The organism is Dolichospermum sp. UHCC 0406 (assembly GCF_009712025.1).
GTDB lineage: Bacteria > Cyanobacteriota > Cyanobacteriia > Cyanobacteriales > Nostocaceae > Dolichospermum > Dolichospermum lemmermannii.
In genome coordinates this window covers 409422-467092 of the sequence record NZ_VILA01000014.1, presented here as the reverse complement: position 1 = coordinate 467092, position 57671 = coordinate 409422, and the positions used below count along the sequence as shown (strand labels likewise).

Annotated in this window: 50 protein-coding genes, 1 tRNA gene, 2 other RNA genes and 2 pseudogenes (1 of these 55 only partly in view); 32 read left to right on the top strand and 23 right to left on the bottom strand. The window is 38.7% G+C overall.

Annotated features, from left to right (window positions below):
- Together FJR09_RS13305 and FJR09_RS13300 are read left to right on the top strand one after the other, a co-directional pair.
- Positions 1-437, top strand: the 3' portion of a protein-coding gene (locus FJR09_RS13305) for a HupE/UreJ family protein (RefSeq protein ID WP_015083426.1). Its footprint begins 235 nt before the window's first position; only the last 437 of its 672 coding nucleotides appear in the window; its start codon lies beyond the left edge, outside the window; its stop codon occupies positions 435-437.
- Positions 438-609: 172 nt separating this feature from the next.
- Complete coding sequence (locus FJR09_RS13300) at positions 610-903, top strand: hypothetical protein (protein ID WP_015083427.1); 294 nt, start codon at positions 610-612, stop codon at positions 901-903.
- Between the two features lie 139 nt (positions 904-1042).
- On the opposite strand, the gene surE is transcribed toward FJR09_RS13300, so the two are convergent.
- The gene (surE, locus tag FJR09_RS13295; RefSeq protein WP_168633357.1) at positions 1043-1723 is read right to left on the bottom strand and encodes a 5'/3'-nucleotidase SurE; all 681 of its coding nucleotides are present in this window, start codon (positions 1721-1723) and stop codon (positions 1043-1045) included.
- Between the two features lie 69 nt (positions 1724-1792).
- Here surE and recJ point away from each other — a divergent pair, with 69 nt between their 5' ends.
- Positions 1793-3838, top strand: a complete 2046-nt coding sequence (gene recJ, locus FJR09_RS13290) for a single-stranded-DNA-specific exonuclease RecJ (protein ID WP_168653575.1) — start codon at positions 1793-1795, stop codon at positions 3836-3838.
- A gap of 112 nt (positions 3839-3950) precedes the next feature.
- On the opposite strand, the gene psb30 is transcribed toward recJ, so the two are convergent.
- Entirely contained in the window at positions 3951-4070 is a 120-nt protein-coding gene (gene psb30 / locus FJR09_RS13285) for a photosystem II reaction center protein Ycf12/Psb30 (protein ID WP_028084264.1), read from the bottom strand.
- A gap of 166 nt (positions 4071-4236) precedes the next feature.
- On the opposite strand from psb30, the gene FJR09_RS13280 reads away from it, so the two are divergent.
- Positions 4237-4587, top strand: coding sequence for a YkgJ family cysteine cluster protein (locus FJR09_RS13280; protein WP_148761106.1), 351 nt, complete (start codon positions 4237-4239; stop codon positions 4585-4587).
- A gap of 89 nt (positions 4588-4676) precedes the next feature.
- Here the strand turns inward: FJR09_RS13280 and FJR09_RS13275 are convergent, their stop codons facing one another.
- On the bottom strand, positions 4677-5408 hold the full coding sequence (locus FJR09_RS13275) for a hypothetical protein (RefSeq protein ID WP_168653576.1): 732 nt from the start codon (positions 5406-5408) through the stop codon (positions 4677-4679).
- Positions 5405-6547 (bottom strand): AAA family ATPase, encoded by a 1143-nt coding sequence (locus tag FJR09_RS13270; RefSeq protein WP_168653577.1) that lies wholly within the window; start codon positions 6545-6547, stop codon positions 5405-5407. Before FJR09_RS13270 ends, FJR09_RS13275 begins: the two co-directional genes overlap by 4 nt.
- 540 nt (positions 6548-7087) lie before the next feature.
- Between FJR09_RS13270 and FJR09_RS13265 the strand changes: the two genes are divergently transcribed.
- On the top strand, positions 7088-7465 hold the full coding sequence (locus FJR09_RS13265; protein ID WP_168653578.1) for a TMEM165/GDT1 family protein: 378 nt from the start codon (positions 7088-7090) through the stop codon (positions 7463-7465).
- A gap of 30 nt (positions 7466-7495) precedes the next feature.
- Positions 7496-7777 (top strand): TMEM165/GDT1 family protein, encoded by a 282-nt coding sequence (locus FJR09_RS13260; protein WP_015083436.1) that lies wholly within the window; start codon positions 7496-7498, stop codon positions 7775-7777.
- A gap of 478 nt (positions 7778-8255) precedes the next feature.
- Here FJR09_RS13260 and FJR09_RS13255 read toward each other — a convergent pair whose 3' ends face one another.
- Together FJR09_RS13255 and FJR09_RS13250 are read right to left on the bottom strand one after the other, a co-directional pair.
- Positions 8256-9266 carry a fatty acid desaturase gene (locus FJR09_RS13255; protein WP_254433105.1) on the bottom strand — a complete coding sequence of 337 codons (1011 nt, stop codon included), beginning with the start codon at positions 9264-9266 and terminating at the stop codon, positions 8256-8258.
- Positions 9267-9605: 339 nt separating this feature from the next.
- A complete protein-coding gene (locus FJR09_RS13250) occupies positions 9606-10091 on the bottom strand; it encodes a hypothetical protein (protein WP_015083438.1) in 486 nt (161 codons plus the stop codon).
- Positions 10092-10886: 795 nt separating this feature from the next.
- Here FJR09_RS13250 and mutS point away from each other — a divergent pair.
- Complete coding sequence (mutS, locus tag FJR09_RS13245) at positions 10887-13487, top strand: DNA mismatch repair protein MutS (RefSeq protein ID WP_168652899.1); 2601 nt, start codon at positions 10887-10889, stop codon at positions 13485-13487.
- A 250-nt stretch (positions 13488-13737) separates the two neighbouring features.
- On the opposite strand, the gene FJR09_RS13240 is transcribed toward mutS, so the two are convergent.
- The 3 genes from FJR09_RS13240 to FJR09_RS13230 all read right to left on the bottom strand — a co-directional run bounded on the left by FJR09_RS13240 (position 13738) and on the right by FJR09_RS13230 (position 16691).
- Positions 13738-15348 carry a diguanylate cyclase domain-containing protein gene (locus FJR09_RS13240; RefSeq protein WP_168652007.1) on the bottom strand — a complete coding sequence of 537 codons (1611 nt, stop codon included), beginning with the start codon at positions 15346-15348 and terminating at the stop codon, positions 13738-13740.
- Positions 15349-15370: 22 nt separating this feature from the next.
- A complete protein-coding gene (locus tag FJR09_RS13235) occupies positions 15371-16204 on the bottom strand; it encodes a FecR domain-containing protein (RefSeq protein WP_148279141.1) in 834 nt (277 codons plus the stop codon).
- A 163-nt stretch (positions 16205-16367) separates the two neighbouring features.
- Positions 16368-16691, bottom strand: a complete 324-nt coding sequence (locus FJR09_RS13230) for a hypothetical protein (RefSeq protein WP_015083442.1) — start codon at positions 16689-16691, stop codon at positions 16368-16370.
- Between the two features lie 472 nt (positions 16692-17163).
- Here FJR09_RS13230 and FJR09_RS13225 point away from each other — a divergent pair, with 472 nt between their 5' ends.
- The 11 genes from FJR09_RS13225 to FJR09_RS13175 all read left to right on the top strand — a co-directional run bounded on the left by FJR09_RS13225 (position 17164) and on the right by FJR09_RS13175 (position 30359).
- Entirely contained in the window at positions 17164-17652 is a 489-nt protein-coding gene (locus tag FJR09_RS13225; RefSeq protein ID WP_015083443.1) for a pentapeptide repeat-containing protein, read from the top strand.
- Positions 17643-18779, top strand: coding sequence for a 5-(carboxyamino)imidazole ribonucleotide synthase (locus tag FJR09_RS13220; RefSeq protein WP_041458589.1), 1137 nt, complete (start codon positions 17643-17645; stop codon positions 18777-18779). Before FJR09_RS13225 ends, FJR09_RS13220 begins: the two co-directional genes overlap by 10 nt.
- Positions 18780-18841: 62 nt before the next feature.
- Positions 18842-19026: non-coding RNA, 6S RNA (ssrS, locus tag FJR09_RS13215), on the top strand.
- 274 nt (positions 19027-19300) lie between these two features.
- On the top strand, positions 19301-20461 hold the full coding sequence (locus tag FJR09_RS13210; RefSeq protein ID WP_015083445.1) for an RNA-guided endonuclease TnpB family protein: 1161 nt from the start codon (positions 19301-19303) through the stop codon (positions 20459-20461).
- A 382-nt stretch (positions 20462-20843) separates the two neighbouring features.
- A complete protein-coding gene (gene rimP / locus FJR09_RS13205) occupies positions 20844-21305 on the top strand; it encodes a ribosome maturation factor RimP (protein WP_015083446.1) in 462 nt (153 codons plus the stop codon).
- Positions 21306-21823: 518 nt separating this feature from the next.
- Positions 21824-23101, top strand: coding sequence for a transcription termination factor NusA (nusA, locus tag FJR09_RS13200; RefSeq protein WP_015083447.1), 1278 nt, complete (start codon positions 21824-21826; stop codon positions 23099-23101).
- A gap of 198 nt (positions 23102-23299) precedes the next feature.
- Entirely contained in the window at positions 23300-23569 is a 270-nt protein-coding gene (locus FJR09_RS13195) for a YlxR family protein (RefSeq protein WP_015083448.1), read from the top strand.
- Positions 23570-24009: 440 nt separating this feature from the next.
- Positions 24010-27105: a translation initiation factor IF-2 gene (gene infB / locus FJR09_RS13185; RefSeq protein WP_015083450.1), complete on the top strand. Its 3096-nt coding sequence runs from the start codon at positions 24010-24012 to the stop codon at positions 27103-27105.
- Positions 27106-27136: 31 nt separating this feature from the next.
- On the top strand, positions 27137-27259 hold the full coding sequence (locus tag FJR09_RS25870) for a hypothetical protein (protein WP_256370253.1): 123 nt from the start codon (positions 27137-27139) through the stop codon (positions 27257-27259).
- A gap of 371 nt (positions 27260-27630) precedes the next feature.
- Entirely contained in the window at positions 27631-27876 is a 246-nt protein-coding gene (locus FJR09_RS13180; RefSeq protein ID WP_168653865.1) for a hypothetical protein, read from the top strand.
- A gap of 836 nt (positions 27877-28712) precedes the next feature.
- A complete protein-coding gene (locus FJR09_RS13175) occupies positions 28713-30359 on the top strand; it encodes a DUF1565 domain-containing protein (RefSeq protein ID WP_168653868.1) in 1647 nt (548 codons plus the stop codon).
- Between the two features lie 45 nt (positions 30360-30404).
- Here FJR09_RS13175 and FJR09_RS13170 read toward each other — a convergent pair whose 3' ends face one another.
- Positions 30405-30668, bottom strand: coding sequence for a DUF3493 domain-containing protein (locus tag FJR09_RS13170; RefSeq protein WP_015083454.1), 264 nt, complete (start codon positions 30666-30668; stop codon positions 30405-30407).
- A 33-nt stretch (positions 30669-30701) separates the two neighbouring features.
- Between FJR09_RS13170 and FJR09_RS13165 the strand changes: the two genes are divergently transcribed.
- The 4 genes and pseudogenes from FJR09_RS13165 (at position 30702) to FJR09_RS13150 (ending at position 33090) form a co-directional block, all read left to right on the top strand.
- A tRNA-Thr gene (locus FJR09_RS13165) sits at positions 30702-30773 on the top strand.
- A gap of 19 nt (positions 30774-30792) precedes the next feature.
- A pseudogene (locus tag FJR09_RS26180) lies at positions 30793-31048 on the top strand (type I restriction-modification enzyme R subunit C-terminal domain-containing protein); the annotation flags it as partial.
- A 41-nt stretch (positions 31049-31089) separates the two neighbouring features.
- Positions 31090-32121 carry a hypothetical protein gene (locus FJR09_RS13160; RefSeq protein ID WP_041458592.1) on the top strand — a complete coding sequence of 344 codons (1032 nt, stop codon included), beginning with the start codon at positions 31090-31092 and terminating at the stop codon, positions 32119-32121.
- A gap of 330 nt (positions 32122-32451) precedes the next feature.
- On the top strand, positions 32452-33090 hold the full coding sequence (locus tag FJR09_RS13150; protein WP_015083455.1) for a Uma2 family endonuclease: 639 nt from the start codon (positions 32452-32454) through the stop codon (positions 33088-33090).
- A 118-nt stretch (positions 33091-33208) separates the two neighbouring features.
- Here the strand turns inward: FJR09_RS13150 and FJR09_RS13145 are convergent, their stop codons facing one another.
- Positions 33209-33976: a pantothenate kinase gene (locus FJR09_RS13145; protein WP_217357052.1), complete on the bottom strand. Its 768-nt coding sequence runs from the start codon at positions 33974-33976 to the stop codon at positions 33209-33211.
- 272 nt (positions 33977-34248) lie between these two features.
- On the opposite strand from FJR09_RS13145, the gene lepA reads away from it, so the two are divergent.
- A complete protein-coding gene (lepA, locus tag FJR09_RS13140) occupies positions 34249-36060 on the top strand; it encodes a translation elongation factor 4 (RefSeq protein ID WP_148761138.1) in 1812 nt (603 codons plus the stop codon).
- 424 nt (positions 36061-36484) lie between these two features.
- On the opposite strand, the gene FJR09_RS13135 is transcribed toward lepA, so the two are convergent.
- Positions 36485-36889, bottom strand: coding sequence for a hypothetical protein (locus tag FJR09_RS13135; RefSeq protein ID WP_015083458.1), 405 nt, complete (start codon positions 36887-36889; stop codon positions 36485-36487).
- Between the two features lie 116 nt (positions 36890-37005).
- On the bottom strand, positions 37006-37641 hold the full coding sequence (locus FJR09_RS13130; RefSeq protein ID WP_015083459.1) for a DUF4347 domain-containing protein: 636 nt from the start codon (positions 37639-37641) through the stop codon (positions 37006-37008).
- Positions 37642-38294: 653 nt separating this feature from the next.
- Here FJR09_RS13130 and FJR09_RS13125 point away from each other — a divergent pair.
- Positions 38295-39482 (top strand): glycosyltransferase family 4 protein, encoded by a 1188-nt coding sequence (locus FJR09_RS13125; RefSeq protein ID WP_015083460.1) that lies wholly within the window; start codon positions 38295-38297, stop codon positions 39480-39482.
- Positions 39483-39607: 125 nt separating this feature from the next.
- A complete protein-coding gene (locus FJR09_RS13120; protein ID WP_174782931.1) occupies positions 39608-40654 on the top strand; it encodes a cyanophycinase in 1047 nt (348 codons plus the stop codon).
- Between the two features lie 201 nt (positions 40655-40855).
- On the opposite strand, the pseudogene FJR09_RS13115 reads toward FJR09_RS13120, so the two are convergent.
- A pseudogene (locus FJR09_RS13115) lies at positions 40856-40990 on the bottom strand (DUF433 domain-containing protein); the annotation flags it as partial.
- Positions 40991-41558: 568 nt separating this feature from the next.
- Between FJR09_RS13115 and FJR09_RS13110 the strand changes: the two are divergent.
- From FJR09_RS13110 to FJR09_RS13095, 4 genes are all read left to right on the top strand, one after another.
- On the top strand, positions 41559-42020 hold the full coding sequence (locus FJR09_RS13110) for a hypothetical protein (protein WP_168654096.1): 462 nt from the start codon (positions 41559-41561) through the stop codon (positions 42018-42020).
- Between the two features lie 435 nt (positions 42021-42455).
- Positions 42456-43340 (top strand): P pilus assembly protein, chaperone PapD, encoded by an 885-nt coding sequence (locus FJR09_RS13105; RefSeq protein ID WP_168633378.1) that lies wholly within the window; start codon positions 42456-42458, stop codon positions 43338-43340.
- 152 nt (positions 43341-43492) lie between these two features.
- Positions 43493-46432: a carboxypeptidase-like regulatory domain-containing protein gene (locus FJR09_RS13100; protein ID WP_015083464.1), complete on the top strand. Its 2940-nt coding sequence runs from the start codon at positions 43493-43495 to the stop codon at positions 46430-46432.
- A 2-nt stretch (positions 46433-46434) separates the two neighbouring features.
- Positions 46435-46695, top strand: coding sequence for a tyrosine-type recombinase/integrase (locus tag FJR09_RS13095; RefSeq protein ID WP_041458594.1), 261 nt, complete (start codon positions 46435-46437; stop codon positions 46693-46695).
- A 25-nt stretch (positions 46696-46720) separates the two neighbouring features.
- On the opposite strand, the gene FJR09_RS13090 is transcribed toward FJR09_RS13095, so the two are convergent.
- From FJR09_RS13090 to FJR09_RS13080, 3 genes are all read right to left on the bottom strand, one after another.
- Positions 46721-47350 carry a type I restriction enzyme HsdR N-terminal domain-containing protein gene (locus FJR09_RS13090; RefSeq protein WP_015083466.1) on the bottom strand — a complete coding sequence of 210 codons (630 nt, stop codon included), beginning with the start codon at positions 47348-47350 and terminating at the stop codon, positions 46721-46723.
- A gap of 417 nt (positions 47351-47767) precedes the next feature.
- Positions 47768-48043: a lipopolysaccharide assembly protein LapA domain-containing protein gene (locus FJR09_RS13085; RefSeq protein WP_015083467.1), complete on the bottom strand. Its 276-nt coding sequence runs from the start codon at positions 48041-48043 to the stop codon at positions 47768-47770.
- A 62-nt stretch (positions 48044-48105) separates the two neighbouring features.
- A complete protein-coding gene (locus FJR09_RS13080) occupies positions 48106-49533 on the bottom strand; it encodes a phosphoglucomutase/phosphomannomutase family protein (RefSeq protein ID WP_015083468.1) in 1428 nt (475 codons plus the stop codon).
- Positions 49534-49655: 122 nt separating this feature from the next.
- Here FJR09_RS13080 and FJR09_RS13075 point away from each other — a divergent pair, with 122 nt between their 5' ends.
- From FJR09_RS13075 to FJR09_RS13065, 3 genes are all read left to right on the top strand, one after another.
- Positions 49656-50525, top strand: a complete 870-nt coding sequence (locus FJR09_RS13075; RefSeq protein WP_015083469.1) for a PD-(D/E)XK nuclease family protein — start codon at positions 49656-49658, stop codon at positions 50523-50525.
- A 191-nt stretch (positions 50526-50716) separates the two neighbouring features.
- A complete protein-coding gene (locus FJR09_RS13070; protein ID WP_015083470.1) occupies positions 50717-51016 on the top strand; it encodes an RNA-binding protein in 300 nt (99 codons plus the stop codon).
- Positions 51017-51156: 140 nt separating this feature from the next.
- On the top strand, positions 51157-51435 hold the full coding sequence (locus FJR09_RS13065; RefSeq protein WP_015083471.1) for an RNA-binding protein: 279 nt from the start codon (positions 51157-51159) through the stop codon (positions 51433-51435).
- A 280-nt stretch (positions 51436-51715) separates the two neighbouring features.
- Here FJR09_RS13065 and FJR09_RS13060 read toward each other — a convergent pair whose 3' ends face one another.
- The 6 genes from FJR09_RS13060 to FJR09_RS13035 all read right to left on the bottom strand — a co-directional run bounded on the left by FJR09_RS13060 (position 51716) and on the right by FJR09_RS13035 (position 57543).
- Positions 51716-53014, bottom strand: coding sequence for a hypothetical protein (locus FJR09_RS13060; protein WP_015083472.1), 1299 nt, complete (start codon positions 53012-53014; stop codon positions 51716-51718).
- Positions 53015-53053: 39 nt separating this feature from the next.
- The gene (gene rnc / locus FJR09_RS13055) at positions 53054-53776 is read right to left on the bottom strand and encodes a ribonuclease III (protein ID WP_015083473.1); all 723 of its coding nucleotides are present in this window, start codon (positions 53774-53776) and stop codon (positions 53054-53056) included.
- A gap of 194 nt (positions 53777-53970) precedes the next feature.
- Positions 53971-54909: a DUF4435 domain-containing protein gene (locus FJR09_RS13050; RefSeq protein ID WP_015083474.1), complete on the bottom strand. Its 939-nt coding sequence runs from the start codon at positions 54907-54909 to the stop codon at positions 53971-53973.
- Complete coding sequence (locus FJR09_RS13045) at positions 54909-56267, bottom strand: AAA family ATPase (RefSeq protein WP_148279143.1); 1359 nt, start codon at positions 56265-56267, stop codon at positions 54909-54911. Before FJR09_RS13045 ends, FJR09_RS13050 begins: the two co-directional genes overlap by 1 nt.
- A 160-nt stretch (positions 56268-56427) precedes the next feature.
- Positions 56428-56793: RNase P RNA component class A (rnpB, locus tag FJR09_RS13040), an RNA gene on the bottom strand.
- A gap of 51 nt (positions 56794-56844) precedes the next feature.
- The gene (locus FJR09_RS13035; RefSeq protein ID WP_015083476.1) at positions 56845-57543 is read right to left on the bottom strand and encodes a hypothetical protein; all 699 of its coding nucleotides are present in this window, start codon (positions 57541-57543) and stop codon (positions 56845-56847) included.
- Between the last annotated feature and the right edge of the window lie 128 nt (positions 57544-57671).

Here is a 57671-nt window from a genome sequence, read left to right as displayed (position 1 = left end):
CCGCTAGATTTACCCGTGGTAATTGCCTAAATATCACCTTTGTCATTGCTGCTATCTGTGGACAATTGATTAATTTATCTCCAGTGATCTTACCTGCACCAGCAATAGCGATCGCTATTTGTACCATTGCATTAGGAATCATGTTAGTTACACCAATTCCTATTCATTGGTTAGCAATAGCTTTATTAAGTGCTACTGCTGGTATATTTCAAGGTTACTCTGATGCTACATCCATCCTCGGTGCGGAAACATTAACTATGATTATCTTTGTCATTAGTGTTGCCTTCACCCAAACAGTAATTATCATGAGTGCCAGAAAAATAGGTGTAAATTTTGGCATCAATGAAATTAACCAAATCTTCCCAAAAATCATCCGTTTTGCTGGTTTAGTATTCTGTGCAATTGGTATCGTATTTTTGGGTTACTCAGTAATTTAACTTAGGGATTGGGGAATAGGAATTGGGACTAATACCGCAAGCTCGAAGTTAAAAGTAAGAGGAATGATGACAAATTACTTTATTTATTAATAATGCTGATTATGAAACTATTGAATGAATATTTAGGAATATTACTGTGATGATTTTTCCTCAAGATTGGAGCAGGCCAGAAATGATTGCAACTGGAATAGAAACAAGAATCAGTCGTCTAGAATCTATTGTTGAACAGATTGGAGACGCTGTACTCTCGACAACTGAGACAATTGAACGTCTTGCTCACAGAGTAGATGCTCTGAGTCTACAAATAGAGGCTCAAGGAAAACAAGTACAGCAGCAAGGATATCAGATTTTTGCTTTATGTGACGCTGTGCAAAGTTTGGCTGATTCTCAGAAGGATTCTATGGAACAAATCACTCAATTGTCACAAACCTTAGATGGACTTGTATCCTTGTTGCAAGATGAATAATTATAGGAGGAGTTCAGGAGTCACCGAGTCAGGAGTCAGGAGTCAGGAGTCAGGAGTATGGCTAACGCCACGCTACGCTATCAGGAAGAAGAAAGAAGGAAGAAGAATTTAGAACCTGAATTAGTAAGCTCTAATTACCTTAAACCCTTAACTTAGTGACTGCGATTTTTCCAGAAAAACATATATCAACATCACCATTAGGAGTCCGCTCTCGTTTACTATATTCTCCTGTGTAGTAAAAATCATCACCTTCTATTCGGTAATTAACAGGTAAAGGTTTGGAACAAGGTTGACAAAATACTACTTCTGGATCTGCTTGTTGCGGTAACAGGTGTGGTAAATTAACATTCCAAAAACATCCAGGTTCGAGGGGAAGTTCCATCAAATATTCTAACAATGCAGATGTCCATCTCATAGCCGCATCCCAATCATAATCGCGTTTACCGTGACGATATTGAGAAACAGCAATTCCGGGAATTCCGTGCATTGCAGCCTCTCTAACAGCAGCCACAGTCCCAGAAATATAAGCATCAACTCCCAAGTTTCCACCAGCATTAATACCTGAGATTACATATTTGATATCTTCAGCAATATGTGAAATGGCAACTCTGATACAATCAGCAGGAGTGCCACCAATAGCATATTCACAATCTGAACGCCGTTGAAGATTAATCGGTTGATGGGTAGTAACTTGATGTCCGCAGCCAGATTGATGTGATTGCGGTGCAGCAATAATTACCGACTTACCATTTACTGCTTTAAATAAAGCTGCAATACCCGGTGCATCAATACCGTCGTCATTGGTTAAAATTATAGTCATATAGAACCGATTTGATATCTGACAATACGTAACTTAGAATAGTCTATTAAATAGACTTTTAACTCTTCTATGACCAATGACAAATCTTCCAAACGCTTACCCAATCAACGTTGGCAAATTGCAGCAAAAAATCCAGAAGCTAGTTTAATATTAGCGAATTTAACAAATATCTCCCCAATTATCAGCCAATTATTAATTAATCGGGGCATGGAAACCCCAGAAGATGCCAAGATATTTTTAGATCCCGAATCTCTGATTTTACCTTCTCCTCTCGAAGAATTCCCTGATTTAGCTGCGAGTGTGGAATTATTGGAATTAGCGATCGCCAATAAAGAGAAGATAGCTATCTGTGGAGACTATGATGCTGATGGTATGACCAGTACTGCAGTACTGCTGAGAAGTCTTAGGGCTTTGGGCGCTGATGTTGATTATGCTATTCCTAGTCGAATGCACGATGGTTATGGGATTAATAACCGGATTGTCGAAGAGTTTCATGATGAAGGGGTGAAACTAATTCTGACGGTGGATAATGGAATTTCTGCGGTTGAACCAATTACTAGAGCCAGAGAACTGGGTTTAAAAGTTATTATCACAGATCATCATGATGTTCCCCAAATATTACCTCCAGCTAACGCGATTCTCAACCCGAAACTAATAGCTGAATCTTCTCCCTATCGGGGTGTAGCTGGTGTGGGTGTGGCTTACATTTTAGCCGTTTGTTTAGCCCAACAATTAGGAGAAATCAAAGGTTTAGTGCAGCCACTGTTAGCTTTATTTACCTTGGGAACTATTGCCGATTTAGCCCCTTTAACCGGTGTGAATCGTCGCTGGATAAAACGGGGTTTAAAGTTATTACCAAAATCTAATTTACCAGGGATACAAGCATTAATTCAAATTGCCGGAGTTCAAGCCAGCGAAGGAGAAAAAAATCAAACTTCTAAATCTTTAAAACCCGAAGATATTGGTTTTCGATTGGGACCACGAATTAATGCTATCGGCAGAATTGGTGATCCCCAAATTGTCATTGATTTACTCACAACTGATGATTTTGGTATTGCACTAGCTAAAGCTATCCAATGTGAACAAACTAATACTCAACGTCAACAAATGTGCGAGGAAATTGAAAAAGAAGCCATTGCCATTGTTGAAGATTTATATATAAACTCTTTACAAAAAGACCGCGTATTAGTTGTTATCAAAGATAATTGGCATCATGGTGTTATTGGGATTGTTGCTTCTCGCTTACTAGAACGTTATGGTGTTCCTGTATTTATTGGAACTTACGAAAATGAAACCATAATTCGGGGTTCAGCGCGAGGAATTCCTGAATTTCATGTATTTGCAGCTTTAGATGCTTGTCGAGATTTATTAGGTAAATTTGGGGGACACAAAGCTGCGGGAGGATTTTCTTTACCAGCGGAGAATTTACCAGAATTGCGGTTGCGTTTATCTGCATTTGCAAATCAGTGTTTGGAACTTCAACACCTGAAACCGCTGTTGAAAATAGATACTCAAGTTAATATTCACGAAATTAACCAGGATATTTTTCAGCAGTTAAATATTCTTCACCCCTGCGGTATTGATAACTCAGATCCAATTTTTTGGACTGCTAATGTCCAAGTGATTGAACAGAAAATAGTTGGGAAAGGTCACATTAAATTAACTGTATCCCAAACTATAGACAATCAGCGTCAAGAAATTAAAGGCATAGCATGGCGTTGGGGTGATTATTTTCCCTTACCATCAAGATTGGATATTGCTTACAAACTGCGTGAAAATAACTTTAATGGCAAAACTACCATTGAAATGGAGTTAGTAGGTGCAAAACTCCCAAATCACGTTGTTGAACTTTTCACTAATTCACCAAATTTATCACGGGCTAGTTTTGAATATAAACAGCGTCAATATACCTGCGGAATCTATGAAAATGGTATAAGTAGAGAATTAAGAGTTAAAAATTCTGAAGGTAAAGTTTTAGTCATGCGACCAGAAGATAAATTTGGTTTGTTGGGTTTCAACCGCGAAAATGCTGAACAGGTAAATTTATCTCAACCCATATATGAGGGAATTGTGCAAACTGCAATTCAGGCTTTATCAACCCATGTGCAGAATTAAAGATTAAAAACTCTCTTAAATGGGTAATTTAAGATTCTATTATCGCCAACGGGTAATTGGTGATTAGACAAAGCATTACCAATTACCAATTACCAATTACCAATTACCCAATTTACAGGTTGCCGTTGCGAAATGCTAGAACGAAGATGACTATGGGTCCTGAAATCACAATTAGTCCCACGCAAGTTAACTGCAAGACAACTTCCCAATTGATGTTAGCTAAAATGTCCATTTTTTCCTCCCAATGATTTTAATGGTTTAAAAAGATTTAATAATTCCATGACAAAACCCGCAACTTATCATATCTGTTTAGGGGATCTAAAATTTAATTTACTTCACAAAATTATAAGAAAAGTCATAAAAAAGTAGAATAGCAGGAATACTAGAAGGTTAAAAATATGGCTACTTGGCAATGTATAGCTCAGTGTGGGGCTTGTTGTAACCTGACACCAGCGGATCGTCCAGATATAGAAGAGTATCTTTCACCACCTGATTTAGAACTTTATCTCAGTATGGTCGGTGAGGGAGGATGGTGCGTAAATTATGATCATGGTACGCGAGAATGTAAAATCTATTCTACCCGTCCTTGGTTCTGTCGTGTGGAAGCAGAGACTTTTGAGGAGATGTATGGGATTGAAGCGGAAGATGTGAACGATTTTGCGATTGATTGCTGTCATCAGCAAATTGAGGGGGTTTATGGCGATCGCAGTTTGGAACAAATCCGTTTTGATCAAGCCGTCGGTTTTTGATTTAATTCATATAATTATTCTCTCATTGTGTTTTTGAGCGCAGTAATCAATGGGAGATTCACCTTCATGTACCTAAGTTTTGCTACTGCTTACAAAGTTTCTATGCTATCCCATATATCTAACAATAATTTCAAGCTAGATAAATGATTCATTGATTCACATCGCTTTTTTAACGCATCTAGATACTTTTTATCCTCTACAACCTTTGGATCTTTTTTACTGTAGGACAAACCAAATTCTGTGAGATATTCTTTGAGATAACGTTCATGAAATTTCGCTTTTGTTCTAAAAATATGCCCAGGTGGAAAGGAGGACATTTCTTCAGGATCATTGACTAAAACATCATAATATGCTTGGAAATCTGATAAAATTTTGGAACTTCTAAGTAAAGGATATTCGTTAGGAATTTCTGCATTACCTAATGCCCAGGTTTCAAAACAGCAATGCTGAATTATTATGTGAATCTCTGTTTTTGAACTATCTATATTGTAGCCAGATTTGAGTGCATCAAGTTTAGATTTAAGTTCATGAAAACGAGCAGTATAAGAATGTTCTTCAGAGTCAATACATATAAAAAAATGGTTGACATTACCGAATTTTTCTATATCAATTAGACAAGCTTCCAGTCGAGAAACTTCTGAATTGTTATTCTGTCTATCAACCATACTCGGATAGCCATTACCTGCAATAATTCGACAAGTATTCATTGTCATATCTTCAGGTCTAACAACAAAAGTTAAGCTAGGAAATAAATGTTGTAACCATGCTTTATATACTTTTGGTTCAGTCTTTCCCCCCTCTACTAAAAATAAAAGATTCACTCGGAAAATTCCTCCCAGTCAAGTAAATTAATTAATTGAGTAAATTTATCTAAGCTAGAAGCTGTATCAAGTGCTGGAATGTCAGAAGCTTTTCTAACTCTAACTTCATTTCCGTATTTACTAACTATTTGCCAAGTTTTCCAAGGAATATTATTGATAATATATGGATGATGGCTAGTAAGTATAAACTGTACATTTGGGGATTTATCAAGGATAAAGTCTGTTAGTTCAGCCATACAGTTAATTCCTAAACTATTCTCAAATTCATCAATTAAAATCACGGATTCTTCAGGAGCAGCAGTTACTTCAACCAAAAAAATTAAAGTACGAAACATCCCCGATGAAATTTGCTGTTGAGGAATCCAGTCTTCTAAACCATTCTCTTGAATTTCAAAGGATAGCATAAAATCACCATCTGAGGTTCTCTCGCTACTAACTCTCACATCGTTAACTTCTGAAAAAATATCAATATAATACTCTTTAATTTCATTGAAAACATCTGGAAAAAATTTCTGCAAATAAAAAGCCTTTACGACTGGTGGAAAATTAGCAAAATATTCTTTAAAATTTTGAATTTCATCATTTTCAATATAAACTGGTATTTTAGAAGGATCAGAACCAAGTCCAATTCTCAATTGTTGACGAGTTTCAAAGTTAAATATTAATCTCTCAAATGCTTTACGAACTGGAATAATCAAATCTTCTTCTGAAAGAAGAGTAATTGCACTTTCAGTTCTTTTCAATTTAGGCAATTTTTCATTATTAAATTTTGAATCTAAGCCACTGCGGAGAAGTATCTCCAGTTCAGAATCATCATCATATCGAACTAATTTTTCATAAACAATTTCAGTCTGTTTTGAATCATTTACATTTAGAGATATTTCTTCTTTTTTGATTGAGGAACTTTTTAACTCCCACCTATAATTTTGCACTAAATGAGAGAAATTGATACTCCATTCTAAATCATCTAAATTACGATTCCTGCCTATTGCAACATCACAAATCAATTCAAGTGCCTTTAAAATTCTTGTCTTTCCAACTCCAGAACCACCGACAAGTAAATTTAGACTCTCAAATTTAACTTCCTCAATGTGCCAATTTTGCTTATTGTTACTGAATTTAAAACTCTGTATTTTCATATTTCTTACTTTTCTTAACAAGCAATTATATAGAGAATCTAAAAGAACTTCTGAGATGAATATCTTCAATTCGCTCTATATCGGGTATTTTAGCACTCAAAGTTGTGATCAGAGATTTTGTTTTAGATTACTTTTTAATATCATTAATTAAGAGAATGTTTGAAAAGTGGTATTCCGTAATTTTCATCACATTGCTACCCCCCTTAGTCCCCCCTTTACAAGGGGGGAAACAATAAAAATCCAGTTCCCTCCCCTTTACAAGGGGAGGGTTAGGGTGGGGTAAAAAATATTTGATACATCAACCATAACTTTTCAAACACCCTCTAAGCGTGTATTCTCATCAATAATCTTTATATAAAAAATAAATACTGCTATTTGCTTGATATTACATCTTGACGAGTATAAGCAGAGCGATCGCAGTTTGGAACAAATCCGTTTTGATCAAGCTGTCGGTTTTTAACAAATCCAGTTGCCATTTATGACAACAATATGAGAAAATAAAGAGAATATGAAAACAACTTAGAGACAAGATTAGCGCCTGTGAAACTTGATACTCCACCTGTCAGCATTTCCCACGTATCAGAAACTGAAAGCCAATTACATCAATCCATAGTTAAGGATCATCCCCAACCGAAAGAATCTGTATTTATGGTCTTTGGGACAACCTTCATCACCATTTTTCTCGCGGAAATTGGTGATAAAACCCAACTTTCTACCCTGTTAATGAGTGCAGAATCTCATGCCCCTTGGGTAGTTTTTCTGGGTTCGGCAGTAGCATTAATTACTACTAGCTTGCTGGGAGTATTGTTAGGTGGTTGGATATCCACAAAACTCAGCCCTCAAACCGTCGAGAAATCAGCCGGGGTGATGTTACTACTGATTTCCGTCATGTTGGTATGGGATGTAATTCAGGGTTAATACTTGTAAATATTATGAACTGGGGAAATTATGAACTGGCATCTTTTAGGACTGAGTTTTGTCACGGTGTTTTTATCAGAATTGGGTGATAAAAGTCAGTTAGCAGCGATCGCTCTTTCTGGACAAGGACAATCTCGAAAAGCTATATTTTTTGGTACAGCAGGTGCTTTAGTATTAACAAGTCTCCTGGGCGCATTAGCTGGTGGTGCGGTGTCCCAATTTTTACCTACACGGATTTTAAAAGCGATCGCTGCTGTGGGATTTGCCATTCTTGCTATCCGTCTCTTATTACCCAACAGTGAAGAGGATTGACACTCTCAGGGAGCCAAGCCACTGAGATTCTACTGACAGAATTAGATTAAGGGTTTAGCCCAATCCAATCTCGCTGCGACCGCCAAACGCCGCCTAGACGCTCAAAACAACTGCCAATCAAGGTGTCGAAATTGCGCTTACTTTTATTGTTTTCAGTGTTTTCAGAATCCATCACTAAGCCAAGACTCGGTACGCTCCACACCCTGCCATTACTCGCTCTTTCTTGTCAATACTGCCGTTAGGACTTGAACCTAACCGTTGTTTCTTATGAGCCGGGATTTATCCGTACTAGGATGCTTCAACACATAGATGTTTTTTGTTCTTACTCACAATTTAATTCTAACATACCACAGGGATTAAAATCCCTCGTGCGATGCACTGAGCCTGTCGAAGTGTCGCTTATATTTCAGCGGCTTTAGCCGCTGAGTTTTACGCTTACCGGATGCTCTTATAAATGATCGGAAATTAAGCAGATCCGCTACTGTAACATAAAGTTACTACCGTAAGCGGTTGATTGATGAAATGAAGCGATAGATACAAGACGATCCTCCGATGCGTCCCACAAAATAAATTGGAAGCAATCAGGAATATCCGCTATTTTTAGCTTTTTTACATGGGTCAGTAAATGAATATTTTGATTATGGCAAGCTTCCAGATTGTAATTAGGTATTCTTTCAGAAAGATGGTGAATATTGTGGTAGCCTATGTCTGCCCCAAACCATTTAAGAACTCTGGGTAATTCTAAGTAACTACTACCTTCTAATGCTCCTAGAGTATAATCCCAACCTTCAGTTTTATGGGCGTAAGAGCCATCAAAATTGTGCTGTACAAAGAAGATGCAGATAAAAATTGCTGCTGAAAAGGTGAGAGTGATTGAGTAAACCCCAAAGAAGAATCCAAATCCTAGTAAATAACCCAAATAAATCCAACTACTAACTACGCAAATATTGTTGAAAAGGATATCAAAAAACTCTCCTGTTGTGTACCAATTTCTGGATTTATAAGAGTAAATGATTTCCTTGATATCCATAGTCGGTTCTTTCTGTATGCAAGTCAGCAAATGACCTATAAAACCATACAAACCAGCGATTAGTGCCAGTCTGGGCTTAATTGCTAGATAGAAAAAACCGCCGGGCAAAAGCATTAATGGATGCCTAAGTAATTCATACCGCTTTTGGGCAAAAGGACTAAGTTTACTAAACTGCTCTGTGGAGATTAATGCAGCCGGTCCTTTATATTTTTCCCAGTCGCCATTTGTTTTATGATGAAAAGCATGACCCCTTGACCAAGGATATTGAGGGATGCCATTCATCACTCCCAAAATAAATCCTACCACTCTATTGACCCGTTTTGATCTAAAGAGTGAATAATGTCCACAATCGTGCATTAAAGAAAAACAACGCAGTGAAAATAGTATGATCAAAATCATGATCGGTGGCAGCAACCAAAAGGAAAATTCTGCTGCTTTTGCTGCTAAAATCCATAACAAAATATAGGGAACAACTGTATTAAGGACTTGATAAGTTGCGCGTAAGTCGTTGCTCTTCATGTAGGGAGCTAAGACAAAATCTGATTTCTTAATCATTATGATTAGTTTGACCACTATCTTTACTAACAGTCCGGTGATGTTGGCTGGGAATTACTTTGTCATAAGCTCACCAAAAATTGAGGTTTTTGGCGATTCATTAACCCAGATTCTGCACGCTATTTTATACTATATCTAGTATGACAAATATTGGGTTAATGTTTAGCTAGATAGCAATCTTCAAAATCCCGGACAATGCCAGTGTTTATGCTTGATAGTGTGATATTTTTTACTTTTTAAACATTAAGCTTCGCGCCAGTACAAATTTAACAGAATACCACCTGCTACTAGCTTTAATGCTTCTAATAGAAAATAACCGCTGTGTAATAAGTTCATTTGTGGTGGAACTAGATTACTAGTAAGTAAGCTGAAATTAGCACCTAGAGCGCACATTTGGGGAGTTAAGAAATAAGTATCTAGTAATGCTACTGTTAACAGAATTCCAGATAAAGCAATACTACCTAAAGGCCAATTAGATTTAGTCTTGCTAATAGCCAGTACAGCAGTTAAAACCACAGTAGCAGACAATAATTCTAGGCGATTAAAATTCCAAAAAACCAGATAACCTGCTGTAGAAAAATTAGCCTCATTCATCATACCAGCAAAGTAAAGACTAGGCATAATTACCCAATCTAAAACCAGACTAGCACTGAGCCAGAAGCCCAGAGTTAACATAATCGCTGTTTGCCAAGTTGACCGTTTAAATTCCAGACTAGAAAGAGTGTTCATAAAAATAATTGCTTTGTTGTCTTCTTAGAGTCTAACTAAAACAGTGATTTTGGCAACAAATATCAATTAATTGTTACAAACAAGAAACTCTAACCCAGATTTGCACCAAAAGGAAAAAATCATTTCAATACCAAGGGTAGTTTAATAAAAATAAATAAACCTGAAGCGATCGCTCCCAATCCCCCACATCACGTTATGATCAGAAGGAATCACAATAATCTGTGCCAATAAATTCTCAGCATCTACCGTCAGTAACCCAGCCCTAAAGGGACTGGGCTTGCAAGAGTAATCAAGCAAGCCGTGCTGACCAGACCACCCTGAGTGACCTGCCCTGAGCGGTGTCGAAGGGAGTCGAAGGGTAGCCGTTATTTGAGCCACGACACCCCGGAATGCGTAGCCCCTTCGGGGTTCAGCAGTCGCTCATGGGGGAAACCCCCAAGACCGCGCTGCTTCACTAGTTCCCTGCTCTGTCATTTGCAATTAAACAGTTTTAAGGTCACTGAAACAGTGTTGCAAGTCTAAAAAGCTTTTATAACTGGTCGTTCGCGCAGCGTGCCGGAGGCATCTAGCTAACATTACCCCAGAAATGGGAGGCTCTTTGGAGCAAAACATTATGCGTACAGAGTTGGAAAATTTGAATCGGTAATTGTCCCGTTGAAAGTACATCACAAAAGTACCCCGAATTTTTCAACTCCAAGGCGGTAATGAAAAAATATTCAAAGCGGTTAAAACCGCCCGTGTCGCTTCCCTCTCAGGTCTAAAAACTCGCTCGTTTCCCACTTACCGCAAGGTCTTATGACGACTTCCACACCAGAACCCAATCAACCCAACAAATCACTTACTGATACAAATCTGGTAGAAGACCGCAGCAAGCTGAGTAAGATGTATCAGCATTATGTAGAAGTCAAGGATAAGTATCCTCATGCGTTGCTGCTGTACAGAGTAGGCGATTTTTTTGAAACTTTTTTCCAAGACGCTGTAACCGTCTCCAGAGAATTAGAATTAGTCTTAACTAGTAAACACGGTGGGGAAGTCGGTCGCGTTGCCATGACAGGTGTACCTCATCACGCTTGGGAACGCTACACAACCCAACTGGTAGAAAAAGGTTATGCTGTGGTAATTTGCGACCAAGTAGAAGATTCGGCGGATGCCATTGGTTTGGTAAAGCGAGAAGTAACACGCATTCTTACACCAGGGACTTTGCTAGAAGAGGGAATGCTCAAAGCCAGTCGGAATAATTACATAGCGGCTGTGGTAATTGCTGTCAATCATTGGGGGTTAGCCTACGCAGATATCTCAACAGGGGAATTTCTCACATCTCAAGGTAGTGATTTAGAACACTTAACTCAGGAGTTAATGCGTTTACAACCTTCCGAAGTCCTGTTTCCCACTAACGCCCCCGATTTAGGTAGTTTACTGCGCCCAGGGGAAACTTCACCCTCTTTGCCCCAATGTCTACCACCTACATTTTGTTATAGTTTGCGATCGCAAGTCCCCTTTTCCCAAGCAGAAGCTAGAAGTAAATTATTGCAGAAATTCAAAGTGCGATCGCTCGAAGGTTTGGGTTGCGAACATCTCCCCCTGGCAGTTCGCGCCGCTGGTGGTCTTTTAGAATACATCGAAGACACACAAAAAGCCAATCCCGTCTCCCTGCAATTATTACGCACATATACATTAAATGATTATTTAATAGTAGATCATCAAACCCGCCGTAACCTAGAAATTACCCAAACCGTCCGCGACGGCACATTTCACGGTTCTCTATTATGGGCTTTAGATCGAACTAGCACCGCCATGGGCAGCCGGGCTTTAAGAAGATGGTTGTTACAACCGCTACTGGAGATTAAAGGGATTAAATCCCGCCAAGATACCATTCAAGAATTAGTAGAAAATACACCTTTACGCCAAGATCTACGCCATTTACTCAAGCAAATTTATGATTTAGAACGTTTAACAGTCAGAGCCGCTTCTGGTAGAGCAAATGCACGGGATTTAGTCGCCTTAGCTGATTCTTTCTCCCGTTTACCAGAATTATCTCGCTTAGTAGAAGATGCGAGATCACCTTTCTTAAAAGCTTTGCAAAAAGTCCCGCCCAGCCTCGAAGAACTAGCAGAAAAATTACACGCTCACATCGTAGAATCACCACCGACTCATCTAAAAGAAGGCGGTTTAATTCGGGCGGGAATCAATCCGCTTTTAGATGAAAGAAAGGCTACAGTCGAAAGTGATCAACAATGGATTGCCAACTTAGAAGTTGACGAAAGAACAAGAACGGGAATCCCCACTTTGAAGGTAGGATTTAATAAAACTTTTGGTTATTATATCAGTATTTCCCGCAATAAATCTGACCAAGTTCCCGATAATTACATTCGTAAGCAAACTCTGACAAATGAGGAACGTTACATTACTCCTGATTTGAAAGAACGAGAAGCCCGAATTCTCACAGCGCGAGATGATTTAAATCAGTTGGAATATCAGATTTTTGACGCATTACGGGATGAAGTGGGTTCTCATGCCGAAATCATCCGTAGTATTGCCCGTGCCGTAGCTGCGTCAGATGTATTATGTGGTTTGGCGGAATTAGCCGTACATCAAGGTTATTGTCGTCCAGAAATGCTTACAGGACGCGAGATTAACGTGATTGATGGTCGTCACCCGGTGGTGGAACAGTCTTTACCTGCTGGATTTTTTGTCCCTAATTCGACTTGCTTAGGGGGGAAGGAAATGAACCACGAAGGAGCGAAGGAAGCGAAGGAAGAGGAAAAGAAGAATTTATCTTCCCCTGATTTAGTGATTTTAACCGGTCCAAATGCGAGTGGTAAGAGTTGTTATTTGCGTCAAGTTGGTTTAATTCAGTTAATGGCGCAGGTGGGTAGTTTTGTGCCGGCGCGGTCTGCTAAATTGGGAGTGTGCGATCGCATTTTTACCCGTGTTGGGGCTGTAGATGATTTAGCCACAGGTCAATCTACGTTTATGGTGGAAATGAATGAAACTGCCAATATTCTCAATCATGCAACTTTGAGATCTTTGGTTTTGTTAGATGAAATTGGTCGCGGGACAGCAACTTTTGATGGTCTTTCAATTGCTTGGGCTGTAGCAGAATATTTAGCAGTTGAGATTAAATCTCGCACGATTTTTGCTACTCATTATCATGAGTTAAATGAATTGGCTACTATTATTTCAAATGTGGCAAATTATCAAGTTACAGTTAAAGAATTACCAGACCAAATTATCTTTTTACATCAAGTTCAACCCGGTGGTGCTGATAAATCCTATGGAATAGAAGCAGGAAGGTTAGCAGGTTTACCCACAGTGGTAATTCAACGGGCAAAACAGGTGATGGGACAAATCGAAAAACACAGTAAAATAGCCATGGGATTGCGTGAGAATTTATAAAAATTGGCTGCTGTGATTATGTCCGCATTAAAGGCAGCATAAACCATTAGACTTGTCCAAATAAAGAATTATCAACTTATCCCAGCAACATTAATAAACAACTAGGAAATGGTTAAAAATTGGTTAATCTTATGTCGTATTTCTATTAATAAAATCAAAATTTGTTATTACTTAAGACTCAAATATTTCTGTATTATCCAGATGAGCCATCTGATTACTTGATAATTCACCAGTAATATCAAAATTACTATTAATTTATACCTAAATCTTTAGAAGTAATGATCCGAAAGCGATCGCGTCCTTCTTTTTTGGCACGATAAAGTGCTTCGTCTGCTGTTTTAATGAAGAATGCAGCCGGAATATCAGCAGTAGGAATTAAAGTAGTAACTCCTAAACTGACCGTAACATATTGACTTACCTCAGAAGCTGAATGCAAAATTGCCAATATTTTCACTTGATCACGGATTTCTTCGGCGACAATTATTGCACCTTCTGCATTTGTATTTGGTAAAATTACTACAAATTCTTCTCCTCCATATCGCGCTACTAAATCACTAGGTCTTTTAATAGCTTGACTCATGGCAAAAGCCACTTTTTGTAAACAACTATCTCCCGCTTGATGTCCGTAAGTATCGTTATATCGTTTAAAAAAATCTACATCACACAAAATCAGGGAGAGTGCAGATTTGTCCCTAGCCATGCGTCCCCACTCTTGCTGCAAATATTCATCAAATCGGCGACGATTAGGAATTTGCGTGAGGCTGTCGTAATTAGCCAGACGGTAGAGAGTTTGATTTTCGGCTTTAAGGTTCAGATCATCTTGCCAAATTACAATTCCAGTTGTCATTCCTAATAAAGTTATTGGTGCAGCCACAGGTAGCCAATAATTGATTTTTAGCATGAGCAAACTGAAAATTTCCCAGAGTACACATAGCCCTATACAGAATCCTAATTTTTTCCTAGAATGCCAACGAACAATTACTAAACCCCAGACTGGACCTGCCAATAGTAATAATATTATCCATGCCCCAGAAGGAAAAAGATCGAGAAAATTATTTTGAAATACATTATTAATAAAAGTTGCTTGTAAGTAAACTCCGCCCGTGGGTGGATCATAATTAAAGGGCGTGACTAAAACATCAATACCAGGAGCAGTAACTCCTACTAAAACAATTTTATTTTTAAATAAATCGGCTGATACTTTCCCCTGCACTACATCACTAAAGGAATAGTGAGGCATTTGCTGAACCTGACTAGGCCAGTTAATCCATAATGGCTGCTCTAAATTAGGCAAAGGGGGTATTTCCATAAAAGTTCCATAAGCCCGGATAGCCGCAATTCCTAATAAAGAAATACCATTTTTTAGTGGCTGTACATTACGGATTATACCATCTCCATCTTTCTGACTGAATATATGTCCTGTAGTTATTGCGGCCTGTTCTAGTTCAGGGACAGGAAACCAAGGTTCTCCTTGAGTATCCCAAGCCTCTGCCAATACCACTTTACCATGTTGTTTCATAGCCTTTGCCAGAGCCGTATCATCGGGGCTAGACTCAGAAAAAATAATATCGAAGACAACTACATTTGGCTGGGCTGTATCGAGTACATTTAATAGCTCTATATATCTTGTCCGTGGCCAGGGAAATTGTTTAAACTCTGCCAAACTTTTGTTATCTATTGTCACTACTACTATCTGCTGATTCCAGTCAATATTTCCCCTTAGTCGGAATAGGGTGTTATATGTTATCCATTCTAAAGGTTGAAAAATTCCCAGTAACAGGAAACAAATAACTATCAACATGGCTATAAAACCAGGAAACAATTTCCCAAATAACCGCTGGATTTCTGTGAACATGATCATACATTTTCAGTTCTTACTTTTATTAAGGAACAGCTAATTCATACTTTTGCTTTTTTCCTAAAGGTGTTGTGATACTAACTGCAATTTTTCGATTATTAGGAAGGGCTGTTATCACCTCAAACTCTCCATTCTGATTGGTTATTAATGATTCATTCGCTAAAATAACTAAATTCACAGGATCTACTTTACCTGCAATTTTTGCCTGTTGATTGCCCATATCTGCCAGGATTTTTATTTGCAAACTAGTATCATCTCGTAAACGCACTGGAGGTGAAGGTGGTTTTCCTGGAATTACAAAGCTTTGAAAACCTTTATTTACAGATACAGTTTTACCTTGAGCAGATGTTACCACCTGGCCTTTTAAAGTTGCTACCCCTGTTTTCCCACTAGGTTGGACACTAACACCAAATTCTGTACCTCTGACTCCTGTAATCCCTGCTGGAGTTTTAATTTCTAGTCTAGATTCTCGATTGTTCAAAGGACGTACTTTTAAACGCACCTGTCCACCAGTTAGCAGCAACTCTGTGACTTTTCCATTATTACTAGTGCTATGCAGTTTTTGAATTTGCAGTTTTGTATTTTCTGCCACTTCCACAAAAGCAATTTCTGTATCTAATGCTAACATCGTCCGAGAATTCTTTCCTGTACCAATGCTATCACCAACCTTTTGCAACTTTGTGCCGACATTGGCAGGTTGGGAAGTTTGTTGATTTCCATAAATAACATTACCAAAAATGCTACGTACTTCTAAGTAGCGGTTAACTCTTAACTGTAAATTATTCTTGGCTAATGCTTGCTGAAAGGTTAATAGGAAGATGAAAAATAAACTCAATAATAGCCAATGTTTTTTAATCACTGAATTTTTTGGAAATTAGATTACCCCTGTATCTAATTTTAGGCGATCGCTTCTCTTGTGGCAAGTAAGCTGTCACGCATCTAGTTTTTGAACCTGATCTAGGCTATAGGCGGGTTTCTGCCTCCAAATTATACAATTTAAGTGCGCGACAGCTTTTAAAAATCTAGACATCCTCTGGTTCAAATTGTGCCACAGTTACAGCATTAAATGCAAAAGATAAAACTAAGGGAATCGGACATTTAAACCAAAAAGTGTAAATCACTGCTAGGATAGTGGTAGAGATGGCAGCACAAGCCCAATACATTTCCTGATTAGTTAAACCATTTTTCTCTTTAATTACTCTTAACACATTCATTGGGATTGGTTCTGGCATGACTCCACCAGGAGGAAACGCCCAATAGTTACCACGTCGCTCAACAAATAAATCTGTCCAGCCATTTTCTAAGCACCATGCTTCAATCCATTGAATAGAGTAATGATTTATCATATAAATACCAATTTCCTTTGTTAATGTGTGCAGTTTGTCAATTTTAATAACTTAAAGATCTTAGTCAGATATAGCAGCAGTCAGCAGGAAAAATCTTGTGTTATCTGGCTTTTTTAGGGACTTTTTTCCCTTATTCAAGTACATATCGCTATAACTTTTAGTTCATTGTTTTAAAGGTTTATCAAATTATTTTATACATATTAACAATCCTGTTTCCACAGCCATCACCATAACTAACAGATTATCAGTTGTCCTGACTACTAGACTTTAAAAGATAACAAACTTTACTTGTAATCAAACTTAATGAATTATTGTAAATAGTAAAATCCTGCTGGAGCAATAATGCCATTTTTTTCCAGAATCAGCAACAGTTAAAATTTAAAAAAGGGAGTAATTACCAAAAGCGTTATTACAAAATATTAACGTTTATGCAAAACTTAACTTATCCAGTATCAATTTGGACTCATCAACTATGTTTTGGCAAAAGAGCTTAGGATGGATTTTGGGAATTATGGTTTGGTGCGTTGCACAGCCAGCATCAGCAGATTGGACTCATCCTTTATCATATAGCAATGCCGAATTGTCGAGACAAGATTTTTCGGGACAAAGTTTACAAGCTGCGGAATTTTCTAACGCTAACTTAGAAATGGCTAACTTTACAGGTGCGGACTTACGAGGAACAGTTTTCAGTGCTTCAGTCATGACAAAAGCAAATTTACATGGAGCAGATTTAACCAATGCGATGGTGAATGAGGTAAAATTAGCAGGTGCTGATTTAAGTAATGCCGTTTTAATCGAAGCTCTTTTACTCCGCACCGTCTTCACAGATGTTAATATCACAGGTGCAGATTTTACAGACGCAATTTTAGATAAAGCGCAAATTAAAGAGCTATGTCAAAAAGCCAGTGGTGTAAATTCTCAAACTGGTGTAGAAACTCGTGAGTCCTTAGGATGTCAATGAAACTTGGTATAATTGGTGGTGGACAACTGGCTTGGATGATGAAAGATGCAGCAGATAAGCTGGGAGTAGAATTAATAGTCCAAACTCCTAGTCCCAATGATCCAGCCGTATCTGTTGCCCAACATAGCATTTTTGCCGCAGTTGATGATGCCGCTGCCACAGAAATTTTAGCGACAAAGTGTGATATCGTTACCTTTGAAAATGAATTTGTTAACCTTGCGGCTTTATCACTGCTAGAAAAACAGGGTGTTTGTTTTCATCCTCAACTAGCAGCTTTAGCACCCCTGTTAGATAAATATGAGCAACGGTGCTATTTACGGGATTTAGGTTTACCAGTTCCCCAGTTTTTGGCATTATCAGGGGAAAAAAAGCTAGAATCTCAAATTGAAAATTTGGGTTTTCCTGTGGTTCTCAAAGCCAGAAGACATGGATATGATGGTCAAGGAACTTTTATCATTCCCGATTTTGCAACTTTATCAAAAATAGTTAATCAAACTCATAGCCAGTTTTTAGTCGAAGAATTTGTGCCTTTTACCAAAGAACTGGCTATAATTGCCGCCCGTTCTGTAAATGGGGAAATTGTCATCTATCCAGCGGTAGAAACTCTCCAGAAAGAACAGGTTTGTCGGTGGGTAATTGCCCCCGCTCAAATCACCCAAGAGCAAAGTTTGCAAATTGAAGCGATCGCCCATAAACTATTAACTAGCCTCCAATATATAGGAGTCTGTGGCATTGAATTATTTCTCACCGCCCAAGGTAAAATCTTAATTAATGAAATAGCACCACGTACCCATAACTCTGGGCATTTTTCCCTGGATGCTTGTGAAACTTCCCAATTTGAACAACACCTGAGAGCAGTGTGTGGTTTACCATTAGGCAATACTAGATTACATTGTGCTAGTGCCGTGATGGTTAATTTGCTAGGATATGAAAACAGCCATTGTGACTACCAAAAACAACGTCAACAATTAGCAAATATTCCCCAGGCTACTGTTCATTGGTACGGAAAAACAGAAGCTCGTCCAGGAAGGAAGCTAGGACATATCACCGTTTTATTAGATCAAGATCACACTAATGGAGTAGAGGACATTATACACAAAATTGAATCTATCTGGTATCCCCAGTAGAAATTTGCCAAAATTTTCCCAAAATAAACACACAAACTATTTTTCAAAGCTATAATGAGTTAGTTGCACTACGACGATTGGTGACTGCCGTCAAGTTTTTTGATCTATGTCTTTAACAACAAGGGAGCTAAACAATTCTCGTGGCAGTATACTGGGCTTGTACCCAGAAACTTTAAATGAGAACCCTCAGTTCCCACCTGGTTTAACCAGGTCATAAACTTAGGTAAAACGGCGTTGTGGTGAACTAAAAAATTTTAGCTCCCCGGTTAATAAAACTGGGGAGCTTTACCTTAAACAGCAAGAAGGCTCACACTGTACCTGTACTCAGGTCAGTGTTGAGATGAATTGCGCGTGAGAAATCCGGGTGTAGTCTGACCATATTTGTAGCTTGCTTCCCGCAGGGTGCGCAGCGAAAACCGGAAAGACTACAACGACGAAACGAGCAAAATATTCGTTTTTTATTCGGTATGTTTTGATTATTTGTGTTACCATGAATATACGAACGCGGTAAGGTCGATACCATGTATAGAGCAATTAAAGTTAGGATTTATCCCACTGATGAGCAAGAATCATATTTAGCTCAATGTTTTGGTAATACTCGATGGTTGTGGAATTATATGCTTAATGCCACTACTGTCGCGGATAAAGAAATAAGCATTGGGCTTTCTAAAGCGGCTATGGATAAGTTGCTTCCAGGATTAAAAAAGGAATATGAATGGTTAGGACTTGCATACAGTCAAGTGTTGCAACGAGTCACATTCAATCTTTCTAGTGCGTTTGTCAACTTTTTTGAAGGCCGTGCTAAATTTCCTAACTTTAAATCTAAACATGGTAAACAATCAATTCAATATCCCCAAAATGTGAAACTGATGCCAGAGGATTCTGTGATTAAGTTTCCTGGCAATTTAGGGATGATGAAAACCGTGTTCCATAAAGAATTGCCCGATGCAAAATTCACGGCTGTAACAATATCAAGAAATGCAGACGGTAGGTATTATGCATCTATTCTTTTTAACCAAAATGACAATCCGGTAGTTGCAATTAGAAAAGCTATTGGTGTTGATTTGGGATTGAAAAACTTTGCTATAACTTCCGAAGGCTCAAAATATGACCTTCCTAAGAAGCAATTAGCTCTTCTCGAAAAGAATAAAAAACGCAAGCAGAAAAAACTAGCTAAGAAGACCGATAAAACATCTAATAAACGTCGTAAAGCTAAACGTTTAGTCGCAAAAGTTTCTAGCAAAATAGCTAGAGTCCGTGAAGACTTTCTACACAAGCTATCTCGCAAAATAGCATCCGAAAACCAAGTTATTTGTGTAGAAGATTTGGCAGTTAAGAATATGGTTAAAAATCCCAACTTGGCAAAAGCTATTAGTGACTCTTGTTGGGGAATGTTTCAAACCATGCTCAAATACAAAGCTGAAAGATTTGGTCATACTTATCAAGAAATAGGTCGTTTCTTCCCGTCTTCTCAACTTTGTAGTGAAACTCTACTACCAATTCCGGTATTGCAAAAAGGATATGATTCGTTAGGAGTTAGGTTTGTAGATTGCCCTCACTGCCAAAAACAGCATGATAGAGATATCAATGCCGCAATAAATATTAGAAATGAAGGTTTGCGACTTTGGGCGTTAGGAACTAGCGCTTCTGCCCTTGGAGGGGATGTAAGACCAAAGTCTTAGGGACGTAAAAAATCCATGAAGTCCGAGGCAGTCCCCATGGAATTGGGAAGCCTACACTGTACCGTCAGGTCAGTGTAGGTAGTTCACGATATATACCTTAAATTTAGAGGTAAAAAGCAAAATACGGAAAGAAAAAGATTTTCCCAATGACAACTGACCAATGACAACTGACCAATGACAACTGACAACTGACAACTGACAACTGACCAATGACAAATGACAACTGACCAATGACCATTTCTTCAAGTCTGTCATGACTAACTGAAGAAATAAGCTACACTCATTTTAGGGGCGAACTCATACAGTTCGTCACAATACTTCTTGGAAGATATCCCTATCGCAGGAAGTGGGTTGAAGCCCACTTTTTTTATTGAATTCTCCCATGACTCATCCTTTAATACCACAAATTATTGATTTGGCGACACCAGTAGCCGCAGAACTAGGATTGGAAGTTGTTAGTATAGTTTTTCATACGAACCAAAACCCCCCAGTCTTGCGAGTAGATATCTTTAATCCTCTACAGGACATTGGACTGGATGATTGTGAAAGGATGAGCCGTGCCGTTGAAGCCTCATTAGATGCGGCCGATATCATTCCAGACGGTTACATATTGGAAGTATCTAGTCCTGGTATTTCGCGGCAACTGGTAACAGACAGGGAGTTTATTTCCTTCAAAGGATTCCCTGTAGTTATTTCTACTTCCCCACCCTCCGAACAACAGCAAGAGTGGATAGGTCTATTGATTAGCCGGGATGAAACTACAGTTTACCTTAATCAAAAGGGTCGTGTAGTAAAAATTCCCCGTAACCTCATTACCAAAGTCCAAATAGATGAGCGTAGCTAATCAATTTTAGATTTTAGACGTTGGATTAGGGACTGGTAACTGGTAATTGGTAATTGGGAAGGAGTAATTGGGGAAAAGAACACAATTATTTCTTAACAGTTATCTAATTTTGCTGACTGCTGACTTGACACTCTCCGCTCTAAAGAGATTGTCAATGTATAGTGTTGAGCCGTTAGGCAACATCGGGTGTTTGTACAGGTTAATTACCCTTACCTGTTAAAGACATTGTAACACCATAAGTCACTGAGAGATTTATCCCCTCTCTCGCTTAAAAAACACCCAAACATAAAAACCCAAAAAGGTTTTAGATTTTAAGTCTAGGGTCAGAAACGGTAAGTTCTACCGAGATTGCCTGTGGAGCGGAAAAACCTCTTAGAAGCCATTCTAAGACCGTGATGAAGCAGGAAGTAAACACTAAGGTTATCGCTGTCCAGATGTGTCTAGACTTTGGTAATTTTGGGTAAGTTTTATAGAACGGTTTTAAGCCTACTTTCTTATAAAATTTTAGGAGACTGCGTATGTCAATGGTGACTTTATCGGGATTAAAAGAGCTAATCGAAAGTATTAGCCAAGAACGAAACTTACCGCGTTTAGCTGTACAAGCAGCTATTAGAGAAGCCTTAATTAAGGGTTACGAACGTTATCGTCGCGCCCAAAATTTAGAACGCAGACAATTTGATGAAGAGTATTTTAATAATTTTGAAGTAGAACTGGATATTGAGGGTGAAGGATTTCGGGTTCTTTCCACCAAAACCATTGTTGAAGCAGTTGCTAACACTGATCATCAAATTTCCTTAGATGAAGTCCAGCAAGTAGCCCCAGAAGCCCAACTGGGAGATTCTGTAGTATTGGATGTCACCCCAGATCAAGGAGAATTTGGGCGCATGGCAGCCATGCAAACGAAACAAGTATTGGCGCAAAAACTGCGAGATCAACAACGCCAAATGGTGCAAGAAGAGTTTCAAGACTTGGAAGGCACGGTTTTACAAGCTAGAGTATTGCGATTTGAACGTCAATCTGTAGTTTTGGCAGTTAGTAGCGGATTTGGACAATCAGAAGTAGAAGCCGAATTACCCAAGCGAGAACAGCTACCCAACGATAATTATCGGGCTAATGCTACCTTTAAGGTATATCTAAAAAAAGTTTCCCAAGGGCAGCAACGAGGGCCACAATTGATGGTATCTCGTGCTGATGCAGGTTTGGTGGTTTATCTATTCGCCAATGAAGTCCCAGAAATTGAAGATGAGGTAGTGCGAATTGTGGCTGTAGCGCGAGAAGCTAACCCTCCCTCTCGTTATGTAGGACCCCGCACAAAAATTGCTGTTGATACCCTAGACCGCGATGTAGACCCCGTTGGTGCTTGTATTGGTGCGCGGGGATCACGAATTCAGGTGGTAGTTAATGAATTACGCGGTGAAAAAATTGATGTGATTCGCTGGTCTCCAGATCCAGCTACCTATATTGCCAATGCGTTGAGTCCAGCAAAGGTAGATGAAGTCAGACTCATGGACCCCGAAAGTCGCCAAACTCACGTTTTAGTGGCTGAAGATCAACTGAGTTTAGCTATTGGTAAAGAAGGGCAAAATGTGCGGTTAGCTGCCCGTCTCACTGGTTGGAAAATTGATATTAAAGATCAGGCTAAATATGACGAGGAAGCCGAAAATACTAAATTTGCAGCGGTGAGAGCGCAATATCAATCCCAAAATGATAGGGATGACAGGTCTGACCGAGAAGATGCAATGGCAGAAGAATTAGAATTGGATGAGGATAGATTTGACAATAGCGAGGAAGATTAATTCCCCAAATTTATCTGCAATAATTTGAAAAAGGAAGGGAAGCAGGGAGCAGGGAGCAGGGGGAATATTTCTTCCCAATGACAACTGACAACTAACAACTAACAACTGACAACTGACAACTAACAACTAACAACAGGCATTAAAAAATACATTGTTTAGTATCCCCAAGATATCTAACTTAAATCTGGCAGAAGACTGATGAAACCGAACTATCGGCGTTGTATTAGTTGTCGTCAAGTCAACTTGAAACAAGAGTTTTGGCGGATTGTCCGCGTCTTTCCATCTGGAAAGGTACAATTAGATCAGGGCATGGGGCGTTCTGCCTATATCTGTCCGCAAGAGAGTTGCCTACAAGCAGCTCAGAAGAAAAATAGACTAGGGAGATCGCTGCATGGAGCAGTGCCAGATACAGTGTATCAAACATTGTGGCAACGTCTAAATCACGGCGATCGCCAAGATCGCATTTAATGGTAACAACTAAAATTGCGATAGTCTCTAAAGATATTATGACAAAAGCCGAACTATTCGGTATCTGATCATAACCTTTAGTATCGTTCAAGTTAATGCCAAAATAGTAAATGGATGTAACCAGCTTTCTCGATCTCCTTTTTTGGACAAGACGCAAGGCATTACTCCCAACAAGTTTTTTTTTGATTGTATTGTGGAAGACTCACAAATCAGCAAAACAAAAAAACCAAAAATGGCGACCTGGTAGCGTCAAATCGCAGTTCTGCATCAACCATCATTCCTGGTGGAGATGTCAGTATTAACCCGAAACATCTCTCTTTCCTAACTGGAGTCACCGGCAATATCACCAAAGGCAACCGAAAAAACAGTGATCAAAGGGTGGAGATGTCACAAACCAGGCAACCATCCGCTAAAACTGTAAATTAAAGGGGAAAGAGTGGATGAACAACGGAAAAGTGAGAATCTATGACTTATCAAAAGAATTGAATTTGGATAATAAAGAGCTACTAGCAATTTGCGACCAGCTCGATATTGCGGTTAAAAGCCATAGCAGTACGATTTCCGAAGCGGAAGCTGAACAAATTCGTAGCGCAGCCGAAAAAGTCGCTGCTACGAATTTAGCCTCAAAAAAGGAACAAAGTACAAATGGCCATAAACCAAATTCATCTCAAAACCGTACCAACGCCCATCACAAACAGCAAATTCTAGAAATTCGCAAACCGAAAATATTGATAAACACTACCACCAACTCAACCGATATCTCAGTTGCTACTGACGCTACTGATGCTAATCCTCCGGCACCTCCAAGGCCTTTTGCTACACCAGTTTCATCTATGAATATAAAGCCGGCGGCACCAACTCGACCAGTACCCCGGAATCAATCTGAGACTCCACTTAAACCTAATCCTACCCAACCAGAACAGGTATCTAATCCTGAATCGGTTACAGAAAAGGTGAGAGCGGAAAAATCAGAGAAAATATCTACTCCCAGAGCCAAACCAGAGAAACCGCAAAAACCCCAGTTGGTTTCTCCTCCTGCTAGAGTAGATGGCGCAAAAGCGGCAGAAACACCAGTTTTAGCAACATCAGAAAAACCTCTTCTCAAACGCGATCGCTCACAGCCTGTTGAAGAAGATCCTCAGCCAGTGAGAAGTAAGGTTAATAGACCTTCATCTGATCAAGGTTCACCATCTGCACCACCTAGACCTAGTCGGGCTAATTCAGGAGCGCCGACAAGACCAGAACAACGCAGTGGTAGACCATCCGTTGGCGGTGATATCCAACGCCCTAGACCTGCCCGTCCCAGTGAACCAGCAGCCATTCCCACGGCGACTCCACCCAGACATCATGCAGGTGGCGCGAAAAAAGAAGGATTGGATGAAATACCAGTAGCACCCGATCTTTTGGATTTAAAACGCCCTACACCCCCTCGTTTGAACAAGGGTGGGAAAAAATGGCAAGAAGAAGAAATCATTGACGAAATCAAAGAAAAAGCGAAGGTTGGACCCAAAGGCAAACGGGTCAAACAAATCGTAGAAGATGATTTAGATGAAGATGATTTAGATGAAGACGGTCTAGAAAATTCCGCAGCCACTCAAGTTAGTCTCTCCATTGCCCGTCCTCCCAAACCCAAAGGGACTCGCTCCGGTATGCCAACTGTAGCGGTTGTGGCTGCTCCTACCACTAGAGGTAAAAAATCTAGTTCTTCCCGTGACCACAACAATCGTCGCCAAGAAAATGTAGAGCAAAAACCAGATCGTCCAGCCACACTAGATGTTACTGGTCCATTAACAGTCCAGGAGTTGGCTGAGTCCCTCGTAATTGCCGATACAGAGATTGTCAAAATCCTGTTTATGAAGGGCATGGCTGTTAGCATCACCCAAAATCTGGATATTCCGACGATTACCCTAGTCGCCAAAGAACTAGAAGTAGAAGTCCAAATTGTCGAACGAGAAGCTGAAGCCCGGAAAGTCACGGAAATGATTGACGTGGCTGATTTGGCTCACCTCATTCGTCGTCCCCCAGTTGTCACCATCATGGGTCACGTAGACCACGGTAAAACCACTCTCCTCGACTCTATTCGCAAAACCAAAGTTGCGTCTGGGGAAGCGGGCGGTATTACCCAGCATATCGGCGCATATCATGTTGATATCGTCCATGAAGGTAAACCACAGCAGATTGTTTTCCTCGATACTCCTGGTCACGAAGCTTTCACAGCGATGCGTGCTAGAGGAGCTAGGGTGACAGATATTGCCGTGCTAGTCGTAGCTGCTGATGACGGTGTTCGTCCCCAAACAATTGAAGCTATTAGCCACGCTAAAGCTGCAAACGTTCCCATTGTCGTTGCTATCAACAAGATTGATAAAGAAGGCGCACAGCCAGAACGGGTTAAACAGGAACTTACCAATTATGGTCTCACCGCTGAAGATTGGGGTGGTGAAACAATCATGGTTCCCGTTAGTGCTATTAAGGGCGAAAACCTCGACACCCTCCTAGAAATGATTATGTTGGTGTCGGAAGTAGCCGAACTATCCGCTAATCCAGATCGGGTCGCAAAAGGAACAGTCATTGAGGCTCATTTGGATAAGGCGAAAGGTGCCGTTGCTACCTTGCTGATTCAAAACGGTACTCTCCACGTTGGAGATATGCTGGTCGCTGGTTCAGCCTTCGGTAAAGTCCGGGCTATGGTAAGTGACCGAGGCAAGCGTGTAGATGTTGCTAGTCCATCCTTTGCTGTGGAAGTATTGGGTTTAAGTGATGTCCCTGCTGCTGGTGATGATTTCGAGGTCTATGAAAACGAGAAAGAAGCTCGTTCTGTAGCCAGCGATCGCGCCGACAAACAACGTCAATCCCGCTTGTTGCAAGGTCGTGTCACTCTCACTACCCTGTCAGCACAAGCACAAGAAGGCGAGTTAAAAGAACTCAACCTCATCCTCAAAGGCGACGTACAAGGTTCTGTGGAAGCCATTATCGGCTCTCTGCGCCAAATTCCGCAAAACGAAGTCCAAATTCGGATGCTCCTAGCTACCGCTGGAGAAATCACCGAAACAGACATAGACTTAGCTGCTGCCAGTAACGCTGTGATCATTGGTTTCAACACCACCTACGCCAGTGGAGCTAGACAGGCTGCGGATGAAGCAGGTGTAGATGTTCGAGAATATAACATCATCTACAAACTCTTGGAAGATATCCAAGGTGCTTTAGAAGGTCTACTCGAACCAGAGTTGGTGGAAGAACCCTTGGGACAAACAGAAGTCCGTGCTGTCTTCCCAGTTGGTCGTGGTGCTGTTGCCGGTTGTTATGTTCAATCTGGTAAGCTCGTTCGCAACTGTAAGGTGCGCGTCCGTCGCTATAACAAGGTAGTTTACGAAGGTGTTCTCGATTCCCTCAAACGGATGAAAGAAGATGCCCGTGAAGTCAACGCAGGTTATGAATGTGGTATCGGCATTGATAAGTTCCATGACTGGGTGGAAAATGATATCATTGAATCCTACCAATTGGTAACTAAACGTCGGACTCTGACTATGACTAAGTAGTGACGTGCATCCAGCGTTGAGTGCTGAGTTAATGAGTGTTGAATTGAGACTGTTCCGAGTTCAACACTCAAATAATGTAAACTCAGCACTCCGTTTAAAAGGAGTCAGGAGTCAGGAGTCAGGAGTCAGGAGTCAGGAGTCAGAAGAAGAATGAAGAAGAAGGAAGGAATGAAAAAGAAGAAGGAAAAAGAAGAAGGAAGAAGTAAAAACCTGTTCTAGTCCGAGTTTTATTATCAATTCATGTCTTGCCCCCTTGGGTTGCTATAAATTTTAAAAAAATTCTCTGTTTAATTAAAAACAAGTTGTTTTAGAAATTTCTTGCATAAAATTCCGCATTTAGTGATGAATGAGACAGAATTTTCAGGTGTAAAACCATTATCTTGAAAGAAGATTAAACAAAAATCTTCAATTTTAGGCTTGGGTGAGATTTAGGTCTTCCCCTTGTGTGTGAAATCAATTATCAATCTGAAATCTAAAATCCCAAATTGTCTAATTCTGGAAGTGAAAAATAAGGAATGAGGAATTATGGCTCAATTTCCAACTTCTAGCGATTACGCGCATACTACTGACAGCAAAGTCTCTGTCAACGGTGAGCGTAAAGATCACCAATTATCTGCTAATACTCAATTTTGGCATAACCTAAAATACGTGATTTCTGCTAGTTCCGGTTTTCAAAGATGGCAATTAGAATGTAACGCCAAATTACAAAGTTTACGTCTAGATCAACAAGTACAAATGTATTTACGAGAGACTTTAGAAACTTTAGCTTAACCGACAGAAGCCCCACGTCTGACCCGATAGGGCAGCGGGGTATGAATGGCGCGTGAATTGACGACGGTTTTCCGACCAACGCGACAGCAAGGAAGGAAAACATGGAGACAATTCACAAAATTTGTGTTATGAATTGAATATCTCGGCAAGGCGAGAGAATAGCGATAACCAAGCTAGATACATGATCATTTTTGTTGATTAACCTTGATTTTGCCTTTGGAACGAGGGGTCAGCCTATCGCCTTAACATCAGTCTTGTTGTTCTCGAAGAGCAAAAAGCTGTTAACTGGGTAGGAAGCCTATACTTGCCCGCAAGGGAAGTGTAGGTAGTTCACCTTATTAACCCTTTGACCGAAAAGACGGGACACAAGCCCCGTCCTTCCAGGACGGCTTTATGCTAAAATTTGGTCATAGTCGCCATAGGGCATTGGGAGACTTTAAACGGACATGGAGGGACGATAAGACCACTTGTGGCGGGTTCTGGCGAAGTGTCAAGTGTTTCCCCGCACCTTCAGGTCGGTGAGTATGTCAAAAATATTTACTCCTTGCTTTCAGCAGGGAAGTTGAGGAGAAGATTTCTTATCCTCAATTTTTATGTAGGAGCAATACCTTGTCTATTTGTTGGGTTTCCTTGCGTCAACCCAACCTTGTATCTTAGAGGTATGTTAGAGGATAAAAGTTACTGAACTGTTAAGTTACTTTGTTTTTTTTAATCACAATTTTAGCGGAATAAGTGATAATGATCCGGTATAGTTTGTCATGGGTTTTACAGATGTACATCTGTTACCTTACATTCTTGTGAAAGTACCATCATTAAACACATTATTCACTAAAAAAATGAAAAATCAGGGTTTTCATATTTCTCGTTTATCTTTACAAACCAGCCTGACAGCTTTGTTATTAGTTGCTGGTAGTTCTACCCTCATACTCAGTCAACTTAAAGCTGGCGCTGCTCCAACTTTAACAGCCCAAGTGCCAGCCAATGGCACTGTCATTTACGTTAACTCTGCCACTGGAAAAGATACTGCCGCTAATGGAACTATAGCAGCCCCCTATAAAACCATCACCTTTGCCCTTTCTAAAGCTACAGCCGGGACAGTTGTTCAGGTTGCCCCTGGGAACTATAGTAAAGATAGTGGTGAAACATTCCCTCTTGTCCTCAATTCTGGAGTGACGCTTCAAGGTAATGAGTCTAACAAGGGTGAGGGAATCTTAATTAGCGGTGGTGGTTATTACACTAGTCGCACTTTTGCCAGACAGGATATTACACTGTTAGCGAATAATAGCACTATTATTACAGGTTTAACTTTTACCAACCCGAATTCACGGGGAACGGCTGTATGGGTAGAATCCAGTAACCCGGTGATCAAAAATAGCACATTTATTAACAGTGTCAGAGAAGGAATTTTTGTGACAGGTACGGGAAATCCCCAAATCGAAAATAACATCTTTTTGAAAAATAAGGGCAATGGAATTTCTGTAACTAAATCTGCCCAAGGTGTGATTCGTGGCAATTTATTTCAGGATACTGGTTTTGGTGTAGCAATTGGTGGTAGTTCTACACCTTTATTAGAAAGTAACAACATTACCCAAAACACAGACGGTCTTTTTATCTCGGAAACTGCCAAACCTATCCTCCGTAAAAATTCCATTCGCGGTAATAAACGGGATGGTATTGTCGCTACTATTAGTGCAGTTCCTGACCTGGGTACAAGTGAAAATCCTGGTGGCAATCTCATCCGTGATAATGCTCGCTATGATTTGAACAATGCTACTAAAGCTAGCAAAATTGTCGCTATTGGTAACGATATTAACGAGAAGCGGATTTTTGGTGCTGTTGATTTTGTCGCGGCTAAAGTGACTACACCTCCCGATAACAATACTGGAAATACTGGAAATACTGCTTTTAAAGATGTGCAAACAGGTTACTGGGCAAAAGCTTACATTGAAGCTTTAGCTGCCAAAAATATTATCGCTGGTTTTCCAGATGGTAGTTTTAAACCCAATGAACCTGTAACTCGCGCTCAATTTGCTGCTATCATAAATAAGGCTTTTAAACCTTCAGCAACACGCCAAGGAATTGCTTTTAAAGATGTTAAAAGCAATTATTGGGCTTATAGCGCCATTCAAACTGCTTCTAGTAGTCCGTTTCTATCTGGTTATCCCGATTTAACTTTTAAGCCAGAACAACAAATTCCTAGAGTGCAAGCCTTGGTAGCTTTAGCTAATGGTTTGGGTTTAACTGCGAATGGTCAGACTGTGATTAACTTCTATACTGATGCTAGTCAAATTCCCAGTTATGCAGTTGGTCCAGTAGCAGCAGCAACTTCACGGCAATTAGTTATTAATTATCCCACTGTTAAAGAGCTTGCACCTAAGCGTCAAGCAACTAGAGCGGAAATTGCGGCTTTTGTATATCAAGCCTTGGTTAATGCTGGTCGTGTTCAAGCAATTAATTCTCCATATCTGGTAACTGACAAGTAGGCAGGGGGCAGGGGAATATTTATCTTCCCAGTTGCCTCTTGTCTGTCATTTATTCCTACTGTTTTCCCATTTCCAAAGAAACACCATTAACCCAATTACTCCTAGTTGGATAGCGAAATTAGACGCTGCTTGTTCTATATCGCGTCCTGCTAGGAGTTGAAAAAAGAAAACGAATGCACCAATAAAGCCGGAAGCACCGACACCAATATAAATAAATTGCCTTAACCCCCGATAGGGTGCGGCTGCTTCGGCTTTGAGACGTTCATATTGTTGGGGGTTGAGATTTTTTGGAGAATTTTGTTCCATCATCAATAAATTATGTTATAATGTGTGACTGTGTACGCCGATGTGGCTCAGGGGTAGAGCAACTGATTCGTAATCAGTAGGTCGTGAGTTCAAATCTCATCATCGGCTTTAAGTAATATAACAAGACAAGCAACGGGCTGAAAGGTTGTGTCGTGCTAACTCTGACTTTTTGAACAATATGGGGAAGAAGCCAGGACTATTTTAGAAATACTTTTGGATAAGTATGCAGAAAAGTGGGTTGAGGAGTTTAACATTCCCACGACTTGTCCAATCGGGAGTTTAATAATTATGGTAATGTGGTGGAAATTGCTGAACGGTTTGGGGGTGTTCAGGAATTGAGGGAGTCCGTAAATCAGTTACAAAGTTTACTTTATACTGCCTAAAATTGCAAAACTTCTTATTAAAGATAGATAATGAGGTATTGATGAACACGACAAATAATAGAAATTTACGCATAGGCTTGGAAGAAAATTTTTATCATTCTTTCAAAAGGGGCTATGAATTATACATCGAATCCAAAAATAATCAAGATGCTTGGTTACTCAAGGAATCAATAATTTGGATTCAGCATGGAATTGAAATTGGGCTGAAATTATTGCTAATTCAAACCAACGAATACTTGATTTTTGCAAATGTAAATGATGCAATTAATAAGTTTGAAAAACTTGCAAGTGTGAAACCTAATGCCACTATAATTGATGTCTTTGAAGAAGATGATTCACCACATTCCATTGGATGCGAAGACTCTTTAAAACGAGCGCGTATTATGCTAGGTTTAGAGGAATTTAAAAAAGGAGATAACAATCAAAAAACTTTAGGTGATAAAATTCTTGAGCTTAATAAATACCGAAATCGAATAACTCATTTTTCTGCACAGTTAAATACTGAAGAAATTATTCCGTTATTGGAAGAAATTATTACAGATTTTTTATACCTTCTAGAAAAAAATATCAAAGATAAAGAGTTTACTGAGAGATATATTTCAGAAATTTGCCGTATAGATTTACCTATGCGTAGCCCATTCGTAGTAACAACTAAAAATGTAAAAAATAGAATTTTAAATTTGATAAAACTATTTAATAACCAAAAAATTTCTGGTGAATTATTTTATAGAAATAATCAAGAAATATATCTGCCTAAATTTGAAAATGAAAGTTTGTTTATACAAGAATCGACTTGTGAAGGTCTAATAGAAATAGAAACATTAAGTAAAGAGAGATGGTTGATTATTATCCAGACAGGTATAATTAGCGATCAAGTTATACAATTTATTTGGGCAAAAGCAACACAGCATCACATAATTTACCGACGTGATTTTCAAGTTCAAACGTGGTTGGTGAATTTTGTTGGAGATGTTTTAATAAAAAAAATTGGTGATGAATTGAGTTCAATCGGTGTTTTCATATCCAATGAAGAGAATATAAAAAATTTAGAAAAACAAATAAAATTAAAATGATTTTCTCTGTTCTCTGTCTTCATTAAAATTAGGTTTAGATTTTTCTCTACCTAAAGTAGTTACGAAAGTTAAACAGCAGATTCAAAAAATTAAGGATGAGGCAAAACAGTTTCAAACTGAAGAACAAATTCACCGCGAAATTGCTAAGGATGAAAAAGCGAAAGGTGATGCTATTTACTGGGCAATTTATAATCTTGACCGCAAAAATCCCAATAATCAGACGGATTTTGAACATTTACCCCCAGAGCAACTGGTAACTGATATATTAGAGAAAGATCGGCGAGTTGCTGACATTATGTCTGAGATTAAAGCAATTTTGGAGCGGTGACAATGTTAGGTTTACTAGAAAAATTGAGTTGCTGGGAAGAATTAACAAGTCAATCAGCATTAGATAATGTTGATTCAGATCAAATTTTACTGATGAATGGGATTAACTGGAATATATATGAGATATTGTTACAGCGATTTGAAAATACTTCTCATTATCGGTTTAAATATTTAGAAGGTACTTTAGAAATAATGTCTCCTAGTCGTCGTCATGAGTTTGATAAAAAGCTAATTGCTTTATTATTAGAAACTTATTTTATTGAAAAGGATATTGATTTTTATCCTTTAGGTTCAACTACTTTTAGAAAGGAAGCGTCTGCTAGAGGTATTGAACCAGATGAATGTTATTGTTTTGATTCTGAAAAATCCGTTCCTGATTTGGCTATTGAAGTGGTTGTAACGAGTGGGGGAATTGATGATTTATTAATTTATCAAGGTTTGGGTGTACCGGAAGTTTGGTTTTGGCAGAATCATCAATTTTCATTATATTTTCTGCGGGGTGATAAGTATGAGAAAATATCAAAAAGTGAATTTTTACCCGATTTAGATTTAACTCTGTTGGCAAGTTTGCTTTTGTCTGGTGAAAAACCAAAAGATTTAATCTCAAAGTTCCGTGAAAACATCCGTCGGGGTAATTCATGAATTGCCCCTACAAATATACAAATAATATGATTTATGTGCTTTTGAGTCTAAAGTCTAGTACAATGATTTGCCGAATTTACAAGTAATACTAATCGGAAGAAATAAGAGTTTTAGAGATTTATTGCCTAATTACTATATTTCCAACTCCCTCAAATATCAAATTATTATCTACAATTAATCGGTTTGCTATATCTGGAAACTGTTGCTGAAGATAGTTTTTTAATAAATGACTATCACCACCAGTTATCACAATCTGACTATGAGGAAATAACCGCCACCAAGCCTCAAGAAAATCCTTTATCCCACTTAATAAAATGTAAATTACTCCACTTTGAATTGCATCTGATGTATTCATGGCAAAACGTGGTGGTAAAGATGTCATTATCCTAGTTTCTAATAATGGTAATTGTCCGGTTTTTTGTCCTAAACTGGCAAATTGTAACCCTAAACCCGGCAAAATTGCCCCACCAACCAAACATTGATGATTGTCTGCACCTGTAAAAGTCAATGCTGTACCCGCATCAATTACTAGTGCGGGAAATCCCCAAGTTATTCCCGCACCCCATACAGCTAAAGCCCGATCAATTCCTAGCGCGGGATACATTCCCCCTAATGGTACATCTTCCAAGGTAATCAGACGCAAATGGGGGTAAATTTGCCAAAGTGCGGTTTGACTGGGAACGACAGAAGCGAGAATCAGAGGGATAGGATCATCTGGGATAATGGGAAGATTGGTAGGTAGAGAAATCGCTGTCAACCAATTATCTAAGGTTGGAGATTCAGCTAATTGTTGAATAACAGATGCAGATAGATGAAATGTGTCCCCAGTTGAGTATAAGATATTATCTCTGAACAATGCCCAATGGAGGCGGGAATTACCGACCATTAATACTAAAGAAAGATGCTGTTGCTCTTTTAAGGGCAGATGATTTCTCACACTTTTAATTTTCTCAACTTAGTTATAGGTTTTTTCCTGAAAATATGGCTGGGAAATTTGTGGTAATCTATAGTGTAACTGCCGTACAGGAGTCAGGAGCAGAAATCAAAAAATTCTTTCCCTCGCGTTGCTCCCTACCTCTTCCCTTATTCTCTCAGAAAGCATTAAAATACATGAAGTAAATAGCTTTCACTTTGGTTTGCTTTAAGCAAAAATGGTATATGACTGACGTTCCCGCTGCTCGCATTCGTAATTTCTGTATTATTGCTCACATTGATCACGGGAAATCTACTCTCGCGGATCGTTTACTACAGGCGACTGGGACTGTAGAAGATCGACAGATGAAAGAGCAGTTTCTTGATAACATGGATTTGGAACGGGAGCGCGGCATTACAATTAAGCTGCAAGCTGCCCGGATGAATTATACTGCCAAGGATGGTCAGCAGTATGTTCTTAATTTAATTGATACTCCTGGACACGTAGACTTTTCCTATGAGGTGTCGCGTTCTCTAGTGGCTTGTGAAGGGGCATTATTAGTTGTGGATGCGTCCCAAGGTGTAGAGGCGCAAACTCTCGCAAATGTCTATTTAGCCCTAGAGAATAATCTAGAAATTATCCCAGTTTTAAATAAAATTGATTTACCAGGGGCAGAACCAGAACGAGTAATTGGCGAAATTGAAGAAATTATTGGTTTAGATTGCAGTGGCGCAATTTTGGCTTCAGCGAAGGAGGGAATTGGCATTGCGGAGATCTTAGAAACAATTGTCGAACGAGTTCCCCCACCTGCTGATACTGTAAATGAGAAGCTGCGGGCGTTAATTTTTGATAGTTACTATGATAGTTACCGGGGTGTAATTGTTTACTTCCGGGTCATGGATGGAACTGTGAAAAGAGGCGATCGCATCTACTTAATGGCATCTGGTAAAGAATTTATCATTGATGAATTAGGCATTCTCGTGCCAACACAAAAGCAAGTGGAAGAACTTCATGCTGGGGAAGTAGGATATTTAGGAGCATCAATTAGAGCCGTAGCTGATGCCAGAGTAGGAGATACCATTACCCTATGCAAAAACAAAGCCACTGAAGCCTTGCCTGGTTACGCAGAAGCAAATCCCATGGTATTTTGTGGGATGTTCCCCATAGACGCAGATCAGTTTGAAGACCTGCGAGAAGCTTTAGAAAAACTGGAACTCAATGATGCTGCATTAAAATATGAGCCAGAAACCTCTAGTGCTATGGGTTTTGGTTTCCGTTGCGGGTTTTTGGGATTACTGCACATGGAAATCGTCCAAGAACGTTTAGAACGCGAGTATAACCTAGATTTAATCATTACCGCACCATCGGTAGTTTACAAAGTTGTCACTAACAAAGGTGAAGAACTGTACATTGATAATCCTAGTCGCTTACCTGAACCGAATGAACGGGACAGAATCGAAGAACCCTATGTCAAAGTCGAAATGATTACTCCAGAAACCTACGTTGGTTCTTTAATGGAGTTGTCGCAAAATCGTCGGGGAGTCTTCAAAGATATGAAATATCTCACCCAAGGACGGACTACACTAACGTATGAGTTACCTTTGGCTGAAGTTGTCACCGACTTTTTTGATCAAATGAAATCTCGTTCTCGCGGTTACGCCAGTATGGAATATCATCTGATTGGCTACCGAGAAAATCCCTTGGTGAAATTGGATATTCTGATTAATGGTGATCCAGTGGATTCCTTAGCCATGATTGTCCACAGAGATAAAGCCTACAATGTCGGTAGAGCCATGGCGGAAAAACTCAAAGAACTAATTCCCCGTCATCAATTTAAAGTCCCCATTCAAGCTTCTATTGGCTCAAAAGTTATTGCCAGTGAAAGTATATCAGCGATGCGGAAAGATGTCTTGGCTAAATGCTATGGTGGCGACATCAGCCGGAAGAAGAAACTGTTGAAAAAGCAAGCCAAAGGTAAAAAACGGATGAAGTCTATAGGTACGGTGGATGTACCCCAGGAGGCTTTTATGGCTGTGTTGCGGTTAGATAAGAGCTAATTCCCAGATTTTTGGTTTATTGCTAAAAACTCGTCTGTATGCAATCGTGAGGGAAATTACAGGCGAGTTTATTGTGAAAATCAGGCAAAAAATGGGTAATACAGCAGATTTCGCTCTAATGAGGTACAAACTTGAATTATGAAACCCTTGTAGTGCGGGCATCTTGCCCGCTACTGTAGGTAAGCAGAGGATCTTCTCGTCACTAATTAACTAATAGCAAGATAGTTCTTCCTTATCAATTTCATGATAACATTTTTAAAATTGTTTGTCAACACAATAAAATCACTTTTTTCCCGTTGGCGTTTTTGCGTTTTTTAGCGAAACATTATGGGGTGATGATGTAAGGAAGGAGGAAGGAGGAAGCCAGGGAGAGAAGCCAGGGATATAGCTAAAGTCGGTTAAAACCGACTGGGGGGTTCAAAAATTATTGGAGATGTCTATTGAATTTACGTTTTGTCCAAACACCAATACCAAAAAGAACTGTACTACTTAATACTGGTAAAGCATCAGTTTCCCAAGGAACGGACTGAATTGTGGCATTACTTAGGGTGAGAGTTGATGGACCTGTTGAATCCCAAGTATCAACAACTCCAATACCGATGTTATAATTTCCCGCAGAAGTGAAGGTATAGCTATAAAGACTATTATCCGTTAAGGTTTGAACATTATTGTTAATCGTTACAAAAGCTTGATCTGTATCTGCACTTGTGAAATTCCAGTTGAAGCTAAACACATCTCCAGCATTGATGTTAGTAAAGGTACTTTTAATGGCTGAACCATATTGATTGTCTGGAATAGCAGTTGCAAAATTGGTCGCATTGATACCCAAAAATTGCTCTAAACTACCAGCACCACCACCAGTATCAACGGTATTTGTTGTACCTGATTGAATAACTGTGTTGTTACTACTAACATCTCCAATGGAGCTAAAGGTGTTTAAATTAACTAAGTTAATAGAGTAAGCAGGAGTACTACTTGCACACCTATAGCATAGCCAGATGTATCATAATTGCCCACTAATGTGGGTGCAAATACTCCCTGATAGGTGTTGAGGGTGTCTGCATGAAAAACAATCTCCGACAAATAATGTAGAGACGTTCCATGGAACGTCTTTAAATCTGTAACGGGAATATTAACCTCTAACTCCCAATTTCCCCCTAATGCTGCATTTCCCGTTTTTGTTGCTGACGCACTAATGGTTGCGTTAGTAATCTCATGTAACTTTCTAATAAATTCTTCCCCAGCATCCCCCGCAGCGACGTTACAACCATAGAGTAAAATGTTCTCGCTTTGCCAATGCTGCAACAATTCAGCATATTTACTGATATTTTCTAAATTCAGTTGACTATTTCCTAAATACAAACATCCTGGAGAACCGTGGGAAAGGATGTGAATAGTGGTTATTTGAGTATGCTGTCGTAAAAATTCCGTAATTTCCTCAATTCCGTTTTGATTTGGGGAAAGAATAACCGTTTTTACTCCTGCTATAACTCCTGTCTGTAGGGTTTGGTAGTCGGAAACAGAAGAATCAATAAAGACAACAGTTGTCGCAGTTTGACTGAGAAAAGAATTGTTTAACATATTTTTTATTTCCGCACCTGATAACGAAGTGTAGTTTCCTATTGCATTAAGTAAGGGTTTAGCAATGCTCATTGGTGTCAACTTAACGTAAATTGATGTCCCTTCAAGCCAGCCAGGGAATAAATTCCCTGTCTAAAAGCTAAAGTCGGTTAAAACCGACTATTTCAGCATAAATAGGATAATTTTTGATTTTGAGTTAACCAGAGTGCGTTTTAACGCACTTGAGCTTTTAGACCGGAACTTAAGTTCCGGGCGGGAATGTTGCAGCCAAACAAACAAGCTACTTGTACTGAGCTTACCAAAGTATCCCTCGCCTAATTTGACACCAATAAAGCTCTTGCTTTACCCCTATCAAATCTTTACCAATTCTAATCTAGATATGCTTAAACAGCAATGATATACTCATAGATTTTACTTGTATATTGATCTTACACAAATATTACTAACAGGATTTTAAGAGAGCGATTCCTAGGTCGCGCTTTGCTATCGCTACATTCCGTCACTAACTACTATACTGTACTCTCTCGCAAATAAGCCGCGAGCAGTATTCCTAAGAGTTTTCGAGAATTTTTAATTTCTAATGCCCTTTTCCCTGCTATAAATATAGTTTTTATATATTTTAATTTTTTGTCAATCATCGGGGAGTCAAGTCAATGAAGATATTAGTGCTGAGTTGGGAATTTCCACCGAGGATAGTTGGGGGAATTGCTCGTCACGTTGCTGAGTTGTACCCGGAACTAATAAAGTTAGGCCATGACATCCACCTAATTACGCCAGAATTTGGTCCAGCATCCTTGTATGAAGTCGTGGAAGGCATTCATATCCACCGTGTCCCAGTAGCTCCTAGTAACGATTTTTTCCACTGGGTGGTGAACTTAAATGAGAGTATGGGAGAACATGGCGGCAGGTTATTAAGGGAAAAAGGTCCATTTGATCTGATTCATGCCCATGATTGGTTAGTTGGGGATGCAGCGATCGCTCTCAAGCATACCTTTAAAATTCCCCTAATTGCCACAATTCACGCCACAGAACATGGACGCTATAACGGTATTCACAATGATACCCAAAACTATATTCATGATAAAGAATATACACTAGCTGATAATGCTTGGCGGGTCATCGTTTGTAGTGAATATATGCGTCGGGAAATGATCGGAACACTATATATTCCTAGTGATAAAATTGACGTAATTTATAACGGTATTCGCGCAGAAAAGAAAATACATCACAAAGATTTTCATGCTCAAGATTTTCGGCGACGATTTGCCGCAGATGATGAAAAAATTGTCTATTATCTTGGTCGCATGACCTATGAAAAAGGCGTACCTATATTACTTAATGCCGCTCCCAAGGTGCTGTGGGAAATGGGAAATAATGTTAAATTTGTCATAATTGGTGGTGGTAATACTGACCATCTTAAACGTCAAGCTTGGGATTTGGGAATTTGGCACAAGTGTTACTTTACTGGATTCCTGGCTGATGAATACTTAGATAAATTTCAAACCATCGCTGACTGTGCAGTTTTTCCCAGTCTTTATGAACCCTTTGGGATAGTTGCTTTAGAAAGTTTTGCCTCCCGCGTACCAGTCATAGTTTCCGATACTGGTGGTTTTCCTGAAGTAGTTCAACATACAAAAACGGGAATTACCACCTGGGTAAACAACTCGGACTCTGTGGCTTGGGGAATATTAGAAGTGCTGAAAAACCCAGATTATTGTCAATGGTTGGTAAATAATGCTTATGCAGATTTAGAGAAAAGATTTAGCTGGCCAAAATTAGGTAAACAAACAGAAATGGTTTATGAAAGAGTAGTAGAAGAACGAGCAGAAATTGTCTGGTAAAGAGAATTAAAGATTACTCTGATTATTGTCCGTAAAAAAACAGTACAAACCCTGTACGCTAGGAATTTAGCCTTGAGAAATGCGAAAGTTAGAAATGATTGCTGTTTGCTTGACAAGATTATAATATGACAAAGGCATTCCTAAGTACATTCAGGCGTTTGCAGAATGCAAAAAACAGCTTGTTGAAGATGGTAAACCGCATTCTAGATCGTTTAACAGCCAAGTTAAAACGGTTCTTTGAGGATATCATTGCCGATAGCCAGATTCCCACCTCTGAACCAGCTTATAAACTCCCTAAATTAGCTGGACCTGTTCATAATTTAGGTGGTGGCGGTCCTGATGTTGATGACGCTATTCAGTGGATGATTAATCAAGTCAGGGGTGGTAGTAACAGCAATACTAAAGTTAATGTTTTAGTAATTCGTGCTGCTGGTAACGATGATTATAATCAGCTAATTTATAGTATGAGAGGTGTCAAATATGTAGAAACTCTCATCATTCGTAATCGTCAAGAAGCAAACCGAACCGATATTTTTGATAAAGTCAGAAATGCTGGCGTAATTTTCTTTGCTGGTGGTGATCAATGTGAATATATTCGCCACTGGAAAAACACTAAGCTGGAAGTTGCTATTAAGTCGGTTTATGATCAAGGTGGTGCTATTGGTGGTACAAGTGCCGGAGCGATGATTCAAAGTGAATATGTTTATGATTCTTGTGCTTGTGAAGATAGTATTGAAACTCATGCAGCCCTTGATGATCCCTACGGGAATATTACCTTTACCTATAACTTTTTCCAGTGGAAATATCTGCGGGGAACTATCATTGATACCCACTTTGATGAACGCAAAAGAATGGGAAGAATTATGGTTTTTATTGCTAGGCAAATTCAAGATGGTGTATCTGCAAAAGCGTTAGGGATAGCAATTAGCGAACAAACATCTTTACTAGTTGATAAATATGGTATTGCTAAAGTTACGGGTAAAGGTTCAGCGTATTTTGTATTAGGAGATCATCCCCCAGAAATTTGTGAAAAGGGAACTCCTCTCACATATTACGACTATAAAATTTGGCGAGTTCCTAGAGGTGACAGTTTCGACTTAAATAAATTACCGTCACGGGGTTATTATCTCAGAAGTGTGAAGCGCGGAAGGTTTGACTCCGATCCTTATTAATAGCATTTGTCTACACAAATTAGCCTCACTAGCCCACTCAGGTGGGCTTTATTGCTAAGGGTGCTATCTTTGTTTCGCGCAAAGACGCTAAGGATCAAAGACGCAAAGAAGGAAAATAAGGGCTTATAGAGAAGGGTGAACTAATCATAATTCGCTGACTATGCGAGGAAATTGTTCATCTGCATAAAGACGTACCACAATTTAAGCCGCCTCATTTTTTTGAATTGCTGTTTCAATTTCTTCTAGATGTGCATTTGCATAAGCCCAAGCATTCACTAAATCAGCAGCAGTTAAATGAGGATAATCATCTAAAATTTGTGCTTCACTAATTCCTAAACATATTGAGACTCAGAAAAGATCAGTAAATCTAACGTTGTTTAACAACCTTATTTTAATATCAATACTATTGCCAAAATAAGAGCCTTGATAATTTTTGGCAAAAACGGCAAAAATAATCATATATAAGCGTTTCGATGAAAAGGTAGTTTAGAATCTAAAACCCTTATCCTACCGTCAATACATTTAAAAAATCCTTGTCGGAAACCTTTAAGGAATTTTTAGGGGTGATTGTTTTTGCCAAGCAAGAGCGAGGAACGGGAGTTCATGGTTAAAGCATTATCATCTCACCCTCGTAATTTGACTAAGGTATTGAATATAGATTGATTTTAAAGACTTCTTAAAGACTTTTTAAAGACTTCTTAAAGACTTTTTAAAGACTATTTTAAGACTATTTTAAGCACTCCTCAAGAGATAGACCCAAAAAATGAGGGTCTGTTGGTAATGTTCACCTATGTTCCCTTTGGAATTTAATTAAGGTATCCCTATGAAACGTATTTCTTTAATCTCTGCTCTTTTAGTAAGCGGTTCTTTCTTATTCGCACCTGTGGCCAAGGCTGAACAAACCTTGAATCTAGACTTCACTGGTGTTGCTCAGGCTAACTGCTTGTTCACCAACATCGAATCAGGTCTAATTGTTGCTAAGGGTGTAGATATTGGAACCATTGGTTCTAATAGCAACGCGGCACTAGCTGCTGTTGCTGGTGTTACTCCCCAAAAAGCGGGTTTTACTGCTGAGTGTAACTCCCAGACGGCCTTCTTTGTAGATACACCTGTTGCTGCTGCTTCTAACCCTGCTTTTCAAGCAGTTAGTACAAAATCAGTTCTAGCTGATGCTGGTGCTGGTGGTGCCACAATTGAAGCTTACACAGCATCGCCTGCTGGTGGTTCTGTAACAAGTGACCAATTCCTTCCCGTTGCCGCCGCTGCATCTACAGACATGACGGTTGATATGAATGTTCAATCTGCTTCTGGTGTTCCTGTAGGTATCTACAAATATACAATTCTAGTAAGCGCTGTTCCTCAATAGTGATATTGGAGTTGATTTCCAGCATCAGAAATAGGTAACAGATATCTACTGAAAATTAACTGTGCGTTATCCGAAAGCCAGATAGAGATGCTCCATAGAACGTCTCTATCTGGTTAAAAATGCTTATTTAAGAGATTTTAGAAATCCCTGATCCGATATCTTAAAAAGATGTCGCCGTGCTTAAATATATTTGTCAATTATACTTGGCACGGTCTTCGTACTGCTGAAATGATAAAAGACCATCTGAGAGGATGTTTGAAAAGTGGTATTCCGTAATTTTCATCACATTGCTACCCCCCTTTCCCCTTGTAAAGGGGGGAAACAATAAAAATCCAGTTCCCTCCCCTTTACAAGGGGAGGGTTAGGGTGGGGTAAAAAATATTTGATACATCAACCATAACTTTTCAAACACCCTCTGATTTAAATAATAAGACTATGTTTACTATTCAACCTTCCTACTTGCAAAGTCTCCTAAATGTTGGTATCCGTGTCCTGGCTTGGGGAAGTTTTATCGGAGTTCCTCTAGTGCTATCTGGACAAGCTGCTCAAGCACAATCCTTAAATTTGATTCCTGGTATTGTGGAACTGGAGACCGAACGTGGTCAGGGAAAAGGTGTATTTACCATCAGAAATGTTAGCACCACTTCCCCTGTGCGCGCTCGACTCTATGCCGAACCCTTTTCCTATACGGATTTAGGATTACGTCCAGAACCTAACAGCAAAGCCGACCTGACACCCTATCTGGTGTTTTCTCCTCGTGAGTTAACACTTAATCCAGGACAATCCAGACAGGTGCGACTTGTGACTCGTATTCCCGAAAAGATAACTGATAAAGAGTATCGGGCAGTTGTGTATGTTGAATCCTTGACTGAGTCCCCTACTAATCCCAATGTACCTAAGAATGTCGCGGTTTCCCAAATGGGACTTGTTACTAGAATTGGGGCAACGGTTTATGCTCGTCAAGGTAAGGTTGCTCCTAGTCTAAAGGTTATGGGGGCTAACTATGATCCTAAACAAAGACAAATATTGCTGAATGTAGAAAATACTGGTAACGGCTCGACTCGTCCCCATATTGAATGGACACTGAAACAGGGAGATAAGGAAGTTGTGAGCCGAGTCAATGGACCTGCTTCAATAGTATCGGAAAGTAGTCGTAAATTCCCGATTAATTATCCAGCCAAGAATGAAAAACCTTTGTCGGCTGGTACTTATAATCTGTCTGGAAAACTTGTTTGGGTAAATAAAGGTTGGGCGCTAAATTCCGAGACCAATCAAAATGTTGTTCCTTTTAATTTTTCCTTGACGGTACCTGGTAAATAATCCCTGGGGTGTAAATTCAAAATGGGCGGTTAGAAACTGCGTCTACACAGGCAAAATCCTTGATTCTTCCGAAGTTTAGATTTTCCATGACCTCGTGAAAGTCCATCTCTCAATAATGTTGAATGTAAAAAGCGGTTTTCATCCAGTTTTAGATGGACATTGGGTTAAAAGTTTTTAGATTTTACTCGGCTTGTACATCTGTTTTCGCCTTAGTATTAATTTCTGCTCCTGCCGTATTTGGAAAAACTCCAGGTCAGTCTCCTACAACGGAAGAGGTTAAAAAGTTCAGTGAAACGGTAGAGTTTTTGCGGGTTACAGATATAGAAAAATCAACCCAATCTCAACCTACTATAAACTTTATCCAGGCGGTGGATTTAGAACAAGCAAAACCAGTCTCAAGAAAATTTGATGATCAATTCCCCATTAATGAGCAAAAAATTGAGTTTTTACCGGTAACAGATATAGAAAAGCCGATTCCACCAAAAACCTCTAATAAACCACTAAATATTACTCAGTCTCCCCCGTCTGCCAACTCATTAATTCCTCCCATTGACCCTAAAAGTGTTACTGCTCAATGGGGCATTTTGCCAATTGGGATTTTAGTAGATGGCCGTGGGGTTGTCAAAAGTGCCTTGGTACGGGGGACTGAAGATGGTTCTCAGGCAATTCAATTTGATGATTGGCTTGTTCCTTATGAGGTAATAATTAAGGCATTGAATATTCGGGTGACTAATTTGCCTAATGGTCAGGTACAATTGCGATCGCCGACAGTCGTATTCGACCTTGATCTTAGTCGTCTCAGACTCGACCCCGAAATAGGCGCTGTTCTATCTATCCGTGATGTTAAAGACTGGTTTGGCATTACTCCAGAATTTGACATCGATAATTATGCTATCCAAATCAAATATCCTCGCACCAACCAATCAGTCCTCAGCAAGGCCACCGTTGAGCCACCCATTGACCTCACTAATATTCCCTATATTTTTGCCCCTTCATTCACTGTCACCACCATAAATAATCAACAATCTGCCCAAAGTTTCCGTTCCCGTGCCACTCAAAATCGAACAGTTACTAGTAGCGGTAGCTTATTAGGAGGAGCATGGCTTCTCAGTCTCAATGAAACTCAAACCGAAAATGACAACAGTTGGAGATTGGGTTCAGCCAGCTATACTCTTCAAAAAGACTCTACAGACCTATTTGTAGGCTCACAATCCCCCTTTTGGCGTAGCACCAGTCCCAATCCCTTTTGGGGTGTAACCACAGTCCAACGCTGGGGATTGACCATGTCCCCAGAGAATGGTGGAGCAGCACAAGCTCGTGTCCAACCATCGCGTTTTGGTCAAACAGTCCGAGGGAAAGCTGCTCCAGGAACTTTAGTCCAGTTACTTTCTCGCTATGATAAGCAGGTTTTTGCAGAGGTTTTAGTTGATGAATCAGGAGAGTACAGCTTTAACGATATCATTTTCTCTGAGGTGCGATTACTGTTATACGCCCAAGGGAAATTGACATCTAAACCAGAAGAAAGAATCCTTCAACTCCCAATTGTTATTGGACAATTACCTCATAAAGCTTCCGCCCTAATTGTATCAGTCGGGACAGGACGTAATAATTCTGGTAATAACAACGAGTTTTTAGGTAGCTTTACTGATTTGCGTGCAGCCGCAAGTTACCGTTATGGAATATCTCAAGAATTGACCTTAGGAGTGGGTGGTAGTTATGAAGATGGTTTTCGGGGCTTAACAGAGTTATTTTTTCAACCCGAAAATACTCCTTTACAAATTACAGCTTCAGCTTTAACGCCAACACCTCAAAGAGACTGGGAAATTAACGCAAATATTCGCTACAATCCTAACTCCAAACTCCAGGTAAATCTAGCTACAGATTTGCAAGGTAGCCGCCTGAGAATTAATCAAAATATTTTACCCAATTTATCGGTATTTAGTAATTTTAATTATGACTACAGTGCTAATTCGCCTTTTAGGTACAATATCGGTACAAAAGCTAGTTTATCAGGACGAAAATTTTCTGCTTCTCTAACTCTGGAACGGGATAATGTGAGTAACCTACAATGGAATTTCACTGCCAGAAAAGATAATTTTGAACTCAAACACTTTCGTAATGACTTCAGTACCCAAACTAGCCTTATTTATGATATTTTAGATAACTCTACGTTAAAGGAATACAATTCTTATAGTTCTCTAGTTTTAAATTATCAAACCCTTGCCCCAATTAGTTCCACCAGTTCCACAGGTAATTCTTTATTATCTCTAAGTTGGCGGTTTAAGCCTAATAAGTCTAAGTTCGAGATAGATTTAGGCTATAGCATTGGCTCAGAAGGATCGGGATTTATTACTAATTTTGCCCATGAAATCTTTTCTGGTTTATTTTTACAAGCTAATTATAGTAATATTGGTTTAGGATCAAATGCAGATAGATTTAGGCTTTCCCTTGCATCTTGCTTTGACTTCAAACGTGGTTTTTGTTTAAATGATTCTTTCCAGGCTAGACCCAGAGTGGATAACGGTATTCTTTTTAAACCATTTTTTGATAAGAATAACAATGGCATTAAAGAGCCGACAGAGCCTTTAATTCTCAAGAACTCAGGTTCACTTTTAATTGTCAATAACAAGCCTGTTTTCCAATATCGATCAGAAGTTACCGATAATGGGATTATTGCATCCCTAAAACCAGGAATGTATCGCCTGGATTTAGATCTTTCTGGTTATCCTTTAGATTGGTCTCCTACTAAAAATACGGCTGTGGCGATTGAAGTTGTGGCGGGAGGTTTTACAGAAGTTGTTATTCCCTTTGCTAGATCCTACACCCTATCGGGAACTGTGACTGATGCTAAGGGAAAAGTTGTCTCTGGTGCTAGGGTTGAAGCTGTATCTTCTACTTCTAATCACAGGGTTTTTTCTATTACGGGTAGTGGTGGGATGTATTATCTAGAGGGATTAATTGACCGTAAGTATAATCTTTTGATCAATAATATTCCAGCAGAACCAAAAACAATAGATTTAAGTGAATCCTCTGAACCTTATCAACAGCTAAATTTACGACTTAGTCCGTCAGTGGAAAAAAACCTGTTGTAGTGGTGTCAATAGCCGCGCGACCTTTGTATGAATATATTTATCACGGTGGACGAGATACTGAGAGTTTTTACACTTTTACTTCTCAACGCAGTGAGCGGCTAACTGAAGCGGGCATTCATCGCTGGTGGAAAAACATTAAAGCACAAGCAAATGTTGAAGAGTGGGAACTTATCCATGATGTAACTTTTCATGATCTGCGACATGATTTCGCTCACCGAGCGCGTGAAGCCGGAGCGTTTATGTTTGCGAGCCGCAATAGTTAGGTACACTGAGCCAACTTTGAAAAATTCAAGCAGTTACCAATTGAGTTAAATGCTTGAGAATACGCAGCACGTCGTACAATTCATTTCCAGGATTACGCATTAAAAAACCTTTTGATAAAGCATAACGGGGTGGTTTTCCTTTTACTAATTTCACAAAAATAAACTCGCTACCTGTGGCAATCATCCCAAAACTGGGTTTATCAGGATAGGGATTACCTAACATATAAGAGAGAATTTGTGCGAGTCCTTCTTCAATAGAAAAAGAAGCTTTTTTTGATTCAATAATCATCACCCAGAATTGGTCTTTTAAAACTAAAATATCCATTCTGCCTTTGATGATTACGTCTTCATCTGGTACGGCAATATCTATAGATTCTTCTGATTTTACATAAAAGGGAGATAGGTAAAAATCACCGATAAAAAGTATCGGATCTACAACTGCCATGCGGACAACATCTTCTAGTAATGGCGGATAATTGAGAAGATTCAAGTAACCAGCTTTTATTTTGTTTAAAAGTTGTTTATCTAAATCTGTAAGTTCTGGTAATTCTTCTTGCCATTCCCAAAATAATTGTCCATCTAAAACTAACTCAATGCCAAAATTATCAATTAAGTAGCGTAAATCAATATCTCTCGCTTGGAGTGTTTGTGTCATAATTTGGGAATTGGTGATTGGTGATTGGGAATTGGTGATTGGTAAAATTTAACTCCTATTATATTATATAAATATTTACCGGAACTTCTTATGGCGAGGAACAATGACTATTACCTGTCATGGCGAGGAACAATCATTAGTGACAAGTTAAGGAAAAGGGGAAATTGTCAAGGGGGTATTTGCAGAGGTCAATAATCATGGGAAACTCAATATAGACAAGCAATTGAGCGAATTAAAACTATCTCTGATTTAGTAACTTGGTTAAATCGGCATGAAAATTAATTAAGTGGGTTATCTTTTATCTCTTTCTCTTTGCGTCTTTACGTGAGAAAAACCCAAAATCAAGATCCCCGACTTCTACAAATTCAATTTGATAAATAACAAAATTTATCAAAGAAGTCGGGGATCTAAAAACTTCTAAAAATCCTCATCATCAACAAAAAACTCTGCATCCTCATCTACCCTAGATTGCGACTCTCCCAACCCCCAGAGAGGCTGCAAAACTGCTGTACCTAACAAACCGACAGCCACACTAAAAGCTAACATCAACCCCAAGGGAATTTGGATTGATTGAAAACCCAAAAACCGTAAAGATACAGAAGTAGCATTTTGGACAGAAATGAGAGCGATCGCTACTACCCAAATAGCTATAATTAGTAATATTAAAAAATTCGCCAATATTTTCAAAATCATAACTTAAAAATATAAACGTTGCCAAAAATGTAGAGACGTTCCATGGAACGTCTCTACACTGTCTATGCTAACTTAGCAATTTCAGCTTCCATGAATTTAGCAATCTGACTAAGTTTTTCTGGTGAGTTAGTTTCCATATACACTCTCACCAAAGGTTCTGTTCCAGAAGGACGCAGCAACACCCAGCTACCCTCTTCTAAATACAGTTTAATACCATCTTTCCTTCCCACCTCTTTCACCGCAATTCCTGCCACTTCTGAAGGCGGATTTTGGGTATAGGAATCAATCACGGCAACCTTGTGATCTTCCGTCAGGTGTAAATCCAAGCGATTGTTATACAAAGGCCCATCAGCTTCAGCGATCGCTTCCTGTACCAACTGACTTAAAGGCTTACCTTCATAAGCGATCGCCTCAGCCACTAGCATATCTGCTAAAACCCCGTCTTTTTCAGGAATATGGCCAATGATACTTAAACCACCGGATTCTTCTCCACCAATCAAAACAGCGGTTTCCCGCATTTTCTCACCAATGTATTTAAAACCTACCGCAGTTTCATAAATTTGCAAGCCATACTTAGCAGCAAAATTATCTAATAAATGCGTAGTTGCCACAGTCCTAACAATTGCACCGCTCTTACCCTTGTTTTTAATCAAATGCCGTGCTAGAACTAACAACACTGTATTGGGAGTGAGAACATTACCTTGTTCATCAACAATACCAAAGCGATCGCTATCACCATCGGTAGCCAAACCCAAATCCGCATGATCAGCTTTCACCGCTGCCACCAACTCAACTAACTGTTCCCCTTTGGGTTCAGGCATACCACCACCAAAAAGCACATCTCGCCAATCGTGGAAACTTTCTAATTGACAACCACAGTGTTGCAAGACTTCATCTAAATATCCCCGTGAGGTAGAATAAAGGGCATCATACTTGACCTTTAAATTTGCACTTTTGATTTTTTCCACATCCAACAAGGTGTAGATAAAATTCAGATAATCGGGCTTTGGATCAAAAGTAGAAATTGTCCCAGATGGGTTACTGCCAGGTAACTCATCCGATGCTGTTTCTATGTTGGCGACAATAGTATCAGTAATTTCTGGAGTTGCAGGACCTGCATAATCGGGAATATATTTAATCCCACAATAGGGTGCAGGATTATGACTAGCAGTAAACATCAAAGCCCCTGCGGAGTTGAGCAGACGCGCATTGTAGGCAATTACTGGAGTGGGACAATCCCGATCAGTAATTTTCACATTCCAGCCCAAATCCGCCAAAACTGCGGCAGATGCCTGGGCGAACTCGTCAGCTAAAAACCGTGTATCGTAGGCAATTAAAACAGGTTTGTCTTTACTATAGGCAGTTTCCAGATAACTAGCGATTGCCCTGGTTACTTTCCGTACATTGGGAAAAGTAAAATCATCGGCAATAATTCCGCGCCAGCCGTCAGTCCCAAACTTGATTTTACCGGAATTGCTAGGGTTACTCATATTGCCACTCTCTCCCGTGCATGATTATTGCTATTTACTATTAGGAAGCATCCCGCAAAGCTGTGGAACAGCCACTAAGCCGCAAGTATCCCCAAAGTAATTTCTCTCACTCTACATGAGCAATGTCAACCCCCGATAGACCCTTTGTTAGTTACCACCTTTGGTCTTTATTTGCCCCCAGCCGGGGACAGGAACATTGGCATTGCCAAATGAGAAGAGGATTTATCAAAGCGCGACAGCATGAACCCCAAGTTAAAGCTTTATTGACAACAGCTACCCCACCCCAGCGCATTGGCATTCTTGCCCAAAAAGGCGTATATGAGTTTCATCATCACCTGCATTGGTTAACTCAGGCTGATGGTGTGGAAAAAGTGGCGAGGTTATTGAGATTGAGTCAAACCCATGAAACAGTTAAATATCGGGTATTGCAAATTTTAAGAAAATATCAAAATGCCCCTTTATTATTAGGTAAACGAATTCTGGAATTAACTTCCGGTGATGAAGGTTTTCCTAAACCGATTGTGATTGAAAAACAAGATTATTGCTTTCGGTTATATGCCGCTATGGACTGTATATTTATTGAGTCTGATAGCACCTTACATATTTTAGATTTTAAAACGGGTAGATCGGCTTTTGACCACAGACAAGCATTAGTTTATTTACTTGCAGCCCGTTATCTTTATCCTGGCAAACCCGCAGTTGCATCTTTTTATAATTTGGAAGCTGGCAAAAAATCGGAATTAATTACTATTAGTAATAGTGAATTTAAAGCTTTAGAATCTGAGTTAGCAAATATTGCCCATCAACATCAAGAAGATTTGCAACAATATGAAGCTAAAAATAGCAACTTCAGTCAAATATTTCCCCCAAATCCCGGCAACCATTGCCGTTTTTGTGCCTTTAGTTCTATCTGTGAATTTGCTGATTTAAAACTACCAAAATCCTATTCCATGCCAATTACAAAATCTCATCCTTCTCCCACATCTTCGTGAGTCGTACTTTGGTGATTTGGGCTTTGGCTAGTTGTTGTATGGGACGGTTGGTGATTTGGAGGGTTATGCTACCGGAGAAAAAATTTCTATGCCCAATTAGAAAATAAACCTTAATTACGGGTATTATATGGTTGAGGCATTTCTTTTATTCATACTGTAAATGCCCATTTTTTAATTTCTGGAGCTATTCAATGTCAATTTACGTCGGTAATTTGTCCTATCAAGTCGCAGAAGAAGACCTCAAGCGGGTTTTTGCAGAATATGGAACTGTAAAAAAAGCTCAACTACCTATTGACCGAGAAACCGGACGTGTCCGGGGTTTTGGCTTTGTAGAAATGAGTTCAGATGCAGAAGAACAAGCCGCAATTGCTGCACTTGATGGTTCTGAATGGATGGGACGCAGCTTGAAAGTTAATAAAGCTAAACCCAGAGAAGATCGTGGTGGTGGTGGACGGGGTGGCGACGGTGGCGGCTATTCTCGCCGTTACTAAGTTTGAACATCCACAATAAATCATAATTTTATCAAGACACACAAAATATGTGTCTTTTTTAAATCCTATGGCGGATTTTATCTAAGTGCTGATATTATAGTTAAAGAACAAGTCAAATTTTTAGTGTTCGGAGCTATTCAATGTCAATTTACGTCGGCAATTTATCCTATGAGGTTACGGAAAATAACCTAACTGGGGTTTTCGCAGAATATGGAAAAGTGAAGAGAGTCCAACTACCCACTGACCGGGAAACTGGTCGGAAAAGAGGTTTTGCCTTTGTAGAAATGGAAAAAGAGGCAGAAGAAACAGCCGCAATTGAAGCACTTGACGGTGCTGAATGGATGGGACGCAGCTTAAAAGTTAACAAAGCTAAACCCAAAGAAGATCGTGGTGGTGGTGGTGGACGCGACCGTTACTAAGTTTTGCCATTAAGACTCTAATTATCATATTTTTAGGACAGAGGAAATCTCTGTCTTTTTTTAATTTATACAGCACTTTCCGGTGTTATGAGGTACATATCCAACGGGCAAGACTTGTACTGAGCTTGTCGATAGCGCAGCGTGGCGTTAGCCATAGTATGCCCGCACTACAAGAGTTTCATAATTCAAGTTTGTACCTCATTAGAGCGAAATCTGCTATATATAACCGTTTCAATTCATGCTATTGTCCGATTTCTCAAATTTTCAGTAAACTTATATTTTAACAAAATCTCTTAAAGAATGATAAGTCAATACCACTGAAATTAATGCTAAACGCAATATTCAATTGTTCTAAAGTTTCCACTAACCAGCTAACAGAATTAGTGGTAGAGTTTTCATAGTGATTAAATAAAATTGCAAATTTTCCTTCTAAATGTGGTTTTACTTTCCGACAAATCAGGACAATTTTTAATAATAAACCCATTGTGGGGACTGTTCCTTGATTACTAATCAAATCCAAGAACACAAAATGCTGTGGTGATGATTTGTTATGAACAACTAAAAAGTTTAATAAATTACCACAAGTTCTCATCAATAATAAATCATTAACTTTTTGTTCATCTGCTTGAGGCAAAATATTTTGTAAATATTTATATAGTTTTTGATTAAATTGTTTTTTTCCGTAGGAGTTATCTACGGAAGATATTAAATATTCATATAAATCATTTTTAAAATTGCGGAAATTTGCAGCTTGTCCGCCGTATTTTATGAATTGTTGGGCTGATTCATGATATGTATTACCATGTTCGACTTTACCAACAAAATACTTTAAGGTGGTATATAATTCACTATCAGTTAACAATGTCGGATTATTTACCGGGCGCAAAATTCGATTAGCTTCAGCCGTTGTCGTGTTTTGCAACATCTGAATTCGCCGCACTTTATAAGTGACATATTGTGATAAATAAATTTCAAATTTATTTTGTACCTGTGATTGAAAATGTCTCACAGTTTCTTTTTGTTCAAAGGTAGAGTCTTCAGTCATTAAATAATGTTCATATAGATAAGGATAACGGCGAATTAAGGTCATTAGTGGTTGATCATCTCGTCTCTTCGCTAGAGGATAAGTCTCATTTACTACCTGAGTAAATCGTTGTAAAATTAAATACTGTTCGCTGCCAACAAACTGTTTGATTAATTCACGGAGACGGCTAATTTCGCGGTAACGTAAATTATTAACTTTATAAGTAGTAGGTATAGTATTAAATAAACTTATTAAATCAGAAATTGCCCTATGTAGTAGGGGGTTCATGTGCCAGTAGTTGATGAGAATATGACAACACCGATTCAGAAAAAACTTAAATTCTTCAGGTGCGGTCTTAGATGCGGTAATTTTGTCTAAAATTGGCAAAATTTCTGGTTCAGGATAATTCGCTCTTTCAATAAATAGGGACCGAAATCTAGCCAACATTTGGTCGAGAGATTCTTTTTGCACTAACTTTAATAAGTGCTGATAGATTAACTGTTGTTCATGATAACAGTCATGATAGTAGTGATCATAGTTTAATTTATGTTTCATGATCAATTGATGTTCTAAGCGCTTTGGCGGTTGCTATAATTACTCATCTGTAACAGGTATGCTAATTGCTGAATAGGCAACTTTGGCAGCGGCTTGTTCAGCGGCTTTAATGGAGCGTCCTTTTCCTTGTCCTAACATTTTTTCATGTAGCCAAACTTCAGCAAAGAAGCGTTCATGAGTGCGGTGGGGTTGACTGACTTCCAAAACTCGATATTCTGGGAGAACTTTGAATTGGGCTTGAGTCCATTCTTGCAAAGCCGCTTTATAATTGAGTCTAGCAGGGTCAAGACGGATTTCTGTGGTTAGCTGTTGGAAATGGGGATCTAACCAAGGACGAATCAGGTTAAGATTTTGAGTGCTAAGGTAAAGCGCTCCGAGAACTGCTTCAAAAGAATCTGCTAATCGTGATTCTTGCCCGATATGATCAGCAGTAGCACTACCAGCCACCAATAAATATAATTCTAAACCATATTCTCTTGCTAGTTGGGCGAGAATGCGATCGCTCACTAAAACCGAACGAATAGCGGCAAAATCACCGACTGAGCAATCAGCATAATGTTCCCATAATACCTCAGCCGCCACGAGACGTACCACCGCATCGCCCACAAACTCTAGTTGTTCATAATTGGCGGTATCAGAGACGGTAGGATGAGTGAGAGCCAAGTCCAATAATTGCCACTTTATCGGTGAATCTAGTGACAAACCAAACTTTTGGACTAAACTTTCAAGCTGCCGTTGACGGCGGGGATAAACGCTGGACATTAGGTAAATGTGGAAAAAAGGGCTAATAACTCTTAACTTAGCATTAAATTATAAAGTATAAATACAAGTCTGTTTTTTGTTTAAAAACTTACTGTGTTAGCATTTTCATAACTTCAACTAGCTGCGGAATGTAGAATTAGCATAGAATACCATACAATAAAAACATAAAAGAAGAGATAGACTGACATTTATTCCTATTGTATCACTTGCATTAAATAAGCATTCAAACTTTCAGGGGTTTCAGCATAGCCATTAAATGCTGTAAGTGCTTGTTCATTGGTAAGTATAGGATGTGGACTGGTATAGTCATTATTAAAAGTGAAACTTAATTTTTCTGCAATGAACAATTTACTTTTACAAGAATCTCTTAAAATTAACCTTAAAAAGAGTAACACAAACCACATTTCATATTTTCCTCGGAAAACCTTATAATGTTCACAATTAGTAAATTCTTCCATTTTATTATTTAAAATATCTGCTGTAATTTCTGGAGCATTTGGAAACTTTTGTTTAATTTTTTCCAAGTCATAATTTACCGAAACTGAGTCTAAAGTTAAATAAATAAAATCTTTGGGGAATTTATCATCTAGTTCTACACCTGTTTTTGTTCCTGTAGTATTTCTAATTTCTATCAAACAAGCATACCAAGCATTAAATAAAATTGTAGCTTGATGAAACTCTTCTTGTCTATCTTTAAAAAGAGTTAAACAAACTTGAAAATCTGGATCACTAACCTCTGATAAATGAAATTCATTTTTGATAATTTCTTTGAAAACATTTACTGAAACATAAAAATTTTCAATTGAATAACAAGATGTTTCAAATATTGGTGGGTTATGAGGTGGTAAAGGTTCATTAAAATCTCTATCAATGAAAAATGCTTTTTTGTACTTATCATATTCTCTATGAATAGTAATAAGTCGGTAAACTTCTAACACTTTCTCTCTACCACCACAATGGATAGGGTGATAATTATTAATAAAGTGCTTGATTCTTGGCACATAATAAGCATTATCTTTACCTTCAAAAAAACAAAATAAACCATCTTTATCTTGTCTTGTATGCAGGGCAAATTCTTGATAGGAAACCTGGGGTTTATCTCGACTCTGTTTGAGTTTATCTAAGTATGACATTAGGCTATAATCATTTCTGAAGGTTGAATATATTGGTCAAATCCAATAGCATATTTATCTAGTTCATTATCAAAAATAAATGGAGAGTGAGTTACTGCTAAAAGTAATTCGCATTTTCCTGAATTGATAATATCTGGAAGTAATTGTCGTTGCCAGATCATTGATAATGATAATTCCGGTTCATCAAAAAGTATAATAAATCTTTTGTTACTTTCAGAAAGGTATATTTTGGAAAATGTAGAAATAATTTGCTTTTCTCCAGAAGAAAGTTTACTCAAGTCAATTTCAGCATCAGTTTTTTTTGATTTGATAAATATTTTGATGGCACTTTCATCATAAAATACTCTTTTATTGATTAAATATTTATTACAAACGTCTTTAAATTTCTTCACCGAGTCATCTAATTCTTTTTGTTTATCATATATTTCTACTAATTTTTTTAAAATATAAGTTAGTGATGGATTTTCAAATGATTGATTTTTAACACTATTTCTAATTTCATTTTTATCATTTTCAGATAATTCTTTACCAACTCTTGCTAAAATAATTTCAATATCATTTTCATTAATTTTACTTAAAAAATTATTATCTGTGTGAGAAAATCCTTTTATTAATTGACTTAAAATTTCCGAAGTGATTTTAGAAAATCCTTCTTTTAAGAGTTTATCAATTTTACTTTCAATTTGAGTAAAACGTTTTTGCACATCATCCATTCCAAACTGAATCAGTGTATTTTCTTGATTTAAAATTTCATCATCATTATAACCTAAATTATGTAAATCTTCTTCAACCCGTCTATAAGTGGGAAAATACATAATCTCAGTATTTCCAATTCCTGATTCAATTTCTTTTTCACATTGACTAAAAAAAGGGTTGAATATGTCTACTCTTTTTCTCCCAATTTGTATAACAAAAGTACCGCGTTTTCTTGGTTCATAGATAGTTTTATAATCATCTGAAGTATAGACCAAATCTATTCTACTTTGTATAAATTTATTTTTTAAAATCTCAGTTTTAAAAAATAAATCCTGATAGCGACTTGGATGTGTAATTTGATGATTAACTTCATCCATAATTATAGGATTATCGTAAATTTCTTTAACCAATTCATCTACATAAAATTTAGTGATCTCGATAGATTTTCTATCATTAAATGATAAAACTAATCTATCAAATTTAAATTCACCAAGTTTAAAAAAATTTCTTGTCAAAGTATAATAAAAAAGATTTAAAACTTGAGTTTTGCCAATTCCATTTTCACCAACTAGTATTTTGATATTTTCATCAAAAGGAATGTGTATATCATCTGTTCCAAAAAGACCAGACACAGAAAAAGATTTTATATTACTTGTGTTCATTTTATTGTTCATATTATTACACATAAATATATTATATATCAAATGTTTGAAACTAGCTCTATTCAAAATTTCATTAGCTAAAATGTTTCAGTCTCTCTCATTTTCTGTAGTAATTGAAAAAACGAACTATGGAAAATAAAAAATCCATAATTCGCTTAAAAAGAGAGAGTCGGTAGTAAGCCGGGTTCTGTTCTCTTGCGAGGGCAGTTATCTATCTGGGATGCTTGTTACCAAACACCTCTAGCGGCTCTTTTTCAGCGGAACTGGTAAAAGACCAACCGTAGTTCCTTGTGGCCTTGCTCCCAACCGGGGTTTACCGAGCCAACGCCTCTCGACGCTGCTGGTGCGCTCTTACCGCACCTTTGCACCCTTACCAACCAATAAATTGACTGGCGGTATCTTTCTGTGGCACTATCCTCACGATCACTCGCACTGGACGTTATCCAGCAAGTCTGGTCTTTCGGGAGCCCGGACTTTCCTCAAACCAGTCTGAATGACTAATCTGCAACTGCCTACGCCTACTCTCTCTTTCTCTAGTTTACTTTTAATTACATGAAAATCGCAAGACTCAGATAGATTACTTTTTATTCCAAGGTAAAGCGTAGGTCCAAGGGATTTTTTTAATAGTAAAAGGACAATTAATAATTGACACTGGAGGAACATTTATTCCCGGTGCAATACCGGCTCTGATTTCTGAAATTCGCAATACAAGTTGTAAGGAAAATTCTAAATTTTTTTTGCCATCTAAAAAGTCTTTATATAACTTTTTATTCCCTTTAACTCCCGCTACATTAATTAAAGGTGAGGCTGGTTTATAGACTCCTGATTCTTTATCTCTTTGAAAAACATCTTCTGCGGTGACATTTTCAGAAATTGTCTTTTTAGGAGCAATAATTGTCGGAACTTGGGGTATAGCTAAATCGCGGGTTAAGTCAGGAGATTTGCGAATTACCCGCCGCGACTGCTTGCTATGTTCAACCACGAAAGAACTATTATCCCAGTCAACATATATGGCAATACTATCTGATTTATTTTCAACACTCATTGATAATTCTTTTAGATCAGTTTCCACTTTATCTAGTCCATAAGTACCTGTCTTGAAGGAAATACCCACTGTATCTTGGAGATTTTGTGCTTTTAATTGATCATCAACAGCACCTTTTTGGAAATCAACTTTTACTATATCGTCTATAGATGCAATCATGCGATTGATTGTCCAATAGACAACAAGTATATAAATCATCAAAATAATCAGATTTTGGTCGCCACTCTGCATTTTTATAACCCTGATTTTCTACCAATTTCAAAATTGTAACATAGTCTAAACTATGATTTTTATGATTTATGTGATTTATGTGATGAAGTTGTATGATGCAATTGAATGTAATTTTTACAGGTGTGACT

Bases quoted from the DNA above. Each gene is read 5' to 3' on its own strand.
- FJR09_RS13300 (WP_015083427.1), top strand. From the start codon at position 610: ATGATTGCAACTGGAATAGAAACAAGAATCAGTCGTCTAGAATCTATT.
- surE (WP_168633357.1), bottom strand. From the start codon at position 1,723: ATGACTATAATTTTAACCAATGACGACGGTATTGATGCACCGGGTATT.
- recJ (WP_168653575.1), top strand. From the start codon at position 1,793: ATGACCAATGACAAATCTTCCAAACGCTTACCCAATCAACGTTGGCAA.
- psb30 (WP_028084264.1), bottom strand. From the start codon at position 4,070: ATGGACATTTTAGCTAACATCAATTGGGAAGTTGTCTTGCAGTTAACT.
- FJR09_RS13280 (WP_148761106.1), top strand. From the start codon at position 4,237: ATGGCTACTTGGCAATGTATAGCTCAGTGTGGGGCTTGTTGTAACCTG.
- FJR09_RS13270 (WP_168653577.1), bottom strand. From the start codon at position 6,547: ATGAAAATACAGAGTTTTAAATTCAGTAACAATAAGCAAAATTGGCAC.
- FJR09_RS13260 (WP_015083436.1), top strand. From the start codon at position 7,496: ATGAACTGGCATCTTTTAGGACTGAGTTTTGTCACGGTGTTTTTATCA.
- FJR09_RS13250 (WP_015083438.1), bottom strand. From the start codon at position 10,091: ATGAACACTCTTTCTAGTCTGGAATTTAAACGGTCAACTTGGCAAACA.
- mutS (WP_168652899.1), top strand. From the start codon at position 10,887: ATGACGACTTCCACACCAGAACCCAATCAACCCAACAAATCACTTACT.
- FJR09_RS13240 (WP_168652007.1), bottom strand. From the start codon at position 15,348: ATGATCATGTTCACAGAAATCCAGCGGTTATTTGGGAAATTGTTTCCT.
- FJR09_RS13230 (WP_015083442.1), bottom strand. From the start codon at position 16,691: ATGATAAATCATTACTCTATTCAATGGATTGAAGCATGGTGCTTAGAA.
- FJR09_RS13225 (WP_015083443.1), top strand. From the start codon at position 17,164: ATGTTTTGGCAAAAGAGCTTAGGATGGATTTTGGGAATTATGGTTTGG.
- FJR09_RS13220 (WP_041458589.1), top strand. From the start codon at position 17,643: ATGTCAATGAAACTTGGTATAATTGGTGGTGGACAACTGGCTTGGATG.
- FJR09_RS13210 (WP_015083445.1), top strand. From the start codon at position 19,301: ATGTATAGAGCAATTAAAGTTAGGATTTATCCCACTGATGAGCAAGAA.
- rimP (WP_015083446.1), top strand. From the start codon at position 20,844: ATGACTCATCCTTTAATACCACAAATTATTGATTTGGCGACACCAGTA.
- nusA (WP_015083447.1), top strand. From the start codon at position 21,824: ATGTCAATGGTGACTTTATCGGGATTAAAAGAGCTAATCGAAAGTATT.
- FJR09_RS13195 (WP_015083448.1), top strand. From the start codon at position 23,300: ATGAAACCGAACTATCGGCGTTGTATTAGTTGTCGTCAAGTCAACTTG.
- infB (WP_015083450.1), top strand. From the start codon at position 24,010: ATGAACAACGGAAAAGTGAGAATCTATGACTTATCAAAAGAATTGAAT.
- FJR09_RS25870 (WP_256370253.1), top strand. From the start codon at position 27,137: ATGAGTGTTGAATTGAGACTGTTCCGAGTTCAACACTCAAATAATGTA.
- FJR09_RS13180 (WP_168653865.1), top strand. From the start codon at position 27,631: ATGGCTCAATTTCCAACTTCTAGCGATTACGCGCATACTACTGACAGC.
- FJR09_RS13175 (WP_168653868.1), top strand. From the start codon at position 28,713: ATGAAAAATCAGGGTTTTCATATTTCTCGTTTATCTTTACAAACCAGC.
- FJR09_RS13170 (WP_015083454.1), bottom strand. From the start codon at position 30,668: ATGATGGAACAAAATTCTCCAAAAAATCTCAACCCCCAACAATATGAA.
- FJR09_RS13160 (WP_041458592.1), top strand. From the start codon at position 31,090: ATGAACACGACAAATAATAGAAATTTACGCATAGGCTTGGAAGAAAAT.
- FJR09_RS13150 (WP_015083455.1), top strand. From the start codon at position 32,452: ATGTTAGGTTTACTAGAAAAATTGAGTTGCTGGGAAGAATTAACAAGT.
- FJR09_RS13145 (WP_217357052.1), bottom strand. From the start codon at position 33,976: ATGGTCGGTAATTCCCGCCTCCATTGGGCATTGTTCAGAGATAATATC.
- lepA (WP_148761138.1), top strand. From the start codon at position 34,249: ATGACTGACGTTCCCGCTGCTCGCATTCGTAATTTCTGTATTATTGCT.
- FJR09_RS13130 (WP_015083459.1), bottom strand. From the start codon at position 37,641: ATGTTAAACAATTCTTTTCTCAGTCAAACTGCGACAACTGTTGTCTTT.
- FJR09_RS13125 (WP_015083460.1), top strand. From the start codon at position 38,295: ATGAAGATATTAGTGCTGAGTTGGGAATTTCCACCGAGGATAGTTGGG.
- FJR09_RS13120 (WP_174782931.1), top strand. From the start codon at position 39,608: ATGACAAAGGCATTCCTAAGTACATTCAGGCGTTTGCAGAATGCAAAA.
- FJR09_RS13105 (WP_168633378.1), top strand. From the start codon at position 42,456: ATGTTTACTATTCAACCTTCCTACTTGCAAAGTCTCCTAAATGTTGGT.
- FJR09_RS13100 (WP_015083464.1), top strand. From the start codon at position 43,493: ATGGACATTGGGTTAAAAGTTTTTAGATTTTACTCGGCTTGTACATCT.
- FJR09_RS13090 (WP_015083466.1), bottom strand. From the start codon at position 47,350: ATGACACAAACACTCCAAGCGAGAGATATTGATTTACGCTACTTAATT.
- FJR09_RS13085 (WP_015083467.1), bottom strand. From the start codon at position 48,043: ATGATTTTGAAAATATTGGCGAATTTTTTAATATTACTAATTATAGCT.
- FJR09_RS13080 (WP_015083468.1), bottom strand. From the start codon at position 49,533: ATGAGTAACCCTAGCAATTCCGGTAAAATCAAGTTTGGGACTGACGGC.
- FJR09_RS13075 (WP_015083469.1), top strand. From the start codon at position 49,656: ATGTCAACCCCCGATAGACCCTTTGTTAGTTACCACCTTTGGTCTTTA.
- FJR09_RS13070 (WP_015083470.1), top strand. From the start codon at position 50,717: ATGTCAATTTACGTCGGTAATTTGTCCTATCAAGTCGCAGAAGAAGAC.
- FJR09_RS13065 (WP_015083471.1), top strand. From the start codon at position 51,157: ATGTCAATTTACGTCGGCAATTTATCCTATGAGGTTACGGAAAATAAC.
- FJR09_RS13060 (WP_015083472.1), bottom strand. From the start codon at position 53,014: ATGAAACATAAATTAAACTATGATCACTACTATCATGACTGTTATCAT.
- rnc (WP_015083473.1), bottom strand. From the start codon at position 53,776: ATGTCCAGCGTTTATCCCCGCCGTCAACGGCAGCTTGAAAGTTTAGTC.
- FJR09_RS13050 (WP_015083474.1), bottom strand. From the start codon at position 54,909: ATGTCATACTTAGATAAACTCAAACAGAGTCGAGATAAACCCCAGGTT.
- FJR09_RS13045 (WP_148279143.1), bottom strand. From the start codon at position 56,267: ATGAACACAAGTAATATAAAATCTTTTTCTGTGTCTGGTCTTTTTGGA.
- FJR09_RS13035 (WP_015083476.1), bottom strand. From the start codon at position 57,543: ATGCAGAGTGGCGACCAAAATCTGATTATTTTGATGATTTATATACTT.